The sequence below is a fragment of the Lysobacter rhizosphaerae genome (assembly GCF_054779795.1).
The window spans coordinates 57,672-113,839 of sequence record NZ_BAAGXO010000011.1 but is presented as its reverse complement, the minus strand read 5'-3'; the positions used below and the strand labels follow the sequence as shown (position 1 = coordinate 113,839).

Annotated in this window: 51 protein-coding genes, 1 tRNA gene and 1 pseudogene; 32 read left to right on the top strand and 21 right to left on the bottom strand. The window is 66.5% G+C overall.

What is annotated here, in order from left to right; translation table 11 throughout:
- Positions 1 to 20: 20 nt before the first annotated feature.
- Positions 21 to 290: a 30S ribosomal protein S20 gene (rpsT, locus tag ACYVGE_RS15395; RefSeq protein ID WP_187711742.1), complete on the top strand. Its 270-nt coding sequence runs from the start codon at positions 21 to 23 to the stop codon at positions 288 to 290.
- 106 nt (positions 291 to 396) lie between these two features.
- Here rpsT and obgE read toward each other — a convergent pair whose 3' ends face one another.
- The 3 genes from obgE to rplU all read right to left on the bottom strand — a co-directional run bounded on the left by obgE (position 397) and on the right by rplU (position 2,217).
- On the bottom strand, positions 397 to 1,497 hold the full coding sequence (gene obgE / locus ACYVGE_RS15390; protein ID WP_460730967.1) for a GTPase ObgE: 1,101 nt from the start codon (positions 1,495 to 1,497) through the stop codon (positions 397 to 399).
- Between the two features lie 135 nt (positions 1,498 to 1,632).
- Positions 1,633 to 1,893: a 50S ribosomal protein L27 gene (rpmA, locus tag ACYVGE_RS15385; RefSeq protein ID WP_310053372.1), complete on the bottom strand. Its 261-nt coding sequence runs from the start codon at positions 1,891 to 1,893 to the stop codon at positions 1,633 to 1,635.
- 15 nt (positions 1,894 to 1,908) lie between these two features.
- Positions 1,909 to 2,217: a 50S ribosomal protein L21 gene (gene rplU / locus ACYVGE_RS15380; RefSeq protein ID WP_386748936.1), complete on the bottom strand. Its 309-nt coding sequence runs from the start codon at positions 2,215 to 2,217 to the stop codon at positions 1,909 to 1,911.
- Positions 2,218 to 2,404: 187 nt separating this feature from the next.
- Between rplU and ACYVGE_RS15375 the strand changes: the two genes are divergently transcribed.
- The 3 genes and pseudogenes from ACYVGE_RS15375 (at position 2,405) to ACYVGE_RS15365 (ending at position 6,926) form a co-directional block, all read left to right on the top strand.
- Complete coding sequence (locus ACYVGE_RS15375; protein WP_460730966.1) at positions 2,405 to 3,460, top strand: OmpA family protein; 1,056 nt, start codon at positions 2,405 to 2,407, stop codon at positions 3,458 to 3,460.
- Between the two features lie 176 nt (positions 3,461 to 3,636).
- Positions 3,637 to 6,498 (top strand): annotated as a pseudogene (gene uvrA / locus ACYVGE_RS15370) (excinuclease ABC subunit UvrA); the annotation flags it as partial.
- Between the two features lie 20 nt (positions 6,499 to 6,518).
- The gene (locus ACYVGE_RS15365; protein ID WP_460730965.1) at positions 6,519 to 6,926 is read left to right on the top strand and encodes an acyl-CoA thioesterase; all 408 of its coding nucleotides are present in this window, start codon (positions 6,519 to 6,521) and stop codon (positions 6,924 to 6,926) included.
- Positions 6,927 to 6,958: 32 nt separating this feature from the next.
- On the opposite strand, the gene ACYVGE_RS15360 is transcribed toward ACYVGE_RS15365, so the two are convergent.
- Positions 6,959 to 7,390 carry a copper chaperone PCu(A)C gene (locus ACYVGE_RS15360; protein ID WP_460730964.1) on the bottom strand — a complete coding sequence of 144 codons (432 nt, stop codon included), beginning with the start codon at positions 7,388 to 7,390 and terminating at the stop codon, positions 6,959 to 6,961.
- 53 nt (positions 7,391 to 7,443) lie between these two features.
- On the opposite strand from ACYVGE_RS15360, the gene ACYVGE_RS15355 reads away from it, so the two are divergent.
- A complete protein-coding gene (locus ACYVGE_RS15355) occupies positions 7,444 to 8,217 on the top strand; it encodes an enoyl-CoA hydratase/isomerase family protein (protein WP_460730963.1) in 774 nt (257 codons plus the stop codon).
- A 39-nt stretch (positions 8,218 to 8,256) separates the two neighbouring features.
- Here ACYVGE_RS15355 and ACYVGE_RS15350 read toward each other — a convergent pair whose 3' ends face one another.
- The 4 genes from ACYVGE_RS15350 to ACYVGE_RS15335 all read right to left on the bottom strand — a co-directional run bounded on the left by ACYVGE_RS15350 (position 8,257) and on the right by ACYVGE_RS15335 (position 10,782).
- The gene (locus ACYVGE_RS15350) at positions 8,257 to 9,102 is read right to left on the bottom strand and encodes a sulfurtransferase (RefSeq protein WP_460730962.1); all 846 of its coding nucleotides are present in this window, start codon (positions 9,100 to 9,102) and stop codon (positions 8,257 to 8,259) included.
- 64 nt (positions 9,103 to 9,166) lie between these two features.
- Positions 9,167 to 9,778: a CoA pyrophosphatase gene (locus ACYVGE_RS15345; protein ID WP_460730961.1), complete on the bottom strand. Its 612-nt coding sequence runs from the start codon at positions 9,776 to 9,778 to the stop codon at positions 9,167 to 9,169.
- Positions 9,779 to 9,786: 8 nt separating this feature from the next.
- Entirely contained in the window at positions 9,787 to 9,972 is a 186-nt protein-coding gene (locus tag ACYVGE_RS15340) for a DUF1289 domain-containing protein (RefSeq protein ID WP_460730960.1), read from the bottom strand.
- A 126-nt stretch (positions 9,973 to 10,098) separates the two neighbouring features.
- Positions 10,099 to 10,782, bottom strand: coding sequence for an FKBP-type peptidyl-prolyl cis-trans isomerase N-terminal domain-containing protein (locus ACYVGE_RS15335; RefSeq protein WP_460730959.1), 684 nt, complete (start codon positions 10,780 to 10,782; stop codon positions 10,099 to 10,101).
- A 202-nt stretch (positions 10,783 to 10,984) separates the two neighbouring features.
- Here ACYVGE_RS15335 and ACYVGE_RS15330 point away from each other — a divergent pair, with 202 nt between their 5' ends.
- From ACYVGE_RS15330 to rnt, 13 genes are all read left to right on the top strand, one after another.
- Entirely contained in the window at positions 10,985 to 11,791 is an 807-nt protein-coding gene (locus ACYVGE_RS15330) for an enoyl-CoA hydratase/isomerase family protein (protein ID WP_460730958.1), read from the top strand.
- A 25-nt stretch (positions 11,792 to 11,816) separates the two neighbouring features.
- Complete coding sequence (locus tag ACYVGE_RS15325; protein ID WP_460730957.1) at positions 11,817 to 12,200, top strand: hypothetical protein; 384 nt, start codon at positions 11,817 to 11,819, stop codon at positions 12,198 to 12,200.
- A 98-nt stretch (positions 12,201 to 12,298) separates the two neighbouring features.
- Positions 12,299 to 12,931 (top strand): endonuclease III, encoded by a 633-nt coding sequence (gene nth, locus ACYVGE_RS15320; RefSeq protein ID WP_460731092.1) that lies wholly within the window; start codon positions 12,299 to 12,301, stop codon positions 12,929 to 12,931.
- A 176-nt stretch (positions 12,932 to 13,107) separates the two neighbouring features.
- Positions 13,108 to 14,406, top strand: coding sequence for an OprO/OprP family phosphate-selective porin (locus ACYVGE_RS15315; protein WP_460730956.1), 1,299 nt, complete (start codon positions 13,108 to 13,110; stop codon positions 14,404 to 14,406).
- Positions 14,407 to 14,551: 145 nt separating this feature from the next.
- Positions 14,552 to 15,628 (top strand): phosphate ABC transporter substrate-binding protein PstS, encoded by a 1,077-nt coding sequence (gene pstS, locus ACYVGE_RS15310; RefSeq protein WP_460730955.1) that lies wholly within the window; start codon positions 14,552 to 14,554, stop codon positions 15,626 to 15,628.
- A gap of 377 nt (positions 15,629 to 16,005) precedes the next feature.
- Complete coding sequence (gene pstC, locus ACYVGE_RS15305) at positions 16,006 to 16,974, top strand: phosphate ABC transporter permease subunit PstC (protein ID WP_460730954.1); 969 nt, start codon at positions 16,006 to 16,008, stop codon at positions 16,972 to 16,974.
- A complete protein-coding gene (gene pstA / locus ACYVGE_RS15300; RefSeq protein ID WP_460730953.1) occupies positions 16,974 to 17,837 on the top strand; it encodes a phosphate ABC transporter permease PstA in 864 nt (287 codons plus the stop codon). The genes pstC and pstA overlap by 1 nt, the downstream gene beginning before the upstream one ends.
- A gap of 73 nt (positions 17,838 to 17,910) precedes the next feature.
- The gene (pstB, locus tag ACYVGE_RS15295; protein WP_460731091.1) at positions 17,911 to 18,720 is read left to right on the top strand and encodes a phosphate ABC transporter ATP-binding protein PstB; all 810 of its coding nucleotides are present in this window, start codon (positions 17,911 to 17,913) and stop codon (positions 18,718 to 18,720) included.
- 143 nt (positions 18,721 to 18,863) lie between these two features.
- Positions 18,864 to 19,568 carry a phosphate signaling complex protein PhoU gene (gene phoU, locus ACYVGE_RS15290; RefSeq protein WP_457097494.1) on the top strand — a complete coding sequence of 235 codons (705 nt, stop codon included), beginning with the start codon at positions 18,864 to 18,866 and terminating at the stop codon, positions 19,566 to 19,568.
- Between the two features lie 365 nt (positions 19,569 to 19,933).
- Complete coding sequence (locus tag ACYVGE_RS15285; protein ID WP_460730952.1) at positions 19,934 to 20,434, top strand: HvfA family oxazolone/thioamide-modified RiPP metallophore; 501 nt, start codon at positions 19,934 to 19,936, stop codon at positions 20,432 to 20,434.
- Between the two features lie 57 nt (positions 20,435 to 20,491).
- Positions 20,492 to 21,382, top strand: coding sequence for an HvfB family MNIO-type RiPP peptide maturase (locus ACYVGE_RS15280; RefSeq protein ID WP_460730951.1), 891 nt, complete (start codon positions 20,492 to 20,494; stop codon positions 21,380 to 21,382).
- A complete protein-coding gene (locus ACYVGE_RS15275) occupies positions 21,369 to 22,148 on the top strand; it encodes an HvfC family RiPP maturation protein (RefSeq protein WP_460730950.1) in 780 nt (259 codons plus the stop codon). Before ACYVGE_RS15280 ends, ACYVGE_RS15275 begins: the two co-directional genes overlap by 14 nt.
- A gap of 44 nt (positions 22,149 to 22,192) precedes the next feature.
- Positions 22,193 to 22,873, top strand: coding sequence for a ribonuclease T (rnt, locus tag ACYVGE_RS15270; RefSeq protein ID WP_310053395.1), 681 nt, complete (start codon positions 22,193 to 22,195; stop codon positions 22,871 to 22,873).
- Between the two features lie 33 nt (positions 22,874 to 22,906).
- Here rnt and sugE read toward each other — a convergent pair whose 3' ends face one another.
- The 3 genes from sugE to rnr all read right to left on the bottom strand — a co-directional run bounded on the left by sugE (position 22,907) and on the right by rnr (position 26,735).
- Positions 22,907 to 23,224 carry a quaternary ammonium compound efflux SMR transporter SugE gene (sugE, locus tag ACYVGE_RS15265; RefSeq protein ID WP_460730949.1) on the bottom strand — a complete coding sequence of 106 codons (318 nt, stop codon included), beginning with the start codon at positions 23,222 to 23,224 and terminating at the stop codon, positions 22,907 to 22,909.
- A gap of 146 nt (positions 23,225 to 23,370) precedes the next feature.
- Positions 23,371 to 24,120: a 23S rRNA (guanosine(2251)-2'-O)-methyltransferase RlmB gene (gene rlmB, locus ACYVGE_RS15260; RefSeq protein ID WP_460730948.1), complete on the bottom strand. Its 750-nt coding sequence runs from the start codon at positions 24,118 to 24,120 to the stop codon at positions 23,371 to 23,373.
- 122 nt (positions 24,121 to 24,242) lie between these two features.
- Positions 24,243 to 26,735 carry a ribonuclease R gene (gene rnr / locus ACYVGE_RS15255; protein WP_460730947.1) on the bottom strand — a complete coding sequence of 831 codons (2,493 nt, stop codon included), beginning with the start codon at positions 26,733 to 26,735 and terminating at the stop codon, positions 24,243 to 24,245.
- A 147-nt stretch (positions 26,736 to 26,882) separates the two neighbouring features.
- Here rnr and ACYVGE_RS15250 point away from each other — a divergent pair.
- Positions 26,883 to 26,967: transfer RNA gene (locus ACYVGE_RS15250), tRNA-Leu, on the top strand.
- 125 nt (positions 26,968 to 27,092) lie between these two features.
- On the opposite strand, the gene ACYVGE_RS15245 is transcribed toward ACYVGE_RS15250, so the two are convergent.
- On the bottom strand, positions 27,093 to 27,722 hold the full coding sequence (locus ACYVGE_RS15245; protein ID WP_460730946.1) for a carbonic anhydrase: 630 nt from the start codon (positions 27,720 to 27,722) through the stop codon (positions 27,093 to 27,095).
- 275 nt (positions 27,723 to 27,997) lie between these two features.
- Between ACYVGE_RS15245 and rnk the strand changes: the two genes are divergently transcribed.
- Positions 27,998 to 28,444, top strand: a complete 447-nt coding sequence (gene rnk, locus ACYVGE_RS15240) for a nucleoside diphosphate kinase regulator (protein WP_460730945.1) — start codon at positions 27,998 to 28,000, stop codon at positions 28,442 to 28,444.
- A gap of 28 nt (positions 28,445 to 28,472) precedes the next feature.
- Here the strand turns inward: rnk and ACYVGE_RS15235 are convergent, their stop codons facing one another.
- Positions 28,473 to 29,723, bottom strand: coding sequence for a carboxylate--amine ligase (locus ACYVGE_RS15235; protein ID WP_460730944.1), 1,251 nt, complete (start codon positions 29,721 to 29,723; stop codon positions 28,473 to 28,475).
- Positions 29,724 to 29,994: 271 nt separating this feature from the next.
- On the opposite strand from ACYVGE_RS15235, the gene parC reads away from it, so the two are divergent.
- Together parC and ACYVGE_RS15225 are read left to right on the top strand one after the other, a co-directional pair.
- Complete coding sequence (parC, locus tag ACYVGE_RS15230; RefSeq protein WP_460730943.1) at positions 29,995 to 32,238, top strand: DNA topoisomerase IV subunit A; 2,244 nt, start codon at positions 29,995 to 29,997, stop codon at positions 32,236 to 32,238.
- Positions 32,239 to 32,286: 48 nt separating this feature from the next.
- Entirely contained in the window at positions 32,287 to 32,943 is a 657-nt protein-coding gene (locus ACYVGE_RS15225; protein WP_460730942.1) for a thiopurine S-methyltransferase, read from the top strand.
- 20 nt (positions 32,944 to 32,963) lie between these two features.
- Here the strand turns inward: ACYVGE_RS15225 and ACYVGE_RS15220 are convergent, their stop codons facing one another.
- Complete coding sequence (locus tag ACYVGE_RS15220; RefSeq protein ID WP_460730941.1) at positions 32,964 to 35,942, bottom strand: EAL domain-containing protein; 2,979 nt, start codon at positions 35,940 to 35,942, stop codon at positions 32,964 to 32,966.
- Between the two features lie 84 nt (positions 35,943 to 36,026).
- Positions 36,027 to 37,736 (bottom strand): asparagine synthase B, encoded by a 1,710-nt coding sequence (asnB, locus tag ACYVGE_RS15215; protein WP_460730940.1) that lies wholly within the window; start codon positions 37,734 to 37,736, stop codon positions 36,027 to 36,029.
- Positions 37,737 to 38,059: 323 nt separating this feature from the next.
- Here asnB and ACYVGE_RS15210 point away from each other — a divergent pair, with 323 nt between their 5' ends.
- Entirely contained in the window at positions 38,060 to 40,429 is a 2,370-nt protein-coding gene (locus tag ACYVGE_RS15210; protein ID WP_460730939.1) for a penicillin acylase family protein, read from the top strand.
- A gap of 128 nt (positions 40,430 to 40,557) precedes the next feature.
- Here the strand turns inward: ACYVGE_RS15210 and dapE are convergent, their stop codons facing one another.
- From dapE to map, 6 genes are read right to left on the bottom strand one after another with little or no spacing between them, the layout of a single operon-like run.
- Positions 40,558 to 41,685 (bottom strand): succinyl-diaminopimelate desuccinylase, encoded by a 1,128-nt coding sequence (gene dapE, locus ACYVGE_RS15205; RefSeq protein WP_460730938.1) that lies wholly within the window; start codon positions 41,683 to 41,685, stop codon positions 40,558 to 40,560.
- Between the two features lie 11 nt (positions 41,686 to 41,696).
- Complete coding sequence (locus ACYVGE_RS15200; protein ID WP_460730937.1) at positions 41,697 to 42,068, bottom strand: Spx/MgsR family RNA polymerase-binding regulatory protein; 372 nt, start codon at positions 42,066 to 42,068, stop codon at positions 41,697 to 41,699.
- 7 nt (positions 42,069 to 42,075) lie between these two features.
- Entirely contained in the window at positions 42,076 to 42,537 is a 462-nt protein-coding gene (locus ACYVGE_RS15195; protein WP_460730936.1) for a hypothetical protein, read from the bottom strand.
- A gap of 8 nt (positions 42,538 to 42,545) precedes the next feature.
- Positions 42,546 to 43,532: a 2,3,4,5-tetrahydropyridine-2,6-dicarboxylate N-succinyltransferase gene (gene dapD / locus ACYVGE_RS15190; protein WP_460731090.1), complete on the bottom strand. Its 987-nt coding sequence runs from the start codon at positions 43,530 to 43,532 to the stop codon at positions 42,546 to 42,548.
- A complete protein-coding gene (gene glnD / locus ACYVGE_RS15185) occupies positions 43,433 to 46,048 on the bottom strand; it encodes a [protein-PII] uridylyltransferase (RefSeq protein WP_460730935.1) in 2,616 nt (871 codons plus the stop codon). The genes dapD and glnD overlap by 100 nt, the downstream gene beginning before the upstream one ends.
- On the bottom strand, positions 46,045 to 46,821 hold the full coding sequence (gene map, locus ACYVGE_RS15180) for a type I methionyl aminopeptidase (protein WP_310053413.1): 777 nt from the start codon (positions 46,819 to 46,821) through the stop codon (positions 46,045 to 46,047). Before map ends, glnD begins: the two co-directional genes overlap by 4 nt.
- Positions 46,822 to 47,235: 414 nt before the next feature.
- On the opposite strand from map, the gene rpsB reads away from it, so the two are divergent.
- The 9 genes from rpsB to rseP all read left to right on the top strand — a co-directional run bounded on the left by rpsB (position 47,236) and on the right by rseP (position 56,133).
- The gene (rpsB, locus tag ACYVGE_RS15175) at positions 47,236 to 48,045 is read left to right on the top strand and encodes a 30S ribosomal protein S2 (RefSeq protein ID WP_457097271.1); all 810 of its coding nucleotides are present in this window, start codon (positions 47,236 to 47,238) and stop codon (positions 48,043 to 48,045) included.
- A 127-nt stretch (positions 48,046 to 48,172) separates the two neighbouring features.
- Positions 48,173 to 49,051, top strand: coding sequence for a translation elongation factor Ts (gene tsf / locus ACYVGE_RS15170; RefSeq protein ID WP_460730934.1), 879 nt, complete (start codon positions 48,173 to 48,175; stop codon positions 49,049 to 49,051).
- Positions 49,052 to 49,388: 337 nt separating this feature from the next.
- On the top strand, positions 49,389 to 50,120 hold the full coding sequence (gene pyrH, locus ACYVGE_RS15165; protein WP_460730933.1) for a UMP kinase: 732 nt from the start codon (positions 49,389 to 49,391) through the stop codon (positions 50,118 to 50,120).
- A gap of 83 nt (positions 50,121 to 50,203) precedes the next feature.
- Positions 50,204 to 51,136 carry a cation diffusion facilitator family transporter gene (locus ACYVGE_RS15160; protein WP_460730932.1) on the top strand — a complete coding sequence of 311 codons (933 nt, stop codon included), beginning with the start codon at positions 50,204 to 50,206 and terminating at the stop codon, positions 51,134 to 51,136.
- Between the two features lie 117 nt (positions 51,137 to 51,253).
- A complete protein-coding gene (gene frr / locus ACYVGE_RS15155; protein WP_310053421.1) occupies positions 51,254 to 51,811 on the top strand; it encodes a ribosome recycling factor in 558 nt (185 codons plus the stop codon).
- Between the two features lie 92 nt (positions 51,812 to 51,903).
- Positions 51,904 to 52,647, top strand: a complete 744-nt coding sequence (uppS, locus tag ACYVGE_RS15150) for a polyprenyl diphosphate synthase (RefSeq protein WP_460730931.1) — start codon at positions 51,904 to 51,906, stop codon at positions 52,645 to 52,647.
- On the top strand, positions 52,644 to 53,516 hold the full coding sequence (locus ACYVGE_RS15145; RefSeq protein WP_460730930.1) for a phosphatidate cytidylyltransferase: 873 nt from the start codon (positions 52,644 to 52,646) through the stop codon (positions 53,514 to 53,516). The genes uppS and ACYVGE_RS15145 overlap by 4 nt, the downstream gene beginning before the upstream one ends.
- A gap of 43 nt (positions 53,517 to 53,559) precedes the next feature.
- A complete protein-coding gene (locus ACYVGE_RS15140; protein WP_460730929.1) occupies positions 53,560 to 54,732 on the top strand; it encodes a 1-deoxy-D-xylulose-5-phosphate reductoisomerase in 1,173 nt (390 codons plus the stop codon).
- 36 nt (positions 54,733 to 54,768) lie between these two features.
- Positions 54,769 to 56,133 carry an RIP metalloprotease RseP gene (rseP, locus tag ACYVGE_RS15135; RefSeq protein WP_460730928.1) on the top strand — a complete coding sequence of 455 codons (1,365 nt, stop codon included), beginning with the start codon at positions 54,769 to 54,771 and terminating at the stop codon, positions 56,131 to 56,133.
- The last annotated feature ends 35 nt before the right edge of the window (positions 56,134 to 56,168 follow it).

The following is a 56,168-nucleotide window of genomic DNA, read 5'->3' as shown; positions in this document are numbered from 1 at the left end:
AGTTTCCAGGATTCCCTGTCGTGGCCAATATCAAGTCCGCCAAGAAGCGCGCCAAGCAGACCGTCGTGCGCAATGCCCGCAACGCCGCTCAGCGTTCGATGCTCCGCACCGCCGTCAAGAAGGTCCTCAAGGCACTCGACGCCAACGACGCCGCCGGCGCCCAGGCTGCCTTCGTCGTGGCCCAGCCGATTCTCGATCGTTTCAGCTCGCGTGGCCTGATCCACAAGAACAAGGCTGCCCGCCACAAGAGCCGTCTGACCGCGCGCATCAAGGCGCTGTCGGCTGCCTGAGGCAAGCGTGCTTCGAGCAGGCGCCACGAGCGCCTGCTGAAAAAGCCCCGCCAAGAGCGGGGCTTTTTTGTTGCCGGCGAAGGCGCTATCTGCGCGCGCAGCGACGTCAGACAGCATCGTCGACGTGGCCTGTTCCGGCCTGCGCACTACGATAGGCCGCATCATCAGCGGCTTCCTGCGCTGCCTGCTTGAGCTGGTCGAAGAAGCTCATGACCTCGAGCATGATCGGCCAGGTGTTTTCACGGCCAATCGCCGACACGAGGTACCAGCGGTCCTTCCATCCGAGCTCGTCGATGATCGCCTGCGACTCGGCCTGCTGCTCTTCTTCCAGCAGCAGGTCGGCCTTGTTCAACACCAGCCAGCGCGGCTTCTGCAGCAGCTCGGGATCGTGCTTTTCCAGTTCGCGCTCGATCGCGCGCACCTGCTCGGCCGGACTGATGCCTTCGACGCCACCTTCCATCGGAGCTATGTCGACGAGGTGCAGCAGCAATCGCGTGCGCTGCAGATGCTTGAGGAACTGCGTTCCCAGGCCCGCGCCCTCCGCCGCGCCTTCGATCAGGCCGGGGATGTCCGCAATCACGAAGCTGCGATGCGGCTCGACGCTGACCACGCCGAGGTTCGGATACAGCGTGGTGAACGGATAGTCCGCGACCTTCGGCGTGGCCGCCGAGACCGCGCGGATGAAGGTGCTCTTGCCGGCATTGGGGAAGCCCAACAGGCCGACGTCGGCGAGCAGCTTCAGCTCCATCTTGAGCGCGCGCTCTTCCCCGGGCAGGCCAGGCAGCGCCTTGCGCGGCGAGCGGTTGATCGAGCTCTTGAAGTGCATGTTGCCCAGGCCGCCCTTGCCGCCCTTCGCCACCAGCAGGCGATCGCCGTGCCGGGTGAGGTCGCCGATCACTTCGTCGGTTTCGACGTTGGTGACCACGGTTCCGACCGGCACGGTGATGGTGAGGTCGTCACCGGCCTTGCCGTACATCTGCCGGCCCATGCCGTTCTCGCCGCGCCGGGCGCGGAACTGCTTCTGGTGGCGGAAGTCGACCAGCGTGTTGAGGTTCTCGTCGGCGACCAGCCAGACGCTGCCGCCATCGCCGCCGTCGCCGCCATCGGGGCCGCCGAGCGGAATGAACTTCTCACGGCGGAAGCCAACGCAACCGTTGCCGCCGTCACCTGCGATGACCTGGATTTCGGCTTCGTCGACGAGTTTCATGGGAAGGAATTAGATAGGAAGGCGTGACGCTTCACAACGAAACGTATCGCGTGGGCGGAGACCTGCATTCGCAGGTTCCTGAAATACGAAGCCCCGCCTGCGGCGGGGCTTCGCGGGACTGCAGACGTCGCTCGATTACTCGGCAGCGACGACGCTGACCGTGCGGCGCTTCTTCAGGCCCTTGGTCGAGAACTCGACCTTGCCGTCGATCAGCGCGAACAGGGTGTGGTCGCGGCCGAGGCCGACGCCCGAACCCGGGTGGAAGTTGGTACCGCGCTGACGCACGATGATGTTGCCGGCCTCGATGGCCTGGCCGCCGTAGATCTTGACGCCCAGGTACTTCGGGTTGGAGTCGCGGCCGTTGCGCGAGGAACCTACGCCCTTTTTGTGTGCCATGGCTGCTTCTCCTGCTTAGCCGGCAATGCCGGTGATTTCGATTTCGGTGTAGTGCTGACGGTGACCCATCTGCTTGCGGTGGTGCTTGCGGCGACGGAACTTCACGATGCGCACCTTGTCGGCGCGGCCGTGGCCGATGACCTTGGCACTGACGGAAGCGCCCTTGAGCGCGTCGCCGAGCTTGACGGTTTCGCCGTCGCCGAGCATCAGCACGTTGTCGAGCTTGATCTCGCTGCCGGCTTCGACATCGAGCAGTTCGACGCGGAGCGTCTCGCCCTTCATTACGCGGTATTGCTTACCGCCGGTGAGTACAACTGCGTACATGACCAGATTCCTCTGTAGTTATTTTGGTCGCCTGCCGCACCCGGATCGGGCGGACAGAAGCGGAATTCTATAGGTTTCAGCGAGTTAGGGTCAACTGCCCCTCTCACCGAAAAGCTGGCACCCCTTTAACGGACCCCGTGCTGTAGTCCGGCGGCCGCCAGTTGCGGTGCTTCATTCGGAGGACACCATGTTCGACCGCATCATTGAACAGGCGGCCGGCCGGTTCGGCCTGGCCCCGGACAAGGCCAAACAGCTCCTGGGCCTGCTGATCGGGCTGATCTTCAACGCCAAGAGCGGGGGACCGGCCGGATTCCTGCAGGCTTTCCGCAGCCAGGGCATGGGCGACATGGTCCAATCCTGGCTGGGTAGCGGCCCCAGGCAGCCCATCAGCCCCGGCCAGCTCGAAGGCGTGCTCGGCGCGGACGCCCTGGGCGGCATCGCCAGCAAGTTGGGATTGCCGCAGGCCACGGTGAGCAACGCCGCCGCGGCGATGCTGCCGGACGCGGTCAACGAGCTGAGCGATAACGGCCAGCTCCCTATGAGCCTGCCAGACCGGCTGAGCGGCTGGCTGGGCGGCTTGGGGGGCATGGGCGCGGCCACCATGGCGGCGGGCACCCGGGCCGCGGGCGCGGGGGTGCGACAGGCCGAGGCCGCGGCACGTGGCGGCTTGGGCCGCCTGCTGCCCTGGCTGGCGCTGGCCGCGCTGGTGATCGCCGGGTTCCTGGCCTTCAGGAGTTGCAAGCGTGAGGAAGTGGTCGCGCCTGCGATGACCCCGCCCGCCAAGACCGCCGCACCCACCGCGACCATGCCGGACCTCGGCCGGGCAATGGAACGCTCCACCGAAGCGGCCGCCGCAGCGTTGGCGAAGCTCACCGCCGGCTTCACCGCCGACGATCTGGTCAAGGCACTGAACCTGATGGTGGTCCATTTCGACACCGACAGCGCCAACATCTCCGCCGACAGCCAGGACATCCTCAGCAAGGCCGCGGATGCGATCAAACGGGCGCCCGCCGGCACCCGCATCGAGATTGGCGGCCACACCGACAACACCGGCGACGCCGCCGCCAACCAGAAATTGTCGGAAGCCCGCGCTGCCGCGGTGGCGAAGCGGCTGGTCGAACTCGGCGTGGGTGCCGACATGCTGACCAGCAAGGGCTATGGCCAGGACATGCCGGTAGCGGACAACAACACCGAGGAAGGCCGCGCGCAGAACCGGCGCATGGAATTCACCGTGATGAAGTGATTGCCCGGATCGATCGGTATGGACAAAAAACGGGGGCTTCGGCCCCCGTTTTTTGCTGCGGGCACCCGAACTGAACACTGCTCCCGCAGCGCACTGGGCGAGGCTGGCAATACGGCGATTTGCCCCAACCTCTTCCCCTCGCTACGCTCCCCTGTTCGCCCCCGGATTCCGACTCAATGGCGCTGGATTTCATCCGCATCCGCGGCGCGCGGACGCACAACCTCAAGAACATCGATCTCGACCTGCCCCGCGAGAAGCTGATCGTCATCACGGGCCTGTCGGGTTCAGGCAAGTCCTCGCTGGCTTTCGACACGATCTACGCCGAGGGCCAGCGCCGCTATGTCGAGTCGCTGTCGGCTTATGCGCGCCAGTTCCTCAGCGTGATGGAGAAGCCGGACGTCGACCACATCGAGGGCCTGTCGCCCGCGATCGCGATCGAACAGAAGGCGACCTCGCACAACCCGCGCTCCACCGTCGGCACCATCACCGAGATCTACGATTACCTGCGCCTGCTGTATGCGCGCGTGGGCACGCCGCGCTGCCCCGACCACCACTATCCGCTGGAAGCACAGACGGTCAGCCAGATGGTCGACCAGGTCCTCACCCTGGATCCCGAGCAACGCTACATGCTGCTCGCCCCCGTCGTGCGCGAACGCAAGGGCGAGCACGCCCAGATATTCGAGCAGCTGCGCGCGCAGGGTTATGTGCGCGTGCGCGTCGATGGCGCCCTGTACGAAATCGATGCGGTGCCGCCACTGGCACTACGCGTCAAGCACACGATCGAGGCCGTGATAGATCGCTTCAAGCCGCGCGAGGACATCAAACAGCGGCTGGCCGAGTCCTTCGAAACCGCATTGAAACTCGGCGACGGCATGGCCGCCGTGCATTCGCTCGACAAGCCTGAAGCTGAGCCCCTGCTGTTCTCGTCCAAGTACAGCTGCCCGGTCTGCGACTACTCGCTGCCGGAACTGGAGCCGCGCCTGTTCTCGTTCAACTCGCCGGTCGGCGCCTGCCCGACCTGCGACGGCCTGGGGGTGGCGCAGTTCTTCGATCCCGCACGCGTGGTCGTGCACCCGGAGCTTTCCCTGGGCGCGGGCGCCGTGCGTGGCTGGGACCGCCGCAACGCCTACTACTTCGCCCTGATCCAGTCGCTGGCCAAGCACTACAAGTTCAGCGTCGACACGCCATGGCAATCGCTGAGCGACCAGCAACGCGATGCCGTGCTGTTCGGCAGCGGCGACGACCTGATCAGCTTCACCTACACCAGCGAAAGCGGTACGCGCCATCAGCGCAAGCACCGTTTCGAGGGCATCGTCCCCAACCTCGAGCGCCGCTACAAGGAAACCGAATCCGCCGCGGTCCGCGAGGAACTGGCGAAGTACATCAGCGAACGCTCCTGCACCGAATGCCATGGCGCACGCCTCAACCGCGCCGCGCGCAACGTGTTCGTCGCCGACAAGCCGCTCCCGCACCTCGTCGTCCTCCCGATCGACGAGGCCCTGAACTTCTTCAGGACACTCAACCTGCCGGGCTGGCGCGGCGAGATCGCGATCAAGATCGTCAAGGAAATCGGCGACCGCCTGCGCTTCCTCGTCGACGTCGGCCTCGATTACCTCACCCTGGAACGCAAGGCCGATTCGCTTTCCGGCGGTGAGGCGCAGCGCATCCGGCTGGCCTCGCAGATTGGCGCCGGCCTCGTCGGCGTGATGTACGTGCTGGACGAACCCTCGATCGGCCTGCACCAGCGCGACAACGAGCGCCTGCTCGGCACGCTCACCCGCCTGCGCGACCTCGGCAACACCGTGATCGTGGTCGAGCACGACGAGGACGCGATCCGCCTCGCCGACTACATCGTCGACATCGGCCCGGGTGCCGGCGTGCACGGCGGCGAGATCGTCGCGCAGGGGCAACTCGCCGACGTGCTGAAGGGACCACGCTCGCTCACCGGGCAGTATCTCAGCGGCAAGAAGCGGATCGAGATCCCGGCCAAGCGGCACAAGCCCGACGCGAAGACCACGTTCCACCTGCATGGCGCCAGCGGCAACAACCTGAAGGATGTCGACCTCGCGATCCCGGCGAGCCTGTTCACATGCGTCACGGGCGTATCCGGCTCGGGCAAGTCGACGCTGATCAACGACACCCTGTTCGCGCTTGCCGCGAACGAACTGAACGGCGCCTCGCATACGCCGGCAGCGCATCGCTCGCACGAAAACCTCGACCTGTGGGACAAGGTCGTCGACATCGACCAGTCGCCGATCGGCCGCACCCCGCGCTCCAACCCGGCGACCTACACCGGCCTGTTCACCCCGCTGCGCGAGTTGTTCGCACAGGTGCCCGAAGCGCGGGCGCGCGGCTATTCGCCGGGCCGTTTCAGCTTCAACGTGCGCGGCGGGCGCTGCGAGGCGTGCCAGGGCGACGGTCTGATCAAGGTCGAGATGCACTTCCTCCCTGACGTGTACGTGCCCTGCGACGTCTGCGGCGGCAAGCGCTACAACCGCGAAACGCTGGAAGTCCTTTACAAGGGCTACAACATCAACGACGTGCTCGAGATGACCGTCGAGGACGCGCTGAACCTGTTCGAGGCGATCCCATCGATATCGCGCAAGCTCGAAACCCTGATGGACGTCGGCCTGAGCTACATCAAGCTGGGGCAGTCGGCGACCACGCTGTCCGGCGGCGAAGCCCAGCGCGTGAAATTGTCGAAGGAACTCTCGCGCCGCGACACCGGGCGCACGCTTTACATCCTCGACGAGCCAACCACCGGCCTGCATTTCCACGACATCGAGCATCTGCTCGCGGTCCTGCACCGCCTGCGCGACGACGGCAACACGGTGGTGGTGATCGAACACAACCTCGACGTGATCAAGACCGCCGACTGGGTGATCGACCTCGGCCCCGAGGGTGGCCATCGCGGCGGCACCATCCTCGCGACCGGCACGCCGGAGGAGATCGCGAAGCTGCCGCATTCGCATACCGGCCGCTTCCTCGCCCCGCTGCTGGGCATCACTCCCGGCGAATCCACGCGCAAGGCGAAGCCACAAAAAAAGAAGTCCGCCGCATGAACGACGACAGCAGGCCCGTTTTGTTCCGCATGCCGGTTGCGTTGCGCTGGCGCGACCTGGATGCGTTCAACCACGTCAACAATTCCAACTTCCTCACTTACCTCGAAGAGGCGCGCATCCGCTGGTTCGCCAGTTGGAATGGCGAGTGGGTGAATGACGTGATGGCGCCCCTGTTGGCGGCGGTGCAGCTGAATTACCGGATGCCGATTCCCTATCCGTCCGACGTGGTCGTCGAACTCCTCACCGATCGCATCGGCAGCAGCAGCGTGACCATCGGCCACCGGATCAAGTCCGAGGACGGCGCGACGCTTTATTGCGACGGCCACGTGGTCGTGGTGTGGATCGATCGCGCCAGCGGCCGTCCGATTGCATTGCCCGACGCCGTGCGTGCCGCAATGGCATGACGTGGTGGCGCGCTGGCTCCAGCGCCGCGGCGTCAGGGCTTGCGTACTTCCAGTTCGCCGCGCAGGACGCGACCGTCCTTCAACGCGAATTCGACTGCGATACGGCTGCCCTCTTTCAACTCGGTACGCGGCTGCATCAGCATCAGGTGCATGCCGCCCGGCTTCAATACCGCCGCCCCATCAGGCCCGATGCGCAGCTCGGACAGCTCGCGCATGCGGCTGACGCCATCCACGATGCGCGTCTCGTGCATTGATGCATCACCGAATGCCGGACTGCTCACACCGGTGATCGTCACCGGATTCGGGCAATGATTCTCGATGCGGCCGAAGCCGGCCATCATCGGCATCTTCACGGGCGTCAGCCGGATCCAGCCATCACGCACCTGCGGGAGGCACTCGCGCGCGCACGCGGGGAGGACGGCGGCAAGGCCGAGCGCCAGGATGCAGGCTCGAAACAGGTTCATGCGCTTGTGCATGCGCCTATGATAACGGCTCTGTTTCCAGGATGACTTGACGCATGGCCATCGAAACCATCCGCCACGACGGCGACATCATCGAAATCCGCCTCGCCCGTCCGCCCGTGAACGCGCTCGACCCGGACCTGTGCCGCGCCCTGCAGCGTGCGGTCACCGAGTCCGTTGCGCAGGGGGCACAGGGGCTGGTCCTCTCCGGCAACCCGAAGGTGTTCTCCGCCGGTCTCGACGTGCCACACCTTGTGTCGTTGGGCGACGACCGCGCTGCCTTGATGAGGGACTGGGGCGCGTTCTTCGACGCCGCGCGCGCTTTGGCGAATTCGCCCGTGCCCGTGGTGGCTGCGCTCACGGGCCATGCGCCTGCCGGCGGCTGTGTGCTCGCGCTGTGCTGCGACTACCGCGTAATGGCGAAGTCCGATGATCCGACGCGCCCGTTCCGCATTGGCCTCAATGAGACCCAGGTGGGCCTGGTCGCACCCGGCGGCATCCAGCAGCTGATGGCACGCACCGTCGGCAAGCATCGCGCTGGCGTATTGCTTGCTACTGGCGAACTGGTGGACGCCGAACGCGCGCTGGCCCTCGGCCTCGTGGACGAACTCGCCGACGGCGAGCAGGTGGTCGCGCGCTCCGTCGCCTGGCTGCAGTCATTGCTCAAGCTCCCGCGCCAACCGGTGCTCACGACGCGTGCCATCTCCCGCGCCGATCTCGTCGTGGCAATGTCGCCCGAGAGCATCCAGCTCGCGCGCTTCATCGATGCGTGGTCGGAACCGGACACCCAGGCCGGATTGAAAGCGCTCGTCGCGCGGCTTGGAAAGTAGCGGCGGCGAGTGCCGGGCTGCATGCCCGGCACCCCTGCATCACCCTTGCGCCATCGGTCGCGACGGATCCTCGATCCAGCCGCTCCACGAGCCGGTGTAAAGCTTCGCGCCACCCAACCCCGCACGCTCCATCGCCAGCAGGTGATGGCATGCAGTGACGCCGGATCCGCACATCATGATGGCCTGCTGCGGCGTGCGTCCGTCCAGCGCGGCCCGGAACTCGGCAGCCAGCTGCACCGGGGTCTTGAAGCGGCCTTCGTGCAGGTTCTCCGCATACGGACGACTGACTGCTCCCGGCACATGGCCATGCACGCGGTCCATGAAGTCGTTTTCGCCGCGGAAGCGATCCGCAGGCCGCGCATCCACCAGCAGATCGCCCTCCGCGAGCCGCGCCTGCACCTGTGACGCATCGAGCAGCCGCGCCCCGTCGAACTGGGCCGTATAAGTCGTGGGCCGACGCCGGACGAGGTCCGAATTGACCGGCAGGCGCATGCCTTCCCAGCGCTTGAACCCGCCATCGAGGACGGCGACCTTCTCATGCCCGAGCGCCCGCATCAGGAACCAGAAACGCGCCGCCATCGCGCCATCGGCATCATCGTAGGCGACGAGCTGGTGGTGCGGCAGGATGCCCCACCGCCCCAGCTTCTCGGTGAACGTGGCGGCATCGGGCCAGGGGTGGCGGCCATTGCCCTGCCCCCGGCGCGCCATGTCCGACAGATCACGCTCCAGGTGCGCATACACCGCGCCCGGCAGGTGCGAATGTTCGTAGGCGTACTCGCCAGCCCCGGGATTGGATGAAGAAAAGCGGCAATCGACAATGACCACGTCGGGACGATCCAAGGCAATTGCCAGGGTCTCCGCGGGCACCAGCGTGTTCCAGCCCATCAAGAATCCTCCCTCTTCTATGGATGCCCGGATTGTAGGCGCCCCGTAACCTGCCAATACGCGCTCAATGGGCGGCAGCGGCCAGACGCTCGCGCAGGTTCACCACGATGGCGGCGGTCACGCCCCAGATGCGTTGGCCCGGATAGCTGAACTCCCACACCTGGCGCGCACGGCCGCGATGCTCCAGCGACAGGCTGGCCAGGTTGGCCGGATCGAGAAGGAACGCGAGTGGCACTTCGAATACCTCCGCCACTTCGTTCGCATCGGGTCGGGCGACATAGTCGTTGGCGATGGTTGCCACCACGGGCAGCACGCGGAAGCCGGTAATGGTGGTGAAGGCGTCGAGGTAGCCCAGCGGCGTGATCAGCGAGGCGGGGATGCCGACTTCCTCGAAGGTTTCGCGCGTCGCCGCCGCCACGGCGTCCGTATCGTCCGCCTCCAGGCGCCCTCCGGGGAAACTCACCTGCCCCGCGTGGTTGCGCAAGGCATCCGTGCGACGCGTGAGCAGCACCTGCATACCTTCCTCGCGCCGGATCAGGCCGACCAGCACGGCCGCCTCGACCAACGCACGCCCTTCGGGCAGCAGGTCGATGATTTCCGCATGGTTCCAACCCTCGCCCGCCGGCGCGTCCGTCAGCGGATGCAGGGCCGCGGCGATGCGGTCGATCGGAAACATTCCCTCGCTCACCCGCGTTGCGACTCGCGTTGGGGCAATACGGCTTCCATCAGGTGCAGGCGCTCGTCGTCGTTCATCTGTGTCCAACGGGCGATTTCCATTCCGGTGCGATGGCAGCCGGTGCACAGACCATCGTCGCCCAGGAAACAGACGCCGACACAGGGGCTCAGCACGGCGCGAAAGTTGGTCGTCATTGCAGCGATTTTACGGTTTCGTGGGCCCCAAAAGCATTGCGCCGGCATGAGCCGGCGCAATGCGTTCACATCAGTGCGTCCACATCGGGACCAGTCGTGGGCGCCATGCGCACCACGACGCAGTGGTTACTTGACGCTGACGAGCTTGATTTCGAACTGCACCGCGACGTTCGGCGGGAAGCGGGTGTTCGGGTCTGCGCCCATGTACTTGTCGGCGGGCAGCGTGACTTCCCACTTCGAGCCAGCCGGCATCTGCTGCAGCACTTCACGCATCGCGGCCACTTCGATCTCGCTGAGCTTGATGCCGGGGACCTGGCCGGCCGGACGCGCCGGATTCGGGCGCTCGCCGAACGGATACGGACCGGCGACTTCCAGCTGCACGGTGCTGGCCATGGTCGGCTTGGCGCCGGTGCCGGTTTCCATGACGCGGTACTGCACGCCACTCGGCAGGCTCTTCACGCCGGCCTTGGACTTGTTCGCGGCGACGAAGCTGTCGCTCTTGGCCTTGTTGGTGGCGGCGGCCTTGTCCCACTCGGCCTTGGCCTTCTCCGCCTGGCGCTTCTGCATGTTCTGCACGGCGGTGCGGAGCTGGTCGACCGGAACCGACGGCTGCTTCTTGGCAACGCCATCCTGCAGGCCCTTGACGATGGCGTTGACGTCGACCTGCTCGCCGCTCTCGACGGCATTGCGGCCCAGGTCATAGCCCAGCGCGTAGCTCAGCTTGCCCTTTTCGGTAGAAGTATCCTGCGCGACAGCGTTGCCGGCGAGGAGCAGGGCCGCTACGGCGGCAGCGATCAGACGCAACTTCATTCGATGAAACCTCAATTATGAAAAGAAGGCGGCTTGTGCCGCCCGGCAACTGATGCGCTCTGCCGCCGCACCGATAACCAGGCTGGTTGACCGGAAGAGCGCGCTAGGATAACGGCGACAGGGCTTAACCGCCACTGACACCATCCACTGACCTCCCTGCCCGCCCGGAGTTCCGCGCCGGCACAAAAATTCCCAGGCCGACATGTCGCAAAACACCCATTCAACCGCCTCCGCGCCCCCCGTCAGCACCGCCGACCACGGCGCCATACGGGTCATAACGGTCAACCGGCCGGACAAGCTGAACGCGCTCAACGGAGCCACCCTGGATGCCCTCCACGTCGCCTTCGACGCCGCTGCCGGCGACCCGGCCGTGCGCGTGGTGGTCCTGACCGGCGCGGGGCCGAAGGCCTTCGTCGCCGGCGCCGATATCGCCGAGATGAACCTGCTCACGCCGGTGCAGGGCCGTGACTTCTCCCTGCGCGGCACCCGCATGATGCGAAGGGTGGAACGCATGCCCAAGCCGGTGATCGCCATGGTCAACGGCTTCGCCCTCGGCGGCGGCCTGGAACTGGCGATGTGCTGCCACCTGCGAATCGCCGCGGACACCGCGAAGGTCGGCCAGCCCGAGATCAACCTCGGCCTGATTCCCGGCTTCGGTGGCACCCAGCGCCTGCTGCGCCTGGCCGGTCGCGCGGCCACGCTGGAACTCTGCCTCACCGGCGCGCCGATCGATGCGGCGCGGGCGTTGCAGCTGGGGATCGTGAATCGCGTGGTGGCGGCTGCGGATCTCGAAGCCGAGACCATGAAGCTGGCCGAACAGCTGGCCAATGCTGCGCCGCTTGCCCTGCGCGGCATGATCGACTGCATCAACATCGGCGGCGAATGCGGCATCGAGGAAGGTCTCGAATACGAGTCCGCGCAGTTCGGCCTCATGTTCTCAACCCAGGACATGCGCGAAGGCACCGCGGCTTTCCTTGAACGCCGCAAGCCCGCGTTCAAGGGCGAATGATCCGATCGCTGAGCCGCCGTCTCCCATGACTTCGCCCTGTCCCGTCTGCGGCTGCAACGAGCGGCGCAGCGTGGTCGCGCATGCGATCGCCGCCGCGGTGGCGGAAGACGATCTCGACCGAGCCATCGAACTCGGCCTGCTGGAGATCGCGTCCTGCGAACACTGCGACGCTGCCTGCAGCGCCCGTGTAATGGCCGCGCGCGATGACCGACTGACAGCGCTCGGCGCGCGCGAGCGCTATCGCGCACGGCAGGCACGCCTGCAACGCCGCGCGCAGGAGCGTGCGGCGGCACGTGCGACGCCTGCACCCGCGACGAACACCGTGGAAGCGGCCTCCGGCCTGCCCTCCGCGGCCGCAGCCGCTCTCGCACGTGCCAGGGCGCGTGCGGCGGAGCGTCGCAAACCATGAGTCCCGCAGCGAAGAAACAAACAAGGAAGGCCGCGACCACCAAAGCAAGGAAGGCCGTGCGCAATCCGCAACGTCTGTCGCCCGCGGAGATCGAAGAGATGTTCTCTCGCCTGGCCGAGTTGAACCCCACGCCGACCACCGAACTCGAATACTCCACTCCCTACGAACTGCTCGTGGCCGTCACGCTCTCGGCGCAGGCGACCGATGTCGGCGTGAACAAGGCGACGCGCAAACTGTTCCCCATCGCCAACACGCCCAGGCAGATGGCCGCGCTCGGCGTGGAGGGCCTGAAGCCGTACATCGCCACCATCGGCCTGTTCAACACCAAGGCCGCCAATGTCGTGGCGATGGCGCATCAGCTGCTTGAACGGCACGCAGGTGAAGTGCCGCGCGATCGCACGGCGCTGGAGGCGCTACCCGGCGTGGGCCGCAAGACAGCGAACGTCGTGCTCAACACCGCCTTCGGCGAACCCACCATCGCCGTCGATACCCATATCTTCCGCGTCGCCAACCGCACCGGCCTGGCGCCGGGCAAGGACGTGCGCGCGGTGGAAGCCGGGCTCGAGAAAGTCATACCCGCGCATTACCTGCAGGACGCGCATCACTGGCTGATCCTGCACGGCCGTTACGTATGCAAGGCGCGCAAGCCGGATTGCCCGCATTGTGCGATCCGAGATCTGTGCCGGTTTGCGGACAAGACACCGGGCGAACCGGTTCCCGCAATTCGCTGAGCAGACATACATGAAGCTGCAACACGAGCTGCGTCCGCACTGCAGCGCGCACCGTCGTGCCGGCCATCGTCACCGGACAGTCATCGCTGCGAAATAAGTCAGCGCTGTCACATTTACGCAATCTTTACTACTTAGCCTGCGCGGGTCCTCTCCAACCCGCCCTAAGGGCTAATCCCATGAAACTGTCCCGCAGTACCCTTTCCGTTGCCCTGCTGGCCGCACTCTTCGCGCCCGCTGCCCATGCCGAAATCGCGCTCGACGTCATCGGCGGCTCGGAAATCTCGTTCGAAGGCCTGGTCCAGGCCGAAGGCAACTGGTACGACAACGACATCGTCGATCTCAACTCGGCAGGCACCGGCGGCACGGCGGCCAGTGCCGGCGCCAACGGCGGCGACAGCGAATTCGCCATCCGCCGCGCGGAAATCATCCTCAAGGGCAAGGGCCCGGGCAATTTCGAATGGACCCTCGGCTACGATCCGAGCGCGCAGAAGTCGGTCGCGGTGGTCAACGAATCCAATAACGGTGCCACCAACGTCACCTCGACCGTGAACTCCGGCGGCAAGTGGCTCGACGTCAACGCCAAGTACAAGATCGGCGGCAACGCCAACCATTACGTGCAGGTGGGCCAGTACAAGCAGCCCAACAGCCTGGAAGAGCTGTCGAGCACCCGCTTCAACGACTTCATCTCCAAGGCCGCGGTGACCAACACCTACGCCGTGGCGCGTCGCACCGGCGTCGCCTACAGCTACGGCGACGTCAACTGGAGCGTCACTGGCGCCTATTTCGGCCGCGAACTGACCCGCAACCTCGGACAGGGCCAGGGCTTCGGCCTGCGCGGCACCTGGGCGCCGATCAACGAAACCGGCAACATCCTGCATGTCGGCCTGGCTTACGTTGACTACGACACCGACGCCGACACCTTCCGCCTGCGTTCGCGTCCGGATGCCGACCTGGCCACCCAGCGCCTCGTCGACAGCGGCGACATCAGGGACACCGACCGCATCGGCATCGGCAGCGCCGAAGGCCTGTGGGTGCACGGCCCGTTCAAGGTGCAGGGTGAGTACTACCAGGCCAACCTGAAGCGCTACGGCGCTGGCCACGACGACTACAAGTCCGACGGCGGTTACATCAGCGGCGTCTGGAACGTCACCGGCGAAACCTGGGGCTACAAGGCCGGCGTGCCGGTCACCAACCTGCCGGAAGATCCGGGTGCCGGCATGTGGCAGCTGGGCCTGCGCTACGACACCCTCGACCTCAACGATGGCAGCGGCAACCCCACCACGGGTGCGGTCGCCGGCGTGCTGGGCGGCAAGCAGAACATCTGGACCGCGGGCGTGAACTGGTACTGGCGCTCCAATTTCAAGTTCGCCCTGAACTACGTCATGGTCGACACCACCAAGTGGTCGACCGCGGCCCGCGGTGAAGTCGACGACAACCCGAACATCATCGAAGGCCGCGTCCAGTTCTACTGGTAAGCCTGAAGACTCCTCTCCCTCTTCAGGGGCGCGGTGAAAACCGCGCCCCTTTTTTTGTCCGTGCGGCGACTGAACGACAGGCCTGCAAAGCCCGCGATGTCATCCAACTGAAATATTTGTGACCTGCTGCTGTCATCGAACCGTTATGGAATGCACGCGGAACGGGCCATGCCCGTCGTTTCTCTCCAGGAGCCTATCCGTGTTCAAGTCCCTCAAGTTCCGTGTCGCCGCGCTGGCGGTTGCCACTACGTTTGCAGCAGCCAATGCGTTCGCCGCCGACGTCACCGGCGCCGGCGCTTCGTTCGTCTACCCGATCATGTCGAAGTGGTCGGCCGAGTACGCCAAGACCACCGGCAAGAAGGTCAACTACCAGTCGATCGGCTCGGGTGGCGGTATCGCCCAGATCAAGGCCGCGACGGTGGACTTCGGTTCCTCCGATGCCCCGCTCAAGCCGGAAGAGCTGGCCAAGTTCGGCCTGGCCCAGTTCCCGTCCGTCATCGGCGGCGTGGTGCCGGTGATCAACGTCCCGGGCGTGGCCTCGGGTGCACTGAAGCTCGACGGCCCGACGCTCGCGGACATCTTCCTCGGCAAGGTCGCCAAGTGGAACGACCCGGCGATCGTCGCGCTCAACAGCGGCGTGCAGCTGCCCGACACCAAGATCACCGTCGTGCATCGCTCGGACGGTTCGGGTACCACGTTCAACTTCGTCAACTTCCTGTCCAAGGTCAGCCCGGAGTGGCAGACCAAGGTCGGTGAAGGCACGGCCGTGAAGTGGCCGACCGGCATCGGCGGCAAGGGCAACGAGGGCGTCGCCGCCTACGTGAAGCAGATCAAGGGCGGCATCGGCTACGTCGAACTGTCCTACGCGCTGCAGAACAAGATGGCCTACTCGCGCATGAAGAACGCCGCCGGCAACTTCGTGCTGCCCTCCGACGACAGCTTTGCCGCCGCGGCCGCCAACGCCGACTGGGCCAACGCCAAGGATTTCTACCTGGTGATGACCAATGCCCCGGGCGAGAAGTCCTGGCCGATCACCGCGACCAACTTCATCCTGATGTACAAGCAGCCCAAGAATGCCGCCGGCGCCAAGAACGCCAAGGACTTCTTCACCTGGGCCTACGCCAACGGCGATACCCAGGCCAAGGCCCTGGACTACGTGCCGCTGCCGGACGCGCTGGTGAAGCAGGTCGAGGCCTACTGGGCCCAGAACATGAAGTTCTGATCCTCAACGTTCTGATCCAAACGGGTCGAGTTGAATGAAAGCGGGCCCTCGGGCCCGCTTTCTATTTGTGAACGGGATGGTGGACGTCAGGCCCTCTTCGCGCGGATGCCTGGACCTCCCCGGGTGGAGCCCTGGACCGCCTCGGGTGGCTTGGGACCTCCCGGGATGGATGCCTGGACCTGCCCGTAGACGGTCGGGGCATCCGGGATGACAGGCGCATTACAGCCCAATGTCATTCCCCTGTAACAAAAACATCATTTCATGGCGGCACCTGCTGGCCCTCCCGGCCAGCCCCGCCTGAATCGCGCCATGCCCCCCCTGCCAGCAACCGCGCGGTGCCAAGCGGCCCCCTGCGCCCATTGCCAACCGCGGATCCGATGAACACCACCGCCCTGCCCCTCACGACCACCAGCAGCCGCGACGTCGCCGACGCGCGCAACGACAAGCTGTTCCGCTGGGTGCTGACCGGCACCGCTCTGTTCGTGCTGATTGCGCTGGCCGGAGCCGCGCTGTCGATGCTCTGGGGCGGCCGTGCCGCGCTGCAGGTCCAGGGCCTGAGCTTCTTCTTCTCTTCCGACTGGAATCCGGTCGAGGACAAGTACGGCGCGCTCGTGCCGATCTACGGCACGGTCGTCACCGCGATCATCGCGATGCTCATCGCCGTGCCGGTGAGCTTCGGCATCGCCTTCTTCCTGACGGAAGTCGCGCCGCGCTGGCTGCGCGGCCCGGTGAGCTCGGCGATCGAGCTGCTCGCCGGCGTGCCCTCGATCATCTACGGCATGTGGGGCTTCTTCATCCTGATGCCGGTGATGCGCGAATCCATCGTGCCCTGGCTCAACGACCACGCCGGCACCTGGCCGGTGGTCGGCCCGCTGTTCCAGGGCCCGCCGATCGGCGCCGGCATCCTCACGTCAGGCATCGTGCTGTCGATCATGGTGATTCCGTTCATCTCTTCGGTGATGCGCGAGGTCTTCCTCACCGTGCCGACGCGCCTGAAGGAATCGGCGTATGCGCTGGGCTCCACCAAATGGGAAGTGAGCTGGGACATCGTCCTGCCCTACACGCGCTCGGCGGTGATCGGTGGCGTGTTCCTCGGCCTCGGCCGTGCGCTGGGCGAAACCATGGCGGTGGCGTTCGTGATCGGCAACAGCGTGGGCTTCACCAAGTCACTGCTGGAACCCAGCACCACGATCGCCGCGCTGATCGCCAACGACTTCGGTGAAGCGACCGAAACCTACCGCTCCGCGCTGCTGCTGCTCGGTTTCGTGCTGTTCATCGTCACCTTCGTCGTGCTCGCCATCGCCCGCCTGATGCTTGCGCAGCTGGCCCGCAAGGAGGGCAACTGATGACCGCCGCCGCACATTCGCTCTACCTGCGCCGTCGCATCACCAATGGCATTGCCATCGGACTGGCCACGGTGGCCGCCCTGTTCGGCCTGTGCTTCCTCGGCTGGATCCTATGGACGCTGGTCTCCAAGGGCATCGGCGGCGTCAACTGGGCACTGTTCACGCAGAACCAGCCCCCGCCGCTGGAAGAAGGCGGGCTCAAGAACGCCTTCTTCGGCAGCGCGGTGATGTGCGGGCTCGGCATCCTGATCGGCGCGCCGCTGGGCATCGCCGCGGGTACCTGGCTCGCCGAATACGGCAACAACAGCAAGCTCGGCACCACGGTGCGTTTCGTCAACGACATCCTGCTGTCGGCGCCGTCGATCGTGCTGGGCCTGTTCGTCTACGCCGTGTTCGTGATGCAGACCGGGGGCCAGTTCTCCGCACTGGCCGGCTCGCTCGCGCTGGCCTTCATCGTGCTGCCGGTGGTGGTGCGCACGACTGATGAAATGCTGCGACTGGTGCCGGCACAGATGCGCGAAGCCGCGCTGTCGCTGGGCGTCCCGCAGTGGAAGGTGACCGTGCAGGTGCTGTACCGCAGTGCTTCGGCCGGCATCGTCACCGGCATCCTGCTGGCGCTGGCCCGCATCTCCGGCGAAACCGCACCGCTGCTGTTCACCGCGTTCGGCAACGAATTCTGGAGCACGGACCTCACCGGCGCCATGGCTGCGGTCCCGCTCGTCATGTACAAGTTCGCCGGCAGCGGCTTCGCCAACTGGGAAGCCCTCGCCTGGGCCGGTGCGCTGGTGCTCACGGTGTTCGTGCTGCTGGTCAGCCTGTTCGCGCGCACGTTCCTGTTGCGCAACAAGATCTCCCATGACTGAGGAACGTATGTCCATGCAGCTCACCAACGTTCCCGATATCACCACCTTATCTCCCAGCCGACAGTCCACCGCCATGAATGACGCCCGCCTCAACCTTGCCACTCCCGAGCGCGCCAGCGTCGCGGCGTCGCCGGTCAAGCTCGCCGCGCGCGGCCTGGACTTCTACTACGACAAGTTCCATGCGCTGAAGAGCATCAACCTGGAGATTCCGGAAAAGCGCGTGACCGCGCTGATCGGCCCCTCCGGCTGCGGCAAGTCGACGCTGCTGCGCGTGTTCAACCGCATCTACGCGCTGTACCCGAAGCTCGAAGCCAAGGGCCAGGTGCTGCTGGATGGCGAGAACATCCTCGACCTCAAGTACCCGATGAATCGCCTGCGCAGCAAGGTCGGCATGGTGTTCCAGAAGCCCGTTCCGTTCCCGATGACCATCTTCGAGAACGTGGCGTACGGCATTCGCCACCACGAGAAACTCTCGAGGTCGGAAATGAACGACCGCGTCGAAAGCGCGCTGCGTCAGGGCGCCCTGTGGGACGAAGTGAAGGACAAGCTGGGCCAGAGCGCCCTGGGCCTGTCCGGCGGCCAGCAGCAGCGCCTGTGCATCGCCCGCGCCGTCGCATTGAAGCCGGACGTGCTGTTGCTCGACGAGCCGACTTCGGCGCTCGATCCGATTTCGACCAGCCGCATCGAGCAGCTGATCGAGGAACTGAAGAAGGACTACACGATCGCGATCGTGACCCACAACATGCAGCAGGCCGCGCGCGTCTCCGACTTCACCGCCTTCATGTACCTGGGCGACCTGGTCGAACACGGCGCGACCGAAACCATCTTCTCGCAGCCGACCAAGCAGCAGACCGAGGACTACATCACCGGCCGGTTTGGGTGAGGCAGGCCGCTTACGCGGCACTGCCGCGTGGCCTGGCGAACGCCCGGCCATGGATGGCCGGGCCGGACCATCCGAAGGCGACATAGTCCCGCCACGGACGGCAGCAAAGACTTCGCGCAGAGCAACCGAAAACGACAACAGGTATGAACAACATGCACGACCACATCGTGAAGAGCTACGACGACGAACAGCAGCGCCTGCTCAAGGAAACCCTGCGCATGGGCGAAATGGCCGCCGCGCAGCTTGAAGCCGCACTCGACGTGGTCCAGCGCCGCGACGACAGGGCGGCCGAACGCATCATCGCCAACGACGAGGCCATCGACGCCATCGAGCACGAGGTCAGCCACGACGTGATGAAGCTGGCGCTGCGCGGCCCGATGGCGCGCGACCTGCGTCAGATCCTGGCTGCGATCCGGATTGCGGCCGACATCGAGCGCATCGGCGATCTCGCGGCCAACGTCGCCAAGCGCTCGCGCGCGCTGAACCTGGCACCACCGCTCCCGCACATCGCCGGCCTGCACGCCCTGGGCATGCTGGCCGTGCAACAGGTGCGCGATGCACTGGCCGCCTATCGAGACAGCGACATCGAACAGGCCCAGCGCGTGCGCGCCCGCGATGCCGAGATCGACATCGCCTATACCGGCCTGTTCCGCGAACTGCTGACCTACATGATGGAAGACGCGCGCAGCATCACCGGCTGCACGCATCTGCTGTTCATGGCCAAGAACATGGAGCGCGTCGGCGACCACGCCACCAACATCGCCGAGAACGTCTGGTTCCTGGTCAAGGGCGAGGAATCGCTGCCTCCGCGCGAGAAGCGCGACGAATCGATCTCGACGGGCACCTGACCCGCTCGACACGGACCCTGACCTTTCTTGGCGGGGTCCCGCTCACACAGCCGCCGGGCTAAACCTTGGCTGAATATTGGCGTGAAGGCCGGCTTCACGACCACACCTGATCCGGCCTCCCCCCACTCTTGGGATATGCACGCGCCATCGGCCGCGCGCATTCTCCCAACCCACGAGGGATGACCGGACATGGAACCACTGGTCGAGGAAGCCGCGAAGTCGCGGCCGCATCGCGGCGCGGATACTCGCCCACCAGCACCGGCCCTCCTGAAGCAACCTGCATCCTTTTCCACTGCCGTTCCGTACATACTTCGGCCGGCCATTACCCGCGGGCTTTGCCCGATCCCCTGAACCAGGAGCACACCATGTCCAGCAAGCAGATCAACAAGCCGCTCGCCCTCGCCGTCGGCGCTGCCCTCGTCGGTGGCCTCGCACTGTCGGCATCCGCCTTCGCCATGACCGATCTCGGCAGCGGCTACATGGTGGGCGCCAGCACCGCCGGCGCCGCCAAGGCCGGCGACAAGCAGGCTGAAGCCAACTGTGGCGCCGACAAGCAGAGCGCCGAAGGCAAGTGTGGTGAAGGCAAGTGCGGCGTTGACGTCATGGACACGGACAAGGACGGCAAGGTCTCTTCCGCCGAGTTCGGCGCCAAGCACAACGGCGACACGGCCATGTTCGCGATGCACGACACCAACAAGGATGGCTTCATCACCGCCGATGAAATGAAGGCCCACAAGGAAGCCGGCGAGGCCAAGTGCGGCGCCGACAAGAAGGCGACCGACAAGCCTGCCGCCGACAAGCCCGCTGGCGAGAAGGCCAAGATGGAAGGCAAGTGCGGCGAGGGCAAGTGCGGCGGTTCGGCCTGACCTGACGCACGATGGATGGGGACCATCGGGTCCCCATCCACTACCCGCTTCCCCGACATGCATCCCCTCGCCCCACACAGCACCGGCCTGGGCCTGCGCCGCGCCTTGCTCGACGAGCTGCAGTCGGCGCCTGCCGGCGATTTCGATTTCCTCGAATGCGCGCCGGAGAACTGGATCGGTGTCGGCGGCAAATTTGGTGACGCGCTGGAAACGCTGGCGGCGAAGCACCCGCTCGTCTGTCACGGACTGTCGCTGTCGCTGGGCGGCTTCGCCCCGCTGGATGAAACCTTCGTCGGTCGCGTGCGCCACTTCCTCGAGCGTCACGACGTGACGCTGTACAGCGAGCACCTGAGCTACTGCGCCGACGACGGCCAGCTCTACGACCTGCTGCCGATCCCCTTCACCGAGGAAGCCGTGCACTTCGTGGCCGCCCGTATCCGGCAGGCGCAGGACATCCTGGGTCGACGCATCGCCGTGGAGAACGTGTCCTACTACGCTGCGCCCCACCAGGCGATGCGCGAGATCGACTTCATCAATGCAGTGCTGGCCGAGGCCGACTGCGACCTGCTGCTCGACGTCAACAACATCCATGTCAACGCGATCAACCATCGCTACGACGCCCATGAATTCCTGTCGCGGCTGCCGGGCGAACGTATCGCCTACATCCACGTAGCCGGTCATTACGACGAAGCCGAAGACCTGAAGGTCGATACGCACGGCGCCCCCGTGAAGGATGCCGTGTGGCAATTGCTGGGGGCGGCGTACGCGCAGTTCGGCCTGCGCCCGACGCTGCTCGAACGCGACTTCAACATCCCGCCCTATGCCGAACTGGTGGCCGAACTCGACACCATCCGCTCCGTCATGCGCGGCTCCGTCACGGGCCGCTCGAGTGATGGTGACAACGACGCACCGGCACGTTTCGCCCAGGTAGGCCATGTCCGCGCCTGAGACACGGGCAACGGCGCCTGCGCGCCTGCGCGAACAGCAACTGGAGCTCACGCGCCACCTGCGCGATCCGCAGCATGTGCCCGCGCCGGAAGGGCTCGAGGATCGCCGCATCGGCATCTATCGCGAGCTGCTGTTCAACAACATCGAAAGCCTGCTGGGCGGCAACTTCCCGGTGATCCGCACGCTGCTGGGGGATATCCGCTGGAAGGCGCTGGTGCGCGACTTCTATCGCGACCATCGCAGCCAGACGCCGCTGTTTCCGGAGATCGCGCAGGAGTTCATGCGCTATCTCGAATCGCTGCCGGAACTGGATCCTCCCTTCCTCGCCGAGCTCGCGCACTACGAATGGGTCGAACTCGCGCTGCAGATTTCCGAGGCGCGCATCGACGACGTCGCGCACGACCCCACGGGCGACCTGCTCGCCGGAGCACCCCTGCTGTCGTCACTCGCCTGGCCTTTGGCCTACCGCTGGCCCGTGCATCGCCTGGGCCCGCAGTTCCAGCCCACCGTGCCGCCGGACGCGCCCACGCTGCTGCTGTTGCGGCGCGAGGCCGATGGCAACGTGCAGTTTTCCGAACTCAGCCCGCTCGCATTCCGCCTGGTCCAGCGCCTGGGCGAGGAACCCGAGCTGGACGGCCGCGCGCAGTTGGCCGCGCTCGCCGTCGAGGCCGCTGCGGCGGATGTCGACGGCTTCGTGGCCGAAGGAGCACGCCTGCTGCTCGAGCTTCGCGACAGCGGCGCGGTGCTCGGCACGCGATCGCCGTAGCTCTCGTCCCGTCATCCGACGACTGGCCCGGCTACACTGCGCGGATGTCAGATGCCGCGAAGAAGCCCGTCTCCCCGCTCGCCACGCGTTTTCGCGGCTTCCTCCCGGTGGTCGTGGACGTGGAGACCGGCGGTTTCGACTGGAACCGCCACGCCCTGCTGGAAATCGCGGTGGCGCCGATCGACATCGACGACAGCGGCCAGCTGTTCGTTGGCGAACTCACCAGCAGCCATGTCATCCCGGCGACGGGAACCCAGATCGATCCCAAGTCGCTCGAAGTGACCGGCATCATCCTCGACCACCCCTTCCGGGATGCGAAGTCCGAGCGCGCCGCGCTCGACCTGGTCTTCGCGCCGGTACGCGAGGCCATGCGCAAACACGGCTGTACCCGCGCGATCCTGGTGGGGCACAACGCGCACTTCGACCTCAACTTCCTCAACGCCGCGATCGCGCGCGTTGGCCACAAGCGCAGTCCATTCCATCCCTTCAGCGTGTTCGACACGGTGACGCTCGCGGGCGTGGCCTACGGCCAGACCGTGCTGTCGCGCGCGGTGCAGGCGGCCGGGCTGGAGTGGCGCAGCGAAGATGCGCATTCAGCCGTCTACGACACCGAGCGCACGGCGCAGCTGTTCTGCCGCATCGTCAACGGATGGCCGATGCTCACGACACCGGTCGACGCCGAGCCGCTCCCCGCGCCGACCGAGATCGACCCGCACACCGTGTAGGACGCGCTGCGTCTCGCGGCCAAGCCAGGCGCGCTACGGCGCCGCGAGCTTGAGCCCGACCAGGCCGGCAACGATCAGCGCCACGCTGGCAAGCCGCAGTGCGTTGGACGGTTCGTCGAACAGCACGATGCCGAGGATGACCGTCCCCACCGCGCCGACGCCAACCCACACCGCGTAGGCCGTGCCCACCGGCAGCGATTTCATCGCGATGCCCAACAGGCCAAGGCTCACGGCCATGGCCGCGATCGTGCCCACGGTCGGCCACAGGCGCGTGAAGCCTTCGGTGTACTTCAGGCCGATCGCCCAGCCCACTTCGAACAGGCCGGCAAGGATGAGGATGATCCAGGGCATGAACGTTCTCCGGTCAGTGGGGTCGTCCCCGGATGAACTGGAGTTGGCGGGTCGTCCCGCCCTCCTCTGGCCAAACGCGCCAGATCAGTCAGTGCCGCGGCGGCGGCCGCGAACAATAAATCGCCAGCGCCTTTCGTACACGGCCCTCAGGCCATGCGTTGCCTTACCGCTTCGAACAGGGTGACGCCACTGGCGACGGAGACGTTGAGACTCTCGACATCGCCGCCACCGGGCATCGGGATCTTCACCAGCTGGTCGCAGTTCTCGCGGGTGAGGCGACGCAGGCCGTCGGATTCGCCGCCCAGCACAAGCGCGACGTTGCCGCGCAGGTCGACCGACCAGAACGACGCGTCGGCTTCACCGGCCAGCCCGTAGATCCATACGCCCATCTGCTGCAGGTCACGCAGCGTGCGCGACAGGTTGGTGGCGGGAATCACCGGGATGCTGTCCGCCGCGCCCGCCGAGGTCTTGCGCACGGTCGCATTGACCTGCACCGCCTTGTCCTTGGGGAAGATCACCGCGGTCGCGCCTGCCGCCGCCGCGCTGCGCAGGCAGGCCCCGAGGTTGTGCGGGTCCTGCACGCCGTCGAGCACCAGCACCAGCGCCTTGCCCTCGGCGGCTTCGACGAGGCCCTGCAGGTCGCCCTCGCTGTAGGTTTTGGCCGCGGCATAGCGCGCCACCACGCCCTGGTGGCGCAGGTTGCCGACGACGCCGTCCAGGGCCTGGGTGGCCACGCGGCGCACGTCGATGTCCTTGCGGCGCGCCTGCGCCTCGATCTCGGTGATGCGCGGGTTCTTCGCGCCTGCCTCGATCAGGATTTCACGTACGTTTTCCGCGTCGTGTTCGACGGCGGCCGACACTGCGTTGATGCCGGCGATCCATTGTTTTGTGCTCATGCGTGCATTGTCCCCTTCCCCTGCTCGCTGGGGAAGGCTGGTTGAGGAAATGCACCCCCACCCCAACCCTCCCCCGCGGTGCGGGGGAGGGAGTAGTTAGTACTTCCGGGGGAAGGGAGTAGTCAGTACTTCTGCTTGACGCGCTTGGCGGGCTTGCCGCGCGGCGGCGGTGGTTTCACCCCGCGTTCCTCGACCAGCCGGAAATCGATCTTCCGCTCCTCGACGCTCGCCTTGAGCACGATGATGTCGACGCGGTCGCCGAGGCGGAACTCGCGCCCGGTGCGCTCGCCGGCCAGGGTCTTGCGGATCGGGTCGAAGTGGTAGAAGTCACTGGGCAGCTGGGTCACGTGGACGAGGCCGTTGACCTTGGAGTCGTCCAGCTCGACGAACAGGCCGAAGCTGGTGACGCCGCTGATCACGCCGGAGAACTGCCCACCCACGTGCTGCTCCATCCACGCGGCGCGGAAGCGCTCGTCGACTTCGCGCTCGGCTTCATCGGCCCGACGCTCGCGTTCCGAACATTGCAGCGCCAGCGCGGTCATCGCGCTGGGTGGGTACTTGAACGACTCGACCCGCGCGCCGCTGAGCGCATGCTTGATCGCGCGGTGCACCAGCAAGTCGGGATAACGGCGGATCGGCGAAGTGAAGTGCGCGTAGGCCTCCAGCGCCAGGCCGAAATGGCCGACGTTGTCGGGCGAGTACACCGCCAGCGACTGGCTGCGCAGCAGCACCGATTCCAGCAGCGCGGCGTCGGGCCGCTCGCGGATCTTCTTCAGCAGCGCGGTGAAGTCGCGCGGCTGCACCTTGGCCCACGGCGGCATGCGCAAGGCGAATTCCTTGAGGAACTCGAGCAGGTCTGCGTATTTGGCTTCCGGCGGGCGCTCGTGGATGCGGTACGGCGCCGGGATATGGTGCGAGAGCAGGTACTTCGCGGCCTCGACATTGGCCGCGATCATGCACTCCTCGATCAGCTTGTGCGCGTCGTTCCGCTGCAGCATGCCGGCCTGGACTACTTCGCCCTTCGATCCCAGCACGAAGCGTACTTCGCTGGTTTCGAACTCGATCGCGCCGCGGCGTTCGCGCGCCTTGGCGAGGACGCGGAACAACTGGTGCAGGTGCTCGATATGCGGCATCAGCGAGCCGATCTGCCCCTGCGCATCCTCCCTGGCCTCGTCGGTGACGTCACCGACGGCATTCCACACCAACGTGTAGGTGAGCCGCGCATGCGAGTGCATCACCGCTTCGTAGAACTTCGATTGCGTGACTTCGCCGTCGCGGTTCACCTGCATGTCGCAGACGAAGCACAGGCGGTCGACCTTGGGCATCAGCGAGCAGATGCCGTTTGACAGCGTTTCCGGCAGCATCGGCACGACGAAGCCGGGGAAATACACGGACGTCGCGCGCTTCTGCGCTTCGTCGTCCAGCGGTGTCCCGGGGCGAACGTAGTTCGAGACGTCGGCGATCGCGACCACGAGGCGGAAGCCGTCGCGGTTGGGTTCGCAATACACCGCGTCGTCGAAGTCCTTGGCGTCTTCGCCGTCGATGGTGACCAGCGGCAACTGGCGCAGGTCCACGCGCGCAGCCGCGGTCGCCGCGTCGACCGCAAGCGGCACCGCGGCGGCTTCGGACAGCACTTCCTGCGGGAATTCGTGCGGCAGGTCATGGCCATGGATCGCCGCCTGCACCGCCAGCGAAGCGGTCAGGCGCTCGCCGAGTACCGTGAGCACGCGGCCGATCGGCGGACGCCAGGAATCCGCGGCCTGCGTGATCTCGGCGACGACCAGCTGGCCGTGCTTGGCATCGCCACGCGCGTCGGGCGGAATCTGCACATTGCGCTGGATGCGGCGGTCGTCCGGCACAACGTAGCTGATGCCGGACTCGAGCTCGAAGCGACCGATCAGGCGATTGAGGCGACGCTCCAGCACTTCGACAATGGCGCCTTCGCGACGGCCACGCCGATCCATGCCGGTGACGCTGGCGAGCACGCGGTCGCCATGCATCGCCTTGCGCATCTCGAATGGCGGCAGGAACAGGTCGTCGCCGCCGCCCTTGTCGGGGCGCAGGAAACCGAATCCGTCGGGATTGGCGATGACCGTGCCGGCGATCAGGTCCAGCCGTTCGGCGGGTGCGAATTCGCCGCGCCGGTTCAGCAGCAGCTGGCCGTCGCGCAACATGGCGGCGAGGCGTTTGTTCAGTGCGTCGAAGCGGTCGGGCGCGGCGAGATCGAGGCGCTGCGCCAGGGCATCGGCCGACAGCGGACCCTCGCCGAGCAGGCGCAGGATCAATTCGCGGCTGGCGATGGGCTGCTCGTAGCGGCTGGCCTCCCGTTCCGCGTGGGGATCATGGGACGCCTCGGGCCGCTCGCCACGGGTCGCGGCAGGGGCGCGGGATGGCGGTCGGGCAGCGGGCTTCGGTACGAACCCGCGCGGCGGCGGCTCGGGCATCCAGCCAGGACGCGCTGCGGCACTCTTCGGTCGGGCCGCTCCCTGTTTCCCGCCTCTGCTCGCGCCGCCTCTACTCGCAGACTCCGCGGAACCGGATGCCCGGCCGGAACCGGACTTCGGGCCGGGCCCTTTGCCTGTGGATTTGCGACCACCCGTGGTCTTCTTTTTCATCGCGGCATGGTCGCACATCACCATCAAGGCGCGGTCGGGATGAACAGGGCAACGACCGCGTCGCAAAAGGATGCGACCGGTCGTTGACAAGTGTGCCGCCGCACCGCAACATACGCGGCCTCGCAACGGCGCCAGCCGCAACGCGAAGCCCAGGTGGCGGAATTGGTAGACGCACTAGTTTCAGGTACTAGCGGGTAAAACCGTGGAGGTTCGAGTCCTCTCCTGGGCACCACTACATCGTTTCAGGAAGTCCCCAGGACCTCCCGAAATCTGCATAAAACCCCGCCCCGAGCGGGGTTTTTTGTTTCCATCTCCCACGCTAGGCCGGGGAAGCATTGGCCCTGCGTTGATCGGCGCTCATGCCAGGAAGCGGACGTGCCCGGTATCAAGGTCGTACACGGCGCCTACTGCCTTCGTATTTCCGCTTTCCGCCCACTCCCGCCATTCGGGTGATCCGGTAATTTTCCGGAGCGTCCAGCGCACGTTTGCGTCGATACCCGCATTGAGCAGCTCCGTGGGAGGCAGTTCCGGGTCGAGCGTCTCGAGCGCCGGAATGATGTCCGCAAGCAGCCATGCGATCCGGCTGCGATGCCTGACCCCATGGAATTTCTCGGCGATCGCGGCTTCGACGGCGCCGCAACCCTCGTGTCCGAGGACGACCAGCAGCGGCGTGTGCAGGTGGACGGCGGCGTATTGCAGCGTTCCCGCAATAGCGGGCCCAAGGACGTTGCCCGCAACCCGGATCACGAACAGCTCGCCGAACGAAGCATCGAACACGAGTTCCGGTGGCACCCGGCTGTCGCTGCAGCCGAGGATGGTGGCGAACGGGTGCTGGCCCCTGGCGAGATCCGCCAGGACTTCCTTCTGCACGGTCGGGAAGCGCGCATGACCCGCAATGAAGCGGGCGTTGCCCTCCTTCAAGCGAGCCAGGGCCTCGTCCGCCGTGTATGCCGTGTATGCCGTGTGCGCCGGCCGCTCTCCGCTCATCGTCGTGTCTTCGCCTTCGGCCAACGGGGTCGCATGGTGAACGGCGGCTTGCCGGGTAGTAGTGCAATGCGAGCACCATCCTGGTAAGCCGGCGTGAAATCGATGCCCCGGTGAACGCGGCGCCCGCCCGCCCTCTTCGTACCAATATCGGTACAGAAAAAGCCCCGAATCAACGTGTTGTCGCCTTCGCCGTTCGCAGCTATGGTCATCCCACATCCCGTCCGCGGGCGGCGCATCCGATCCGGTGCGCTGCCCGTTTCCTTTTTGGAGCTCCCATGAACGCCAGACGCCTGAACGAACCGATCTCCGCAGCCTCGACCGCAGCTGCCTCCCTGCTCATTTCCCGCCTCGACTGCGAACGCATCGAAGCGCTGCTCGATTCTCCCGTCGCGCAATCCGTCGACACATCCGCGCTGCGCGCCGAACTGGACCGCGCCGACGTCATCGAACCAGCGCGGGTGCCGCCGGACGTCATCACCATGAATTCCACCGCGCGCTTCGCCATCGAGGGAAGCGACGAGGTCCGCGAAGTCACCCTCGTCTATCCGCGAGACGCCGACGGCAGCGCCAGCAGGGTCTCGATACTCGCGCCGGTCGGCAGCGCATTGCTGGGCCTGCGCGTGGGGGACGCCATCCGCTGGCCAGTCCCGGGCGGCCATCTCGGCCTGCGTGTGCTCTCGATCGACTACCAGCCCGAAGCGGCCGGCGAATTCCACCGCTGATCGCCACCCGGCCCCGTCGACGACGCCGTTACAAGCGCTCCCCGGACTTTTCCGGGGCGCGCATCACGCCATCAGCGGCACTCGCGCGGCCCATGCGGTCCCACACAATGGACAGCGCCGGCCGGGGATCGTCCCAGCGGAACACGTGGTGGTGCGCTTTGGCCCAGTTGCCCAGCGCCTGTCCAAGCGTGACCGTGACCGAGCCACGCCTGCGCTCTGCCAGCACCGACTTGAAATCGCGAACGAAGTTCACGCATCCGGCGCCGACGGGATAGTGGCCGGGCGCCGCGGCCACCGGTGCTTCCTGCGCATCCTCGTAGGCCATCCGGCACACGTTCATGCCGCAGCGCGCGGCGAATTCGACATACCACCAGGCGCGCGTGTTGACTTCCAGTATCCGGAATTCGCCATCCCTGGCATCGCGCTTGAATTCCGCGCTGAAGATGCCGCGGTACTCCAATGATTTCAGCAAGCGGGTGAGATGCCCGACCGCGGCGCCGGTCTCGGCCAGCGGGATGCTCTCGCAGTAGGAGCTGTTGCCGAAATCGGGGGGATAGATCCGCCGCCTGCGGCGCGCGAACATCGCTTTCAGGTTGCCATCGCGGTCGCGGAATCCGTCGATGAAATAATGGTCGGAACTGCTGCCGGGAACATATTCCTGCGCCAGCACCTTGTAGCCCTGCGCGTCCAGCCTGGCCCAGATCTCCTCGAACTCGGCACGCGTCTCCGCCCAGATGCCCTTGACCCCCAGCTCGCGGCGGAAGTTGTGCGAATCGGCCGGCTTGATGAAAACGCGATCCAGGTCCTGGAATGGAATGGCATCGATGTCCGCCCGCGAGTGGACCGTGAAAGTGCGCGGGTGCGGAATGTCGGTCCGTGCCAGGAACTCGCCAAAGCGCGCCTTGTCCTGCAGGATCTCCAGCGCTTCGCGTGAACTGGAACTCACCCGGAAGCGCTGCGAATGCGGCCCCCGCGCGAGGTCGGCGAGCCACAGGGCAAGGTCGTCGCGCGCCGCGATCATCACCGCACGCGGGAACGGCAGCGCGTGCAGCACTTCGTCGATATCGGCGCGTACTTCGCCATCCCAGGACACATTTCCCGGCAACGGCCGGTACCAGCGCGAACGCGTCACCAGGTCACCGGGGGGACAGGCGACGTAGGCGGGAATGCCCGCCATCGCCAGGGATCGCAGGGTGCCCAGTCCGGTATAGCCCCGACCCAGCACGATTGCTGGCACCTTCGGTGGCTTCCCTTCATCGAAGTTGCGCATGGCGTTCACTGGGCATGCTCCGGCGGTTGCCTCACGTCGTGGCCGATCGGCTCACGATTCCACGACGCGTGGTCGCTCAGGCAAACCGACATAACCGTGAAGAAACAACGTCCGCCGGCTCGGTGACGGCGCGGACGACAATGCACCCGTTCAGGTCATGATCGCGTGATGCACGTCCGCCGCCGCGCGCGGAGACCTCCATCGCTGGCCGCCGCGTTGGACCGCATCGCGGCACCGTTACAATCGCTCCCCAGACTTTCCCCAAGGCTCGCACCACGCCATGAGCGACCCCGTACGTCCGGTTTTCCACGGTTTCGAACAGATCCCCCTGCGCGAGTACGCCGAACGCGCCTACCTCGATTATTCGATGTACGTCGTGCTCGACCGCGCCCTGCCCTTCCTCGGCGACGGCCTCAAGCCGGTGCAGCGCCGCATCATCTATTCGATGAGCGAGCTCGGCCTCAACGCCGGCGCCAAGCCGAAGAAATCCGCGCGCACCGTCGGCGACGTGATCGGCAAATACCACCCGCATGGCGACAGCGCCTGCTACGAGGCGATGGTGTTGATGGCGCAGCCGTTCTCGTACCGCTATCCGCTGATCGAGGGCCAGGGCAACTTCGGCTCCAGCGACGACCCCAAGTCGTTCGCGGCCATGCGCTACACCGAGTCGAAGCTGACGCCGATCGCGGAAGTGCTGCTGGGCGAGCTGGGCCAGGGCACGGTCGACTGGGACCCCAACTTCGACGGCACGCTGGAAGAACCGACCTGGATGCCGGCGCGCCTGCCGCACCTGCTGCTCAACGGCACCACCGGCATCGCCGTCGGCATGGCTACCGACGTGCCGCCGCACAACCTCAATGAAGTGGTCAGCGCCTGCGTGCGCCTGCTCGACGATCCCGACGCGACCACGCGCGATCTGTGCGAACACATCCTCGGCCCGGACTACCCGACCGCGGCCGAAATCATCACGCCACGCGCGGACCTGCTCTCGATGTATGAAACCGGCCTGGGCAGCGTGCGCGCCCGCGCCGTGTTCGAGAGGGACGGCGCCAACATCGTCATCACCGCGCTGCCCTACCAGGCGTCACCGAGCAAGGTGATCGAGCAGATCGCCACGCAGATGCGCGCGAAGAAGCTGCCGTGGCTGGAGGACATCCGCGACGAGTCCGACCATGCCAATCCCACGCGCATCGTGCTGGTACCGCGCTCCAATCGCGTCGATGCCGAACAGCTGATGGGGCATCTGTTCGCCACGACCGACCTGGAAAAGAGCTTCCGCGTCAACTTGAACATCATCGGGCTCGATGGCCGCCCGCAGGTGAAGGGACTCAAGGCGTTCCTTGGCGAGTGGCTGCATTTCCGCACCGATACGGTGACCCGCCGCCTCAAGCACCGCCTCGACAAGGTCGAGCGCCGCCTGCACCTGTTGGAAGGCCTGCTGGTCGCGTTCCTCAACCTGGATGAAGTGATCCGCATCATCCGCAGCGAGGACGAACCCAAGCCGGTGCTGATGCAGCGCTTCAAGCTCAGCGACGACCAGGCCGACTACATCCTGGAGACCAGGCTGCGCCAGTTGGCGCGCCTGGAGGAAATGAAGATCCGCGGCGAGGAAGCCGAGCTCGAGACCGAGCGCGACCGCATCATCGCGACGCTGGACAGCAAGGCCAAGCTGAAGAAGCTGGTGAAGGACGAGCTGATCGCCGATGCGAAGAAGTTCGGCGACGCGCGCCGTTCTCCGCTGGTCGCGCGCGGGGCCGCGCAGGCCCTGTCGGAAACCGAACTGGTCGCCAGCGAACCGATGACGATCGTCCTGAGCGAAAAGGGCTGGGTGCGCGCGGCCAAGGGCCACGACATCGATGCCTCGACCCTGAGCTATCGCGACGGCGATGGCCTGCTCGCCGCCGTGAAGGGGCGCAGCACGCAGCAGGTGGCCTTCCTCGATTCCACTGGCCGGTCGTACTCGACGGTCGCGCATACGCTGCCTTCGGCGCGCGGCAACGGCGAGCCGCTGACCGGCCGGTTCTCGCCGGTATCGGGCGCGTCGTTCCAGGCCATCGCCTCGGGCGAGAACGACACGAAGTTCGTGCTCGCCTCGTCGCATGGCTACGGTTTCACCACCCGTTTCGAGAACCTTACCGGCCGCAACAAGGCCGGCAAGGCCATGCTGTCGCTCACGCCGAACGCCAAGGTGCTGCAGCCCGCACTGGTCACCCCGGGCGCCAACGATCGCGTCGTCGCCGTGACCAACGTCGGCCACCTGCTCGCGTTCCCGGTGTCGGAGCTGCCCGAGCTCGACAAGGGCAAGGGCAACAAGATCATCGACATCCCCAAGGCCAAGCTCGGCACCGAGCGCGTGGTTGCCGTTGCCGTGGTCGCGCCGGGTTCGACCCTGGTGGTGAAATCGGGTGCGCGCACGATGTCCCTGTCGTTCAAGGACCTCGACCCGTACGTTGGTGCGCGCGCTACGAGGGGCGGCTTGTTGCCGAGGGGTTGGCAGAAGGTGGAGGGGCTCGATGTCCAGTAACTTCCTCTTCCCATGCGGTGTGGCGCGTGAGTTGGCGCGGGTCGAATAATGGACCCCGACTTCTGGCACCAGCGCTGGCAGGACAACCAGATCGGCTTTCACCAGGACAAGCCGACGCCGCTGCTGGTCAAGCACTGGCCGGCGATCGGCATGCCGGTGGGCGCGAAGATATTCGTCCCGCTGGCCGGAAAGTCGCTGGACATGGCCTGGTTCGCCTCGCAGGGATACCGGGTACTGGGCGTGGAACTGTCGTCGCTGGCGATCGGGCAGTTCATCGCGGAACACGGCGTCGTGCCGGAAGTACGCGAGTCGAAGTACGGCACGCACTACCTCGCCGGCGCCGTCGAAGTGATCTGCGGCGACGTGTTCTCGCTGGATGCGCAGGCACTGGCCGACTGCAGCGTCGTATTCGATCGCGCCGCGCTCATCGCGTTGCCGCCTGAACTGCGCAAACGCTACGCACGCGAACTCTACTCGCTACTGCCGCAGGGCTGCCGCGGATTGCTGATCACGCTCGAGTATCCCGAAGGCGAGAAGAATGGACCGCCCTTCAGCGTGGGCGAATCCGAGGTGCGCGAACTGTACGAGCCGGACTGGCATGTCGAAGTGCTCGAACGGCGCGACATCCTCGCGCAGCAGCCTGCCTTCATCGCGGAAGGCGTGACCCGGTTGGACACGGTGGTCTATCGGCTGCAGCGGCGCTGACGGGCCGCAGGACGGCCGGCTCAATGGACGCGCCGCGCCGCCCATTCGGCAACCGGCCGCGCGCGGGAGAACAGGAAGCCCTGCCCCAGCTCGCAACCCATTTCCAGCAGGCACTCGCGCTGCTCGACGGTCTCCACGCCCTCGGCGATCACATCCATGCCCAGGGTGCGCGCCATCGCCAGCACCGCGCGCACTACCGGCGCGCTGCCACCGCGATCCCCACGCTGCAGGGCGCTCACGAACGAGCGATCGATCTTCAGTGTGTGCAGCGGGAAACGGTGCAGGTAGCTCAGCGAGGAATAGCCGGTACCGAAGTCGTCCAGCGCGGCCACGACCCCGGCGGCGCGCAGCGCTTCCAGGGTGACGCGCACCTGTTCGGGATTGTCGAGCAGTGCGCCTTCGGTGACCTCCACGCGGACACGCTCATGCGGCAGGTCGTAGGTATCGAACAACTCGATCATCTGTCCCGCCAGCACGGGCGAGCGGAAGTGCCGGGGTGACACGTTCAGGGTGACGTAAGTGCTGTCGTCACCCAGCATCCCGATTTCGCGGCAGGTGCGCTCGAACATCTGCCAATCGATCTGCTCGACGCTGCCGTTTTCCTCCGCCACCCCCAGGAACTCGCCCGGCGACACCAGGCCGCGCCGGGGGTGGCGCCAGCGTATCAACGCCTCGTAGCCGACGACGTGCTCGTCGGACAGGCGCACGATCGGCTGGAAGTGCGGCTCGAACTCATAACGCTGGATGGCACGGCGCAGGTCGCTCTCCAGCTCCAGCAGTTTGAGCGCTTCCTGATGGAGGCGCTCGTCGAAGATCTCGAAGCGCTGGCGGCCGTGCGCCTTGGCGCGGTACATGGCCACGTCGGCATCGCGCAGCAGTTCCTCCGCCAGGCGGTAACGCGAATTGCCCAACGCGATGCCGATGCTCGCCGAAGTGAACAGCTCCTTGCCGCCGATGTGCATTGGCTCGCTCAGCGATGCGATCGCCCGTTCCGCCACATGGATCGCGTCCTCGGGCAGGTTGACGTCCTCCAGCAACACCGCGAACTCGTCCCCGCCCAGGCGAGCAACGACATCGAAGGGCCGCACGCAAGCGGCCAGTCTTTGTCCCGCTTCCTTGAGCATTTCATCGCCGGCCAGGTGCCCGACGCTGTCGTTGACCACTTTGAAACGGTCGAGATCGAGGAACAGCACGGCGAAGCGATGGCCCGGGTTGCGTTCGAGCCGCGCGAGCGACCGCTCGATCGCCCCATACAGGTAACTGCGATTGGGCAAGCCGGTGAGCGAGTCGTGCATGGTCTCGTGCATCAGCTGCTGTTCGGCCCGTTCGCGCTCGCCGATCTGTTCACGCAGCTCGCTCACGGCCTGGGCCAGTTCGCCCGTGCGCGCGGCCACGCGATGCTCGAGTTCAGCCTGCGCCTGCTTGCGGTCGAGCGCCGTCAGGATGTGCTGGGCCACATAGGCCAGCAGGGCGCGATCCTCCGTGCCGTAGCGCTCGTTGGCGTCATAGCTCTGGACCAGCACCGCCCCGCGCACCTTGCCCTCGGTCACCATCGGCACGCCAAGAATGTCCTCGAAGGCAGCGCCTACGAGCGCGCCTTCGCGGATGCCGAGCTGTCGCGTTACCTGCCCCGGGCTACCCATCACCATGTGCCCGCTGCGGATCACTCCGAAAGTGATGCTGTCGCGCATGTCCGCTTCCGGGATCTCCACTTGCGGATCGACGATGCCCGGGTCCTTCTCGTCGGCGTGGTAGATGAAGCGCAGCGTCTCGCGCTCGGCGTCGTACAACGCGATGATGAAGTTGCGCGCGTACATCAGTTCGCCGACCACCCTGTGGATGCGTCGCAGCATCCTGTTCATGGGCAGGTCGCTGCTGGCGAGGTCGGCAATCGTGTAGAGCGCGGACTGCACTTTTTCGCCGCGCTGGCGCTCCACTACTTCCGCCATCAACGCGCTGGTCCGTTCCTGCACCCGATGTTCCAGCTCTTCCTGCGCCTGCTTGCGCCGCAATGCGGTCAGGATGTGCTGGGCGACGAATCCCAGCAGGGCGCGATCCTCTTCGTCATAACGGTTCGCACGGTCGTAGCTCTGTACCACTATGGCGCCGAGGACCACGCCCTCGGCGACCATGGGCACGCCCAGCCAGTCGGCGCTGTCGGGGCCCAGTTTGCCGGGTGGAGCGAGGCCGAACTGCTCCCGCAGCTGTACGGATGGCCCCATCGCCGGCAGGCCACTGCGGATCACCGCCAGGGTCAGGCTTTCGGGAACGTCGGCCGTGGGAACCTCCTGACCCACCTCCAGCCCACGCAGCCCCTTCTCATCCGCGGCATACACGAACCGCAGGGTGTCGCGGTCCGGAGCATGCAGGGCGATCAGGAAGTTCTGCGCATACATCAGCCCGGCCACCACCGCATGCGTGCGGCGAAGCATCTCCTGCATGTCGAGTTCGCTGCTGGCGAGGTCGGCGATCGAATACAGCGCGCGCTGCAGTCGCGCCGCCTTGCCCATGCGTCCAGTGGCGTGATGTGCCGCCACGAGTTCGATCTCGGCGCGCATGCGCGCTGCGAGCAGGGTAAGAAAATCGAGCAGCCCCGGGGGAGTGCCACCTGCCTGGGCGCACGCCTCGGGCCATTCCGCGACAAACACGGCCCGCGCATAGTCCAGTGCGTGGGCAATCCGCACCCAGCCATCGCGGACGATGTCGCCCGTGACGCTCGCGTGACGTTGCTGGGCCGTTTCGATCAGCAACGCCTCTTCACGCGACAACGGTGTCGTGGGCCACTGATGCCGACGCAGTTGCCCCTCCTGGGTCGTGCCGGAAACCCACACCAAGCGCGTGTCGCGGCAGCCGAACATGGTTTCGGCCAACCGCAGCACGATCGCGTCGACTTCTCCCGGCCTCGTCGGCGCCTCGGGGATCGATACCCCCTCCAATACGCGCGCGGAAGGGGACGCGGAATTCCCGTGCCCCTCCGACATCTGGAATGACTTGGCCATGCCACCCATACCAACGCCGCAACGGGCGTGAAGCGGCCTTAGTCCGAGCGGCCGATCCAGCCGTCGGTGCCCATGGTCCAGATGCTACGCCAATGCGGCCTGGTGCACTCCCGCTACCGCCCGTCCCGACGGATCCGCCATCGCCGCGAACGCCGCGTCCCACGCGATCGCGGCCGGCGAGGAGCACGCGATCGACTTGCCGCCTGGCACCGTCTGCGCGCAGGCCACGCCCGGGAAGAACTGCTCGAAAATGTGCCGGTACAGGTAAGCCTCCTTGCCCTGCGGCGGGTTGACGGGGAAGCGGCTCGCGGCGGCGGCAAACACACGGTCGCTCACCTGCGCCTGGGCATGCGCCTTGAGGCCATCGATCCAGCCGTAGCCGACCCCGTCGCTGAACTGCTCCTTCTGCCGCCACAGGATCGAATCGGGCAGGTAGCCCGCGAAGGCCTCCCGCAGGATCGCCTTTTCGATGCGCCGCGCGCCCTGGGCGTCGACGCCGGCCATCTTGAACCGGGCGTCCATCCGCATCGCGACATCGAGGAATTCACGGTCGAGGAACGGAACGCGCGGCTCCACGCCCCAGGCCATCATCGATTTGTTGGCACGCAGGCAATCATGACTGTGCAGTGCGTCGAGCTTGCGGATGGTTTCCTCATGGAACTCGCGGGCGTTCGGCGCCTTGTGGAAATACAGGTAACCGCCGAACACCTCGTCGCTGCCCTCGCCCGAGAGCACCATCTTCACGCCCATCGCCTTGATCCGGCGCGCCAGCAGGAACATCGGCGTCGAGGCGCGGATCGTGGTGACGTCGTAGGTCTCGATGTGCCGGATCACTTCCGGCAGGGCGTCGAGGCCCTCCTCGAAGGTGTACGTGAAACCGTGGTGCACCGTCCCGAGCGCCGCCGCGGCGACTTCCGCCGCGGCCAGGTCCGGCGATCCCTCCAGGCCGATCGCGAAGGAATGCAGGCGCGGCCACCACGCTTCGGCCTGGTCGTCGTCCTCGACGCGACGGCGCGCATAGCGTGCCGCGACCGCGGCGACCAGCGACGAGTCCAGTCCGCCCGACAGCAGCACGCCGTAGGGCACGTCGCTCATCAGCTGGCGATGCACGGCGCGCTCGAATGCCTCGCGCAGCTCCTGCTTCGCCACTTCCACCCCTTGGGTCACGGCGTAGTCGCGCCACGGCGCGGCGTAGTAGCGCACCAGCTCGCCCCTGGAACTGTCGAAGTAATGACCCGGCGGGAACTGCGCGACGTCGGCGCAGATGTCGGCCAGGGCCTTCATTTCCGAGGCCACGCACAAGCGGCCCTCGGCATCGTGGCCCCAGTACAGCGGACATACCCCGATCGGATCGCGCGCGATCACGTAGCGCTGCCGTGGGCGGTCCCACAGGGCGAAGGCGAAGATGCCATTCAACGCGTTCAACCATGCGCCGATGTCGTCGCTGGCGCCGCTTGCACTGGCTGCGTACAGCGCGTTGATGACTTCGCAGTCGGAGCCGGTCTGGAACGCATACGGCTTGGGCAGCTGCTGCTCCAGTTCGCGATGGTTGTAGATCTCGCCGTTGACGGCCAGCACCAGCCCGCCATCTTCCGAGCGCAGAGGCTGCGCGCCACCGGCGGGATCGACGATCGCCAGGCGTTCGTGGACAAGGATCGTGCCTTCGTCCTGGTACACCCCGCTCCAGTCCGGTCCACGATGGCGCTGGCGTTGGGACAGCTCCAGCGCGCGCCGGCGCAGGACGTGGAGATCGTCGCCGGCCTGCAGGCCGAAAATGCCGAGGATGGAACACATGCAGGACTCCTTTGTTTTCCTGGGTTTTGAAGGGACGAAAACGAAGAAGCCCGCGCTTTTGGCGCGGGCTTCGTGAGCGATTGAGCGGTCGGTAACGCGCGCTAATCGCCGGCCCGCGGGAGGCTGGCGTTATTGCGGTTGTTATTGTTCAGGCGGGCCACGGGCATGCGGCCGCGAAGCGCGGCGAAGGACATGCGATCAAGGGCCTGCAGGGATGTCATGGATCGATCCTGCTTGAGGCGGGCGCCGCTTGCAAGCGATCGTTTCGGTTGAAACGGCGGCGACGGCCACTTCGGCTAAGCTTCGTCGCGGAGGGAACACCCATGATGAAATGGATCCGGCGGGGGCTGCTCGCCCTTTTGCTGTTGCTTGTTGTCCTGGCGGTGACGGCCTGGTGGCTGTTGCGCGGGAGCCTGCCCAAGCTCGATGGCGAGCTGTCGCTGACCGGCCTGTCCGCGCCCGTGACGGTGCAGCGAGACAAGCTTGGCGTGGTCACCATCGAAGCGGCGAACCAGGCGGACGCCATGCGTGCGCTCGGCTACGTGCATGCGCAGGAACGCTACTTCGAGATGGACCTGCTGCGCCGCACCGCCGCGGGCGAGCTCGCCGAACTGTTCGGTCCCATCGCGGTCGGTCTCGACAAGCAACACCGCATCCATCGCTTCCGCGCCCGCGTGGACGCGAACCTCGACGAGATCGTCGGCACGCACCGGCCGCAGATGCAGGCCTATGTCGAGGGCGTTAATGCCGGCCTGGGCGATCTCAAGGTCCGGCCATGGCCTTATCTGCTGCTGCGCACGCAACCCAAGCCGTGGCGACTCAGCGATTCGCCGCTGGTCGCCTACGCGATGTACTTCGATCTGCAGGATGGCGAGAACGCACGCGAACTGGCGCTGTGGAAAATGCGCCCGCACCTGCCACCCGCGCTGTTCACGCTGCTCACACACGACGGCAGCCGCTGGGACGCGCCGTTGACAGGCGGACCGCGCGGCGACGCCGCACTGCCGACGGCGGACGAAGTCGACCTGCGCAAGCTTCCCCACCCTGCAAAGCCGGGTGATGCGAAGCCCATGCCGCGGGTGATCGGCAGCAACAACTTCGCCGTGTCCGGGGAGGTCACCCGCGATGGCCGCGCGATCGTCGCCGACGACATGCACCTGGGCCTGCGCGCGCCGAACATCTGGTTCCGCGCGCAGTTGCATTATCCCGACGCGCAGGCCCCCGGCGGGCGCGTGGACATTGGCGGCTTCACCCTACCCGGCCTTCCGTTCACGGTCGTGGGCAGCACCGGCCACGTGGCATGGGCCTTCACCAACAGCTATGTCGATACGCTCGACTGGGCGGTGCAGGACGTGTGCGCCGCGAAAGCGACCTCGTCGTGCGTTCCGTCGGTGCACCACGCCGAGACGATCGCGGTGGCCGGTGCGAAGCCGGTCGATTACGACGTCGAGGAAACCGCCTGGGGTCCCGTCATGGCGCACGACGCCCGCGGCCGCGCGCTGGCCTTGCGCTGGGCGGCGCACCTGCCCGGATCGCTGAACCTCAACCTGGTCGAACTGACGCACGCGCAGTCGCTGGCCGACGCCGTGGCGATCACCCGCAACGTCGCGATTCCCGCGCAGAACATGCTGATCGCCGACAGCCAGGGGCAGATCGGCTGGCGCTGGCTCGGGCCCATCCCGGTGCGCGATGCCGCATGCGACGCGGCGCAACCCGTCGAATTCACCGGTCCGGTTTCCCCGTGCCCGGCGTGGCCCATCAGTACCTCGCGTGCGCCGCTGCTTACACCGACGCATGGACGGCTGTGGACCGCCAACAATCGCGTTGCCGGCGATGAAGTACTGAAGATGGCAGGCGATGGCGGCAGCACGCTGGGCGCTCGCGCGAAGCAGATCCGCGACGACCTGTTCGCGAAGTCGCGACTGGACGAACGCGACCTGCTCGCAGTCCAGCTCGATGACCGTGCCCTGTTCCTGCAGCCGTGGTGGCAGCTGCTGCGCGACGAAGCCGCGCGCACCAGGGCGCCAGCCATCGGCGAACTGGCGGCCGCGGCCGCGACATGGCAGGGCCGTGCGAGCACCGACTCGGTGAGTTACCGCATCACTCGCGCCTGGCGAAGGGCCGTGAGCGATCGCGTGGTCGATGGGTTGACCGCGCCCGCGCAGGTCGCACTGGGCAAGGACTTCGTGTTGCCGGGATTGCAGCAGCAGGAAAGCTTCGTCTGGCCGCTGGTGACACAGCGTCCCGCGCACCTGCTCTCGCCGCGCTATGCCGACTGGGATGCGCTGCTCGAAGATGCCGCACGCGAAGTGCGCGACACCCTGAAGCAGCAGGGCCCGCTGTCCGCGCGCACCTGGGGCGAACAGAACACGGCGAAGATATGCCACCCGCTGGCGCGGGCCCTGCCCTCGTTCGCCCGCGGTGCGCTGTGCATGCCATTCGAATCGCTTGCGGGCGATGTCGCCATGCCGCGCGTGCAGGCGCCCGACTTCGGCGCATCCGAACGCATGGTGGTGTCGCCCGGCCACGAGGCCGACGGCATCATCCACATGCCCGGTGGCCAGAGCGGCAATCCGCTGTCGCCGTTCTGGGGCGCGGGCCATGACGACTGGGTGCACGGACGGCCCACCCCGTTCCTGCCCGGCGCCACGCAATACAGCCTGCGAATGCGACCCGCCTCCCGTATCAACTAAGCGCCCGCTCGGAGGAATGCCGCGCGCGCGGCTAGCCAAGGCGAACGACGGAGAGCGCGCTTCGTGATCAATCAAAAAGGCGGGCCAAGGCCCGCCTTCCTGTTTGCGCAATGGGCCCGACCCACTCCCTACGCGAGCACCTTCTCGATCAGCTCGAGGTACAAGTCCGGCAACCTTTCCAGGTCCGCCACGGCCACGTGCTCATCGACCTTGTGGATGCTGGCGTTCACCGGTCCGATCTCGATGCATTGCGTGCCCAGCGGCGCGATGAAACGCGCATCCGAGGTACCGCCGCCCGTGCTTTCCTCCGGCACGCCACCGCCGAATTTCTCCAGCACGTCGCGCGCCGCGGCACGCAACGGTCCTTCCGGGGTGTGGAACGGCTCGCCACCGCGATGCCACTGCACTTCGAATTCCAGGCCATGCGCGCGCAGCACGGCCTCGCATTCCTGCTCCAGCTGCACCGCGCGCCAGTTCGGGTTGTAGCGTAGGTTGAACAGCACCCGCAGCTCGCCGGGAATCACGTTGTTGGCCCCCGTGCCGGCATTGATGTTGCTGATCTGCAGGCTGGTCGGCGGAAACGTCTCATAGCCGTCGTCCCAGCGACGCGCGGCGAGTTCCGCGAGCGCCGGCATTGCCTGGTGGATGGGGTTGCGCGCCTTCTCGGGATAGGCGACGTGGCCCTGGATGCCACGCGCCGTCAGCGTCGCCGACAGCGTGCCGCGGCGGCCGACGCGCAGCAGGTCGCCCAGCTTCGCCGTCGATGAGGGTTCACCGGTGATGCACCAGTCGATGCGTTCGCCGCGCTCCCGGAAGAGGTCGGCGACCTTGCGGACGCCATCGACCGCATCGCCTTCCTCGTCCGAAGTCAGCAGCAGTGCGACGCGCCCACGGTGGTCCGGATGCCTGGCCACGAAGCGCTCCAGTGCGATCACGAACGCGGCCACGCTGCCCTTCATGTCAGCGGCACCGCGCCCATATAGCAGTCCGTCGCGGACTTCCGGGACGAACGGGTCGCTGGCCCAGGCCTCGCGCGGGCCCGGCGGCACGACATCGGTGTGGCCCAGCAGCACCAGGGTTTCCGCGCCTGCTCCATGCGTCGCCCACAGGTTGTCGACTTCACCGAAACGCAGGTGTTCGCAGGCAAAACCCGCGCGTCGCAGCCGCTCGGCGATCAGGCGCTGGCAGCCGGCATCGTCGGTCGTGATCGACGGCCGGGTGATCAGTTCCTTTGTAAGGTTGACGACTTCACTCATGCCGGTCGCGCTCACTTGCCAGCCTTCATGGATGTACCGAAACGCAGCTTGAAACCGTTGTCGCTGAATCCCTGCGTGATCGCTCCGTCTTCGGTGACCACGACGGGTCGCCGGATCAGCTGCGGATACTCCTTCAGCAGCAGTTTCCATTCCGCGTCCGAACCCGGTGCCTTGCGGTTGTCCGGCAGGGTGCGCCAGGTGGTCGACGACTTGTTGATCATCGCGTCCCAGCCGCCGAGCTTGTCCTTCCATTCGACCAGCGTTTCCGGCGATTGCCGGTTGTCGCGATAGTCGACGAAGGCGTGCGCTACGCCGAAGCGGTCGAGCCACTTGCGCGCCTTCTTGCAGGTGTCGCAGTTGTTGAGGCCGTAGAGAGTTGTCATGTCGGTTTCAAGTCGGGTTGCGCAACCGGTCGATGCGCAGGATCAACGCCTCGGCCACGGCATTGCGCGCGAAGGGATTGAGCTGGAACGAGGTTTTCGGAATGAATACGATCTGGTCGCCCAGCTTGCTGGCCGTCCGCAGGCGCAGGGTGATGCGCCGCGGGTTGGTGAACTGGCTTGAATCCACGTTCATCACGCTGGCGAGCGCGATCCGCTCCTCGACGCTGCCTCTCCTGACCAGCAGGTAATTGCCGCCGTCACGGACTTCGTCGGCGAGATCCCAGAGCAGCTTGCGGAACAGGAAGAACCCGAAAGCAGCCATCAGCAGCGGCTGGATCACGAATACCGGCTCCTTGCTCCATACCCCCGTCGCTGCCCCGATCACCAGGAACAACACGAGGATTCCGAACCAGAAGGCAGGAAATATCCGTTTGATGAAGAAGGTCTGTCCCGAAGAAATTCGTTCCATGGTTCCCCTTACTCGGCCAGCCCGCGCAGCAATTCGTTGATCGAGGTCTTGGAGAGCGTCTTCTTGTCCACCTGCTTGACGATGACGGCGCAGTACAGCGAATGCGATCCGTCCTTCGCGGGCAGCTGTCCGGAAACGACCACGCTGTAAGGAGGCACGGAACCGTAGCTGATCTCGCCCGTGGCGCGGTTGTAGACGCGCGTGCTCTGGCCCAGGAAAACACCCATGCCGATCACGCTGTGATGGCCGACGACGAAGCCTTCCACCACCTCCGAACGCGCGCCGATGAAGCAATGGTCCTCGATGATCGTCGGCGACGCCTGCAGCGGTTCCAGCACGCCGCCGATGCCCGCGCCGCCACTGAGGTGGCAATGCTTGCCCACCTGCGCGCAGGACCCGACCGTTGCCCACGTGTCCACCATCGTGCCCTCGCCGACGTGCGCGCCGATGTTGACGAAGCTCGGCATCAGCACCACGTCCTTGCCGATGTGGGCGCCGCGGCGCGCGATCGCGCCCGGCACGATGCGGGCGCCGAGCTTGCGGAAATCGCTTTCACCGAAGCCCTCGAAGCGCGCCGGGACCTTGTCCCAGAACGGCGCCGGCTGCGCATCGACCAGTTGCATCTCGTTGACGCGGAAGTACAGCAACACCGCCTTCTTCAGCCACTCGTTGACCTTCCAGCCACCCTTGCCATCGGGCTCGGCCACGCGGAACTCGCCCTTTTCCAGGCCTGCGATCACGCGTTCCACCGTTGGCCGCGTGGACCCGTCGATCTCGTCGAGGCTGAGCATGGCCCGGCGCTCAAACGCGCTTTCGACCATGAACTTCAGCTCTTCGACGCCCGGGCTCTTCGGTGCGGCCTTCTTCGTCACCTTGCGGGCCGTCTTCTTCTCATTCATTGCTTCTCTCCATCGAGGCAGGCGAGCAGCGTTTCCCGCAGCGCCTGCTGTTGCGTTTCGTCCAGCGGCTGGTCGCGCCGGTCGGTGATCTGGAATACGTCCTCGGCGCGTTCGCCGAAGGTGGCGATGCGCGCATCGTGCACACGCAGCCGATGCTGGCGCAGCGCCTGGGCGACATCGGCGAGCAGGCCGGGGCGGTCGGTGCAGACGAGGCTCAGCATCGTGCGCTCGGCGCTGCCGCCGGCCACGCGGTCGAAACCGATGTGCGCGGCAATGCGGAAATGGCGCAGATGCCGTGGCTGTGCACGGCGCGTCGGACGGATGTCATCGAGCGAGCCGGCCAGGGCGTGGGCCAGGCGCAGTTCGACTTCTTCAGCGCTCGGCGTCTGGCGCGGGTCGGCCGGCATGACCTGGAAGCTGTCGAACACCATGCCGTGCGGACCATCGAGTACGCGCGCCTGCTGGATGGCGAGGCCGAGGCGATCGAGCGTGGCCACGATCGCGGCGAACAGGCCGTCGCGGTCGGGGGAATGGACAAACACTTCCAACGCGCCTTCGCTGCCGCTGACCGGACGGGCGCGCACGCAGCCCTCGCCCACGGCAAGTTCGCGCAGCGATGCCGCCTGCCAGGCGATCTGGTCCGGACGGCCGCGCTCGAAGCCGATCTGCGGCATGCGCGCGAACAGCGCGTCCACCTCGGCATCGCTGCTGCCAAACGCCGTGAGCGTGGCACGCGCGCCGTTGCGCGTTTCCGCGCTGCGTTCCCCGATCGCGACGGGATTCTCCAGACCGCGACGCAGGGCCAGGCGCGTGGCGGTGTAGAGGTCGGCCATCAGCCGGTCCTTCCACGCGTTCCACAGTTTCGGCGAGGTGCCGGCGATGTCGGCGCAGGTCAGCAGGTACAGGTTGTCCAGGCGTTCGCGGTCGGCAACGCGCGTGGCGAAGCGGTGGATCACCTCGGGATCGGCGATGTCCTGCTTCTGCGCGGTCATCGACATCAGCAGGTGCTGGCGCACCAGCCATTCCACCAGGGCGGTGTCGCCTTCGGACAATCCGTGCGCTTCGCAGAACTCGCGCGCATCGACGGCGCCCAGTTCGGAGTGATCCCCGCCGCGGCCCTTGGCGATGTCGTGGAACAGGCCTGCGAGCAGCAGCACTTCCGGCTTGCGCAGTCGCGGCCACACCTGGTGCGCGAGTGCGAAGCGCTCATCGGGCTCGCCGGAGGCGAACGCGGCGAGGTTCTTCAGTACCGCGAGCGTGTGCTGGTCCACCGTGAACACATGGAAGAGGTCGAACTGCATGCGCCCGGAGACACTCGCGAACGCGGGAATCCAGCGCCCCAGGACGCCCAGGCGCGCCATGCGCTTGAGTGTCTCCACGGCCTGCGGCCCGCGCAGCAGGCGCATGAATCGCTGGCGCAGTGCGGGGCTCGCTTCGTTGTAGGCCGGAATGAGCGGCAGGGCCTCGGCGAGTGCACGCGCGGTGCGCGAATGCAGGCCGCGCGCATCCTCGCGCGCTGCCCAGAGCGCGAACAGGGCGAAGACATGGCCTGCGTCGTGTGGCCACGCCGCATCGCGTGCGGCGAGGTAACCGCGACGCAGTTCGAACAGGTCGTCGATCGCTTCGGGCGTGGCCTCGCCTTCCAACTGCTCCTCGAAACGCTGCAACAGCCGGTCGCCGATGCGCAACACCAGCGCGGCGCTGCGGTAGAAGCCCTGCATCATCTGTTCGACGGCAAGATTGTCGGCGTTGTCGACGTGGCCAAGGCGTGCGGCCAGCAGTTTCTGGTAGTCGAAGCGCAGGCGCTCCTCGCGCTTGCCGGCCACCAGGTGCAGGCCGAAGCGCAGGCGCGACAGCGCGCGGCGCTCGCGTTCGAGCGTCGCGAATTCATCGGCGCCCAGCTGGCCGATCGCCATCAGCGAATCGGGATCCCAGGTGCCGATGATGCGCAGCGCCATCCAGCGGAATGTCTGCACGTCGCGCAGGCCACCCGGGCCTTCCTTGAGGTTCGGTTCGAGGTTGTCCGCGGTGTCGCCGAACCGGGCATGGCGCGCGCGCTGCTCTTCGCGCTTGGCGGCGTAGTAATCGCGCGGCGGCCAGATCAGCTGGGGAGAAACCGCGGCAGCCAGCTGCGACGCCGCGTCGAGATCGGCGGCCAGCACCCGCGCTTCCAGCAGGGCCGTAAGCACGGTGATGTCCTCGAGCGCGGCGCGCGTGCACTCCGCGGCGGAACGCACGGCATGGCCCACCGGCAATCCGGCATCCCACAGCAGGGTAAAGAAACGGGCGAGCGCGTCCGCATTCCCGGCCTGCGCATCGGCCTCGCCAAGCACCAGCAGGTCGATGTCCGATTGCGGGAAGAGTTCGCCGCGGCCATAGCCACCCACCGCGAACAGCGACAGGACGGCATCCTGCGGCAGGCAGTGCGACCACGCCTCGCGCACCACGGCGTCGACTTTCTGCGCGCGCGCAGCGAGCAGGCGGTCGATATCACCGTTGTCGTCGAAGCGCGCGGCCAGTGCGGCGTCGTTCTCGGCGATCGCGCTGCGCGTCGCCGCGGCCCACTGCGCATCGGCGACCGGATCGTGCTGGTCGGTCGCCGGTGTGCTCACAGGTCGTTGTCGTCGCCCGGCAATCGCGTGAGGATCTCGACGCCGGTTTCGGTCACCGCCACCGTGTGCTCCCATTGCGCGGACAACTTGCGGTCCTTGGTGACCACGGTCCAGCCATCCGGCAACAACTTGGTATGGCGCTGGCCTTCGTTGATCATCGGTTCGATCGTGAAGGTCATGCCCGGCTTCAACACGAGTCCTTCGCCCGGGCGGCCGTAATGCAGCACCTGCGGATCCTCGTGGTAGACCTTGCCGATGCCGTGTCCGCAGTACTCGCGCACGACGCTGAAGCGTTCGCCTTCGGCGTACTGCTGGATGGCGTTGCCGATGTCGCCCAGGGTCGCACCCGGCTTGACCGTGCGGATGCCGCGGAACATGGCCTCGCGGGTGACGTCGACCAGCCGCTTCGACATCACCGACGGCGTGCCGGCGATGTACATGCGGCTGGTATCGCCGTGCCAGCCATCCTTGATCACGGTGACATCGATATTGATGATGTCGCCATCCTTGAGGACCTTGGCCTCGCTCGGGATGCCATGGCAGATGACGTTGTTGACCGACGTGCAGATCGTCGCCGGAAAGCCCTTGTAGCCGACGTTGGCCGGGATGGCGTTCTGGACCTTGACGATGTGGTCGTGGCAGATGCGGTCGAGCTCGGCCGTGGATACGCCGGGCTTCACGTGGGGGGCGACGACCTGCAGCACTTCGGCGGCCAGGCGGCCGGCGACGCGCATCTTCTCGATCTCGTCCGGGGTCTTGATGGTGATGGGCATCCGAGAATTATCGCCCATGTGGGGCCGGGCTTGGCCCGTCCCCGCGGCAGGTGGGCCTCGGGAAGGGACCTTTCGGCCTCCGGGAGGACCGATCCGGCTGGCTCCCGGGCCTTCGTGGGCCGCGAGGTTGCCCGGAACCGGCGGGACCGGCATACTTCCGCGGCTCTGTGGCCTGCCACGGACCGCCACGCCGGGCGATATGAAATCTGGAGCCAAGGCTCCAGTACGGCGAATACACACCCGCTGCCACAGCCCGTGCCGGGGTGCTCCAGGTCCAACCGGACTGGAGTTCGGTCACGGAAGCAGCGGGGAGGCCCAACCCCGGAACCGTCGCCTTCAATGGCGAGTCGTCCCTAGATGTGTCGCTCATCATGAGCCCGTCGAAGGAGGCCGGTTCCCCATCGGAGTAATGCAATGCCCCAGATCACCATGCGCCAGATGCTGGAAGCCGGCGTCCATTTCGGCCACCAGACCCGTTACTGGAACCCCAAGATGGGTCCGTACATCTTCGGTGCCCGCGGCAAGATCCACATCATCAACCTCGAGAAGACCGTTCCGCTGTTCAACGACGCGATGAACTTCATCTCGGGCGTTGCGCAGAAGCGCGGCGTCATCCTGTTCGTCGGCACCAAGCGCTCCGCGCGCGACGCGATCAAGGAAGAAGCCGAGCGTTGCGGCCAGCCGTTCATGACCCAGCGCTGGCTGGGCGGCACCCTGACCAACTTCGCCACCGTGAAGAAGTCGGTCGCCCGCCTGAAGGAACTGGAAGCCGCTGAAACCGATGGCACCTTCCAGAAGCTGGTCAAGCACGAAGTGCTGACCCTGCGCCGCGAGCGCGAGAAGCTGCAAGCCTCGCTGGGCGGCATCAAGGAAATGAACCGCCTGCCCGACGCCCTGTTCGTGATCGACGTCGGCCACGAAGACATCGCCATCAAGGAAGCCAAGAAGCTCGGCATCCCGGTGATCGCGGTCGTCGACACCAACTACGATCCGGAACTGGTCGACTACGCCATCCCGGGCAACGACGACGCCATCCGCGCCGTGCAGCTGTACGCCCGCGCTGCCGCCGACTCGGTGCTGGAAGGCAAGGCCGCCGCCCCGCAGGCCGCTTCGGTCCGTGAGGAAGAGTTCACCGAAGCCGCTGCCGAAGGCGACGACAAGGCCCCGCGTGGCCGTGCCCCGGCCAAGAAGGCCCCGGCCAAGAAGGCCGAAGCCGCCGAGTAATACTCGCCGGCTTTACCACCAGCGAGTTGCGGCCGCGCCAAGCTGCGCGGCCGCAACAATCGCATTCGCGTTGTGCGGGCCATGGCCCGCCACGCTCTTGCCCTACAAATTTTCCGAGGTAACCCCCATGGCAGAAATCACCGCTTCCCTGGTCAAGGAACTGCGCGAGCGCACCGGCGCCGGCATGATGGAGTGCAAGAAAGCACTCACCGAGAACAACGGCGACATCGACGCCGCGGCCGAATGGCTGCGCAAGTCGGGCCTCGCCAAGGCCGACAAGAAGGCCAGCCGCGTCGCCGCCGAAGGCCGCATCGCGGTCGCCCAGGATGGCGGCAAGGCCGTGCTGGTCGAGATCAACTCGGAAACCGACTTCGTCGCCAAGGACGTCAACTTCATCGGCTTCGCCGATGCCGTCGCCAAGGCTGCGCTGACGTCCGGCGCCGCCGACGTCGACGCCCTGAAGGCCGCCAAGCTGCCGTCCGGTGAAACCGTCGAGGAAACCCGCGCTGCCGCCATCGCCAAGCTCGGCGAGAACATCCAGGTGCGTCGCATGGCCACCGTCAGCACCGCCAACAACGTCGCTGCCTATGTGCACGGCGGCAAGATCGGCGTGCTGGTCGAGGTCAAGGGCGGCGACATGGACCTGGCCCGTGGCATCGCGATGCACATCGCCGCGATGAACCCGCCGTACAACAAGGCGGCCGACGTGCCGGCCGAGTTCGTGGCGAAGGAAAAGGAAATCGAGCTGGCCAAGATGTCCGACAAGGACAAGGCCAAGCCGGCCGAGATCCTCGAGAAGATCATCAGCGGCAAGATCGCCAAGATCGTCAACGAGGTCACCCTGTACGGCCAGCCGTACGTGCTGAACAGCGACCAGACCGTCGAGCAGGCGGTGAAGGCCGCCGGCGCCGACGTCGTCGGCTTCCAGCGCCTGGTGGTTGGCGAAGGCATCGAGAAGGTGGTTGAGGATTACGCCGCCGAAGTCGCCAAGGCGATGCAGGTCTAAGCGACCGCGTTTTCGCTTCGACAAAAACCCGCGAGAAATCGCGGGTTTTTTCTTTTCTCTTCTCCCCGCTTGCGGGGAGAAGCTGCCCGCAGGGCAGAAGAGGGGGAGCGAGCGCAGCGAGTTGCTCTTCGCTGCAGAGCAAAGGCAACAGCAGCTCGCTACGCTCGCCCCCCTCACCGCCCTGCGGGCACCTCTCCCCGCAAGCGGGGAGAGGGTCCAGCAAGCGGGGAGAGGGTCCGGGCAAGCGGGGAGAGGGACCTCTCGACGACGGGCGAACCGCCGGGCTTCAGCTACAATCCCGCCGTTTGTTCCCGCGCCGCTAACCCCCGAGGTCGCCATGTCCCAGCTCGCCTATCGCCGTGTCCTGCTGAAACTGTCCGGCGAGGCGCTGATGGGGAACGAGGATTACGGCATCGACCCGGTCGTGCTCAACCGCCTTGCGCGCGAGGTGATCGAGGCGCAGCAGGCCGGGGCCGAAGTGGCGCTGGTGATCGGTGGCGGCAACATCTTTCGCGGCGCGGGCCTCGCGGCCGGTGGCATGGACCGCGTCACGGGCGACCAGATGGGCATGCTGGCGACGGTGATCAACGCACTGGCGATGCAGGACGCCCTCGAAAAGATCGGCGCCAAATGCCGGGTGATGAGCGCCATCAAGATCAACGACGTGTGCGAGGACTACATCCGCCGCCGCGCCGTGCGCCATCTCGAGAAGGGCCGCCTGGCCATCTTCGCCGCCGGCACCGGCAACCCCTTCTTCACCACCGACTCGGGCGCGGCGCTGCGCGCGATCGAGATCGGTGCCGACCTGCTGCTCAAGGCGACCAAGGTCGATGGCGTGTACGACAAGGATCCGAAGAAGCACACCGATGCGGTGCGCTTCGACAATCTCACCTACGACGAAGTCATCGCCCGCAACCTGCAGGTGATGGACACCGCGGCCTTCGCACTGTGCCGCGACAGCGACCTGCCGCTGCGCATCTTCGACATGAGCCAGCCGGGCGTGCTGTTGCGCATCCTGCGCGGCGAAAACATCGGCACGCTGGTGCGCGGACGCAACGCCGGCCTGTAACGAGCGGACGCTTTCCCCATACAGGTCCGGATGCGAATCCGGCCGCAATAGTGTTGCGGCCCTGCCGCATGACAGGATCGGGCATGGGCCTCGGACACCACCACGACCACGACGGGCATGGCCATGGCCATAGCCATGGCAGCAGCACACGCGCCTTTGCCGTCGTCACCCTGATCAACCTCGCCTACACGGTGCTGGAGGCCGGTTACGGCTTCGCCACCAATTCGCTGGCACTGCTCTCCGATGCGCTGCACAACCTGGGGGACGTCCTGGGGCTTGCACTGGCCTGGGGCGCCGCCGTCATCGCGAAACGCGCCCCTACCGCGCGCCACACCTACGGCTGGCGCCGCGCCACCCTGCTGTCGCCCTTGGCGAATGCGCTGTTGCTGGTCGCATTTTCCGGCGCGTTGGGCTGGGAAGCGATCCGCCGTTTTTCCGCACCGCCGGAGATCCCCGCCCTGCCGGTGATCATCGTTGCCGCGATCGGCATCGCGGTGAACCTGGGCGCCGCTTGGTTCGTGCGCGATGGCCACGACCATGACCTCAACCGACGCGGCGCTTTCCTGCACCTGGTCGCCGACGCCGCGGTTTCGCTGGCCGCTGTGTTCGCCGGTACGGGAATGCTGTGGCTGGGCTGGGAATGGCTGGATCCGGTGACCGCACTGCTCATCGGCGCCGTAGTCGCGCTGGGGGCTTTCGGGCTGCTGCGCGAGAGCTTCAACGCCGCGATGGATGCTGTTCCGCGCGGCATCGACCAGGCCGAGGTGCAGGCCTACCTCGCTTCGCAACCGGGCGTTGCAGCCGTGCATCACCTGCACATCTGGTCGCTGGGCGCGGGCGAGGTCGCAATGACCGCGCACCTGGTGCGCCCCGACGACCGCGACCACGACGCCTTCATCGACCGCATCAACAGCGAGCTGGACGACCGCTTCGGCATCAACCATCCCACGCTGCAGGTCGAACGCGGGGCGGGATGCGAGCACGACCGCCACGACCGCGCGCCGCACGCCCACTGAGGCGGGCACGCCTACGGATTTCCGCGGAATTTCGGCCCACCGCCTTCCCGCCGCTATAATCCCGCGCCTATCGATGCGCCTGCGGGCGCACCATCCACTACAGGACCGGAGCCGGCGATGCTCAACGAGATCAAGAAAGACGCCCAGACCCGCATGGCCAAGAGCGTCGATGCGCTGCGCCACGACCTCGTGAAGGTACGCACGGGCCGCGCTTCGGCCGGACTGGTCGACTCGATCAAGGTGAACTACTACGGCTCCGAGATGCCGCTGAGCCAGGTCGCCAGCGTCGCCGTCTCCGACGCACGCTCGCTGACGATCACGCCGTGGGAAAAGCAGATGGTCAGCGCGGTCGAGAAGGCGATCCTGGCTTCGGACCTGGGCCTCACCCCCAATACCGCCGGCACCGTGATCCGCCTCAACCTGCCCGCCCTCACCGAAGAGCGCCGCAAGGAACTCTCCAAGCACGTGCACGGCGAGGGCGAGGATGCCAAGGTCGCCATCCGCAACATCCGCCGCGACGCCAACAGCCAGGTCAAGGAACTCCTGAAGGAAAAGAAGGTGACCGAGGACGAGGCGACGCGCACCGAAGGCGAGATCCAGAAGATCACCGACAGTGCGATCAAGGACGTCGACGACGTGGTGAAGGCGAAGGAACAGGAACTGATGGCGGTCTGACGGATCGCCGGAACTGGAACGGGGACGGCGCATCGACCAGAACCGTCCTGCCCACCTGCGATCACCCGTTCCCACCTGCCACGCCCAGCTTGATGAGCACGATTCCCCGCCATCTCGCCGTCATCATGGACGGCAACGGCCGCTGGGCGCAGCGACGCCGCCGGCCACGCATGATCGGCCACCGCGCCGGCGCGCGTACCGTCAACCTGTGCATCGATTTCTGTCTCGAAACCGGCATCGAGGCGCTCACCCTGTTCGCATTTTCCAGCGAGAACTGGGGACGTCCGGAAGACGAAGTCGGCGCATTGATGAAGCTGTTCCTGGGTGCGCTCGAGCGCGAGGTCGACGAACTCGACCGCCGCGGCGTGCGCATCCGCTTCATCGGCGAGCGCGAACGCTTCGCCGAAGCCATCCGTGCGCGCATGTCTGCCGCGGAAGTGCAGACCGCCGGCAACACACGCCTGCACCTGACCATCGCCGCCAGCTACGGCGGACGCTGGGACATCGCACAGGCCGCACGCTCCCTCGCCCGCGACGTCGCCGCCGGTCGCCTCGATCCCGAAGCGATCGACGAAACCCTGCTGGCCGCCCGGGTCGCCCTTGCCGACCTGCCCGCGCCCGACCTGTTCATCCGTACCGGCGGCGATACGCGGGTCAGCAACTTCCTGTTGTGGCAGCTGGCCTATACCGAGTTGTGGTTCACCGAAACGTTGTGGCCGGAGCTGGATGCCGCCACACTGCGACGCGCCCTGGACGACTATGCCAGCCGCGAGCGCCGATTCGGCCTCACCGGTGAGCAGGTCGCGGGCACGCAGCCACGAGAGAACAACGAATGACGAAAACCCGCCTGCTGGCTGCCCTGATCATGGCTCCGGTCGCGATCGCCGCGATCCTGCTTCTGTCGACGCCGTGGATCGTGGCGCTGGCGGCCGTGATTTTTCTCGCCGGCCTGTGGGAGTGGTTCGAACTCGCGGAGATCGAGGACACCCTCGCCCGCACCGTATTGCTGGTTGCGCACCTCGCGCTGATGGTGGCGATCGTGTGGGCGTCGCGATCGGTGGGAGGCTACAGCTACTTCCTGTTCAAGCTCGCAAGCGTGATCGGCGTGGTGTGGTGGTTCTTCGCGCTGCTGTGGCTGCGCAACTACAACTTCGCCAGCAACCACGAAACCTGGGCCCGCTTCTTCAAGCTGGCGGCGGGCGCACTGGCCGTGCTTCCTGCCTGGTGCGCGCTGGCGTGGCTCCATTCCGGCGAACCCAGGAGTCCCGGCAGCGGCAACAATGGCCACATCTGGTTGTTCACCGCGCTGGCGATCGTGTGGGCCGCCGACAGCGCCGCGTATTTCGCTGGCCGCCACTACGGCGGCACGCTGTTCAAGGACCGCAAGCTGGCGCCACGGGTGAGCCCGAACAAGACCTATGAGGGCCTGATCGGTGGCATGGTGGGCGGCGTGCTGGTCGGGGTCTGCGGATCGCTGCTGGCCGGCGCGACAGGCGCGCAGCTGCCGCTGGTCGCCCTGGTCGCGCTGGTGGCCGTGCTCGCCTCGGTCATCGGCGACCTGTACGAGAGCCTGCTCAAGCGCCATGCGGGCGTGAAGGATTCGGGCCACCTGATTCCTGGCCATGGTGGCATCCTCGACCGCATCGACGGCGTGCTCGCCGCCCTGCCCGTGTTCGCGGTGGGCAAGGCGATGTTTGGCTTCTGAAGCCGTGCCGAACGCGCGTTCGGCATGGCGGTGATCTGATCCGATGTCCCAGCTTCCTGCCCGCAACATCGCCGTGTTCGGCGCCACCGGTTCGATCGGGGCGTCGGCGCTGGATGTGATCGCGCGCCACCCCGATCGCCTGCGCGCCACGGTGCTCGCCGCCGGCAGCAAGGTCGATGCGCTGCTGGCGCTGTGCCGCACGCATCGTCCGCTGCACGCGGTCATTGCCGATGCCACGCAGTTCGACGCCCTGCGCACCGGACTTCGCGAAGCCGGGCTCGACACGCAGCCGCACGCGGGCGAACAAGCCCTCGAGGACCTCGCCGCCAGCGCGCATTGCGACACCGTGGTCGCGGCGATTGTCGGGGCCGCGGGCCTGCCTTCGACCCTGGCCGCGGCGAAGGCAGGCAAGCGCCTCCTGCTCGCCAACAAGGAATCGCTGGTACTCGCGGGCGAACTGCTGATGCAGGCCGCCCACGACAGCGGCGCCGTGATCGTGCCGATCGACAGCGAGCACAACGCGATCTTCCAGTGCCTTCCCGACGCCCATGCACATGCCGGCCTCAAGCGCATCGTGCTCACCGCGTCGGGCGGGCCGTTCCGCGGCCGCCATCGCGCGGAACTGGGCAACGTCACCCCCGAACAGGCCATCGCACATCCCAAATGGTCGATGGGCCCGAAGATTTCCGTCGACTCGGCCACGCTGATGAACAAGGGACTCGAGGTCATCGAGGCGCACCACCTGTTCGGCGCGCCGCGCGAGTCCATCGACGTGCTCGTGCATCCACAGAGCCTGGTGCATTCCCTGGTCGAGTTCGTCGATGGCTCGACGCTCGCGCAGCTCGGATTGCCCGACATGCGCACCGCCCTGGCCGTTGGTTTCGCCTGGCCGCAGCGCATCGCCTCCGGCGTGCAGGGCCTGGACCTGCTGCAGCATGGCCGCCTCGATTTCGAAGCGCCCGACCTCGATGCCTTCCCCTGCCTGCGGCTTGCGTTCGAAGCGCTGCAGGCCGGGGGAACCGCGCCCGCGATGCTCAACGCCGCCAACGAAGTTGCCGTTTCAGCCTTTCTTCAGCGGCGGATCGCTTTCCTGTCCATTCCCGCACTGGTGGAAGCTACCCTCGATGCATTGCCCGCCACCGCCGCCAACTCGCTGGACGTCCTGCGCGAAGCCGACGCGGCCGCACGCCGCCATGCCAGCGCGGCGGTAGCCTGATGCACGCGCGTTCCACCGCCACGCGAGGTACCGATGATGAGTGAGGTCATTGGCTCGATCTGGTGGCTGCTGGTAAGCCTGGGCGTGCTCGTCACCTTCCACGAATTCGGCCACTACTGGGTCGCGCGCCGCTGCGGCGTCAAGGTGCTGCGCTTCTCGGTCGGCTTCGGCAAGCCGCTGTGGCTGCACCGCGGCAAGGACGGCACGGAATACGTGATCGCGGCGATCCCGTTGGGCGGCTACGTCAAGATGCTCGGCGAACACGACCCGGATACGCCGGTTCCCGCCGACCAGCTGGCGCAGTCGCACGATCGCCAGCCGGTGTGGAAGCGGATGGCCATCTCCCTCGCCGGCCCGGCGGCGAACCTGGCCCTGTGCGTGTTGCTGCTGTGGGGCATGTTCGTTCTCGGCCGCCCGGATTTCGCGCCGGTGGTGGGCGAGGCCGAAGGCATGGCCGCCGCCGCGGGCCTGCATCGGGGCGACGAAATACTGAGCGTGGACGGGCGCGCCACGCCCACCTGGAGCGAGGTCAGCATGGGCCTGCTTGCCGCCGCGCTGGACCGCAAGGACACCACGGTCCGTGTGCGCGAGCCCGGCGGCACCGAGGCCGAGCGCATGTTCCGGCTCTCACGCCTCCCCCGTGGCTTCGACGAAACCCGCGCGTTGCAGCAATTGGGGTTGCGCGGCCGGCACGAAGCCGTCGCGCCTGTGATCGGCACCGTGCTTCCAGGCAGGCCCGCCTGGGGCGTGCTGGCCGAGGGCGACCGCATCACCGCCATCGACGGCGAGCCGATGCTCTCGTACCAGGACATCGTCCGGATGGCGAAGCGGCTGGGCGAGGAGAAGCGCGAAGCGATGGTGGAAGTGCAGCGCGGCGAGGACCGCCTGGCCTTGCCGCTGCAGCCGGACCTGGCCCGGACCGGGGATGGCAAGCCGCAGTGGGGCTTCGGCGTGGAGTTGGTGGCATCCGAGCCAAAGAAGGACGCGGTCCTGCGCTACGGCCCGGTCGCCGCGATCCCGGCGGCATTCTCGGAAACCGCCCACCAGACCCACGAACTGTTCGCGACCTTCACCCGGGCCTTCCGGGGCACGGTTTCCGCCCGCAATACCGTCGCGGGCCCGATCACCATCGCGCGGGCCAGCAACTACTTCGCGCAACAGGGGCCCGCGCACTTCCTGATGTTGCTTGCCCTGCTTTCGCTCAGTCTGGGCATCCTGAACCTGCTGCCGATCCCAATCTTGGACGGCGGTCACCTGCTGTATTACCTTATCGAGCTGGTCAAGGGCAGCCCGGTCAGTGAGCGGGTGATGGCCGCCGGCAATTTTGTCGGCCTGGCCTTGATCGCCGGCCTCATGGGCCTGGCGTTCTACAACGACATCGTGAACAACCTGGTGCGGTGATGCTGACGGCGGTGAAGGAAACCGCAGAGGGATCT

What these genes read in the sequence shown, in the direction of transcription:
- ACYVGE_RS15275 (WP_460730950.1), top strand. Translation starts at nt 21,369, where the DNA reads ATGTCCGCGCCTGAGACACGGGCAACGGCGCCTGCGCGCCTGCGCGAA.
- ACYVGE_RS15355 (WP_460730963.1), top strand. Translation starts at nt 7,444, where the DNA reads ATGGCCATCGAAACCATCCGCCACGACGGCGACATCATCGAAATCCGC.
- phoU (WP_457097494.1), top strand. Translation starts at nt 18,864, where the DNA reads ATGAACAACATGCACGACCACATCGTGAAGAGCTACGACGACGAACAG.
- parC (WP_460730943.1), top strand. Translation starts at nt 29,995, where the DNA reads ATGAGCGACCCCGTACGTCCGGTTTTCCACGGTTTCGAACAGATCCCC.
- uppS (WP_460730931.1), top strand. Translation starts at nt 51,904, where the DNA reads ATGAGCACGATTCCCCGCCATCTCGCCGTCATCATGGACGGCAACGGC.
- dapE (WP_460730938.1), bottom strand. Translation starts at nt 41,685, where the DNA reads ATGAGTGAAGTCGTCAACCTTACAAAGGAACTGATCACCCGGCCGTCG.
- ACYVGE_RS15225 (WP_460730942.1), top strand. Translation starts at nt 32,287, where the DNA reads ATGGACCCCGACTTCTGGCACCAGCGCTGGCAGGACAACCAGATCGGC.
- ACYVGE_RS15315 (WP_460730956.1), top strand. Translation starts at nt 13,108, where the DNA reads ATGAAACTGTCCCGCAGTACCCTTTCCGTTGCCCTGCTGGCCGCACTC.
- rseP (WP_460730928.1), top strand. Translation starts at nt 54,769, where the DNA reads ATGAGTGAGGTCATTGGCTCGATCTGGTGGCTGCTGGTAAGCCTGGGC.
- tsf (WP_460730934.1), top strand. Translation starts at nt 48,173, where the DNA reads ATGGCAGAAATCACCGCTTCCCTGGTCAAGGAACTGCGCGAGCGCACC.
- rpmA (WP_310053372.1), bottom strand. Translation starts at nt 1,893, where the DNA reads ATGGCACACAAAAAGGGCGTAGGTTCCTCGCGCAACGGCCGCGACTCC.
- sugE (WP_460730949.1), bottom strand. Translation starts at nt 23,224, where the DNA reads ATGCCCTGGATCATCCTCATCCTTGCCGGCCTGTTCGAAGTGGGCTGG.
- pyrH (WP_460730933.1), top strand. Translation starts at nt 49,389, where the DNA reads ATGTCCCAGCTCGCCTATCGCCGTGTCCTGCTGAAACTGTCCGGCGAG.
- ACYVGE_RS15360 (WP_460730964.1), bottom strand. Translation starts at nt 7,390, where the DNA reads ATGAACCTGTTTCGAGCCTGCATCCTGGCGCTCGGCCTTGCCGCCGTC.
- ACYVGE_RS15210 (WP_460730939.1), top strand. Translation starts at nt 38,060, where the DNA reads ATGATGAAATGGATCCGGCGGGGGCTGCTCGCCCTTTTGCTGTTGCTT.
- ACYVGE_RS15220 (WP_460730941.1), bottom strand. Translation starts at nt 35,942, where the DNA reads ATGGCCAAGTCATTCCAGATGTCGGAGGGGCACGGGAATTCCGCGTCC.
- ACYVGE_RS15160 (WP_460730932.1), top strand. Translation starts at nt 50,204, where the DNA reads ATGGGCCTCGGACACCACCACGACCACGACGGGCATGGCCATGGCCAT.
- ACYVGE_RS15365 (WP_460730965.1), top strand. Translation starts at nt 6,519, where the DNA reads ATGAACGACGACAGCAGGCCCGTTTTGTTCCGCATGCCGGTTGCGTTG.
- ACYVGE_RS15200 (WP_460730937.1), bottom strand. Translation starts at nt 42,068, where the DNA reads ATGACAACTCTCTACGGCCTCAACAACTGCGACACCTGCAAGAAGGCG.
- ACYVGE_RS15375 (WP_460730966.1), top strand. Translation starts at nt 2,405, where the DNA reads ATGTTCGACCGCATCATTGAACAGGCGGCCGGCCGGTTCGGCCTGGCC.
- pstS (WP_460730955.1), top strand. Translation starts at nt 14,552, where the DNA reads ATGGAATGCACGCGGAACGGGCCATGCCCGTCGTTTCTCTCCAGGAGC.
- rlmB (WP_460730948.1), bottom strand. Translation starts at nt 24,120, where the DNA reads ATGAGCACAAAACAATGGATCGCCGGCATCAACGCAGTGTCGGCCGCC.
- asnB (WP_460730940.1), bottom strand. Translation starts at nt 37,736, where the DNA reads ATGTGTTCCATCCTCGGCATTTTCGGCCTGCAGGCCGGCGACGATCTC.
- ACYVGE_RS15330 (WP_460730958.1), top strand. Translation starts at nt 10,985, where the DNA reads ATGTCGCAAAACACCCATTCAACCGCCTCCGCGCCCCCCGTCAGCACC.
- ACYVGE_RS15340 (WP_460730960.1), bottom strand. Translation starts at nt 9,972, where the DNA reads ATGACGACCAACTTTCGCGCCGTGCTGAGCCCCTGTGTCGGCGTCTGT.
- frr (WP_310053421.1), top strand. Translation starts at nt 51,254, where the DNA reads ATGCTCAACGAGATCAAGAAAGACGCCCAGACCCGCATGGCCAAGAGC.
- ACYVGE_RS15195 (WP_460730936.1), bottom strand. Translation starts at nt 42,537, where the DNA reads ATGGAACGAATTTCTTCGGGACAGACCTTCTTCATCAAACGGATATTT.
- pstC (WP_460730954.1), top strand. Translation starts at nt 16,006, where the DNA reads ATGAACACCACCGCCCTGCCCCTCACGACCACCAGCAGCCGCGACGTC.
- ACYVGE_RS15345 (WP_460730961.1), bottom strand. Translation starts at nt 9,778, where the DNA reads ATGTTTCCGATCGACCGCATCGCCGCGGCCCTGCATCCGCTGACGGAC.
- rpsB (WP_457097271.1), top strand. Translation starts at nt 47,236, where the DNA reads ATGCCCCAGATCACCATGCGCCAGATGCTGGAAGCCGGCGTCCATTTC.
- rplU (WP_386748936.1), bottom strand. Translation starts at nt 2,217, where the DNA reads ATGTACGCAGTTGTACTCACCGGCGGTAAGCAATACCGCGTAATGAAG.
- map (WP_310053413.1), bottom strand. Translation starts at nt 46,821, where the DNA reads ATGCCCATCACCATCAAGACCCCGGACGAGATCGAGAAGATGCGCGTC.
- ACYVGE_RS15280 (WP_460730951.1), top strand. Translation starts at nt 20,492, where the DNA reads ATGCATCCCCTCGCCCCACACAGCACCGGCCTGGGCCTGCGCCGCGCC.
- ACYVGE_RS15245 (WP_460730946.1), bottom strand. Translation starts at nt 27,722, where the DNA reads ATGAGCGGAGAGCGGCCGGCGCACACGGCATACACGGCATACACGGCG.
- ACYVGE_RS15285 (WP_460730952.1), top strand. Translation starts at nt 19,934, where the DNA reads ATGTCCAGCAAGCAGATCAACAAGCCGCTCGCCCTCGCCGTCGGCGCT.
- pstB (WP_460731091.1), top strand. Translation starts at nt 17,911, where the DNA reads ATGAATGACGCCCGCCTCAACCTTGCCACTCCCGAGCGCGCCAGCGTC.
- ACYVGE_RS15335 (WP_460730959.1), bottom strand. Translation starts at nt 10,782, where the DNA reads ATGAAGTTGCGTCTGATCGCTGCCGCCGTAGCGGCCCTGCTCCTCGCC.
- pstA (WP_460730953.1), top strand. Translation starts at nt 16,974, where the DNA reads ATGACCGCCGCCGCACATTCGCTCTACCTGCGCCGTCGCATCACCAAT.
- ACYVGE_RS15325 (WP_460730957.1), top strand. Translation starts at nt 11,817, where the DNA reads ATGACTTCGCCCTGTCCCGTCTGCGGCTGCAACGAGCGGCGCAGCGTG.
- rnk (WP_460730945.1), top strand. Translation starts at nt 27,998, where the DNA reads ATGAACGCCAGACGCCTGAACGAACCGATCTCCGCAGCCTCGACCGCA.
- ACYVGE_RS15145 (WP_460730930.1), top strand. Translation starts at nt 52,644, where the DNA reads ATGACGAAAACCCGCCTGCTGGCTGCCCTGATCATGGCTCCGGTCGCG.
- ACYVGE_RS15350 (WP_460730962.1), bottom strand. Translation starts at nt 9,102, where the DNA reads ATGGGCTGGAACACGCTGGTGCCCGCGGAGACCCTGGCAATTGCCTTG.
- ACYVGE_RS15140 (WP_460730929.1), top strand. Translation starts at nt 53,560, where the DNA reads ATGTCCCAGCTTCCTGCCCGCAACATCGCCGTGTTCGGCGCCACCGGT.
- rnt (WP_310053395.1), top strand. Translation starts at nt 22,193, where the DNA reads ATGTCAGATGCCGCGAAGAAGCCCGTCTCCCCGCTCGCCACGCGTTTT.
- nth (WP_460731092.1), top strand. Translation starts at nt 12,299, where the DNA reads ATGTTCTCTCGCCTGGCCGAGTTGAACCCCACGCCGACCACCGAACTC.
- obgE (WP_460730967.1), bottom strand. Translation starts at nt 1,497, where the DNA reads ATGAAACTCGTCGACGAAGCCGAAATCCAGGTCATCGCAGGTGACGGC.
- rnr (WP_460730947.1), bottom strand. Translation starts at nt 26,735, where the DNA reads ATGAAAAAGAAGACCACGGGTGGTCGCAAATCCACAGGCAAAGGGCCC.